46 protein-coding genes and 3 tRNA genes (1 of these 49 running past the window's edge) are annotated in these 57,671 nt (G+C 36.7%); 16 read left to right on the top strand and 33 right to left on the bottom strand.

Annotated elements, in window-relative coordinates; genetic code table 11:
* The 22 genes from cysK to GXM16_RS17335 form a co-directional block, all read right to left on the bottom strand.
* A protein-coding gene (gene cysK / locus GXM16_RS17430; protein WP_163395775.1) for a cysteine synthase A crosses the window boundary here: on the bottom strand, window positions 1–334 show its start. 575 nt of this gene lie to the left of the window's left edge; the window shows 334 of its 909 coding nt (coding positions 1–334); it begins with the start codon at window positions 332–334; its stop codon lies off the left edge, out of view.
* Between the two features lie 242 nt (window positions 335–576).
* Window positions 577–1,401: a serine O-acetyltransferase EpsC gene (epsC, locus tag GXM16_RS17425; RefSeq protein ID WP_163395774.1), complete on the bottom strand. Its 825-nt coding sequence runs from the start codon at window positions 1,399–1,401 to the stop codon at window positions 577–579.
* A gap of 531 nt (window positions 1,402–1,932) precedes the next feature.
* On the bottom strand, window positions 1,933–3,588 hold the full coding sequence (locus GXM16_RS17420) for an arylsulfatase (protein ID WP_163395773.1): 1,656 nt from the start codon (window positions 3,586–3,588) through the stop codon (window positions 1,933–1,935).
* Window positions 3,589–3,605: 17 nt separating this feature from the next.
* Complete coding sequence (locus tag GXM16_RS22740) at window positions 3,606–3,839, bottom strand: hypothetical protein (protein ID WP_208797397.1); 234 nt, start codon at window positions 3,837–3,839, stop codon at window positions 3,606–3,608.
* A gap of 89 nt (window positions 3,840–3,928) precedes the next feature.
* Entirely contained in the window at window positions 3,929–5,017 is a 1,089-nt protein-coding gene (locus GXM16_RS17415; protein WP_208797396.1) for an aryl-sulfate sulfotransferase, read from the bottom strand.
* 1 nt (window position 5,018) lies between these two features.
* Window positions 5,019–6,476: a RagB/SusD family nutrient uptake outer membrane protein gene (locus tag GXM16_RS17410; protein ID WP_163395772.1), complete on the bottom strand. Its 1,458-nt coding sequence runs from the start codon at window positions 6,474–6,476 to the stop codon at window positions 5,019–5,021.
* 11 nt (window positions 6,477–6,487) lie between these two features.
* Window positions 6,488–9,535, bottom strand: coding sequence for a SusC/RagA family TonB-linked outer membrane protein (locus GXM16_RS17405; protein WP_163395771.1), 3,048 nt, complete (start codon window positions 9,533–9,535; stop codon window positions 6,488–6,490).
* A 731-nt stretch (window positions 9,536–10,266) separates the two neighbouring features.
* Window positions 10,267–11,526: a YeiH family protein gene (locus GXM16_RS17400; protein ID WP_163395770.1), complete on the bottom strand. Its 1,260-nt coding sequence runs from the start codon at window positions 11,524–11,526 to the stop codon at window positions 10,267–10,269.
* A 141-nt stretch (window positions 11,527–11,667) separates the two neighbouring features.
* On the bottom strand, window positions 11,668–13,980 hold the full coding sequence (locus GXM16_RS17395; RefSeq protein WP_163395769.1) for an arylsulfatase: 2,313 nt from the start codon (window positions 13,978–13,980) through the stop codon (window positions 11,668–11,670).
* 40 nt (window positions 13,981–14,020) lie between these two features.
* Window positions 14,021–15,292, bottom strand: coding sequence for a mandelate racemase/muconate lactonizing enzyme family protein (locus tag GXM16_RS17390; protein ID WP_163395768.1), 1,272 nt, complete (start codon window positions 15,290–15,292; stop codon window positions 14,021–14,023).
* 6 nt (window positions 15,293–15,298) lie between these two features.
* Window positions 15,299–16,558: a hypothetical protein gene (locus tag GXM16_RS17385; RefSeq protein WP_163395767.1), complete on the bottom strand. Its 1,260-nt coding sequence runs from the start codon at window positions 16,556–16,558 to the stop codon at window positions 15,299–15,301.
* A gap of 209 nt (window positions 16,559–16,767) precedes the next feature.
* A complete protein-coding gene (locus tag GXM16_RS17380) occupies window positions 16,768–19,044 on the bottom strand; it encodes a sulfatase-like hydrolase/transferase (RefSeq protein ID WP_163395766.1) in 2,277 nt (758 codons plus the stop codon).
* Window positions 19,045–19,067: 23 nt separating this feature from the next.
* Window positions 19,068–20,600, bottom strand: a complete 1,533-nt coding sequence (locus tag GXM16_RS17375; protein ID WP_163395765.1) for a RagB/SusD family nutrient uptake outer membrane protein — start codon at window positions 20,598–20,600, stop codon at window positions 19,068–19,070.
* Window positions 20,601–20,625: 25 nt separating this feature from the next.
* Window positions 20,626–23,682, bottom strand: a complete 3,057-nt coding sequence (locus tag GXM16_RS17370) for a SusC/RagA family TonB-linked outer membrane protein (RefSeq protein WP_163395764.1) — start codon at window positions 23,680–23,682, stop codon at window positions 20,626–20,628.
* 184 nt (window positions 23,683–23,866) lie between these two features.
* Entirely contained in the window at window positions 23,867–25,486 is a 1,620-nt protein-coding gene (locus GXM16_RS17365; protein ID WP_163395763.1) for a sulfatase-like hydrolase/transferase, read from the bottom strand.
* A 166-nt stretch (window positions 25,487–25,652) separates the two neighbouring features.
* Complete coding sequence (locus GXM16_RS22890; RefSeq protein WP_229684377.1) at window positions 25,653–25,958, bottom strand: thioredoxin family protein; 306 nt, start codon at window positions 25,956–25,958, stop codon at window positions 25,653–25,655.
* A 79-nt stretch (window positions 25,959–26,037) separates the two neighbouring features.
* On the bottom strand, window positions 26,038–26,370 hold the full coding sequence (locus tag GXM16_RS22885) for a rhodanese-like domain-containing protein (protein WP_229684376.1): 333 nt from the start codon (window positions 26,368–26,370) through the stop codon (window positions 26,038–26,040).
* Window positions 26,371–26,376: 6 nt separating this feature from the next.
* A complete protein-coding gene (locus GXM16_RS17355) occupies window positions 26,377–27,438 on the bottom strand; it encodes a sterol desaturase family protein (protein ID WP_163395762.1) in 1,062 nt (353 codons plus the stop codon).
* A gap of 139 nt (window positions 27,439–27,577) precedes the next feature.
* Window positions 27,578–27,751: a hypothetical protein gene (locus GXM16_RS17350; RefSeq protein WP_163395761.1), complete on the bottom strand. Its 174-nt coding sequence runs from the start codon at window positions 27,749–27,751 to the stop codon at window positions 27,578–27,580.
* 446 nt (window positions 27,752–28,197) lie between these two features.
* Window positions 28,198–30,117, bottom strand: a complete 1,920-nt coding sequence (locus tag GXM16_RS17345) for an arylsulfatase (RefSeq protein ID WP_163395760.1) — start codon at window positions 30,115–30,117, stop codon at window positions 28,198–28,200.
* A 25-nt stretch (window positions 30,118–30,142) separates the two neighbouring features.
* Window positions 30,143–31,615 carry a RagB/SusD family nutrient uptake outer membrane protein gene (locus GXM16_RS17340; protein WP_163395759.1) on the bottom strand — a complete coding sequence of 491 codons (1,473 nt, stop codon included), beginning with the start codon at window positions 31,613–31,615 and terminating at the stop codon, window positions 30,143–30,145.
* 17 nt (window positions 31,616–31,632) lie between these two features.
* A complete protein-coding gene (locus GXM16_RS17335) occupies window positions 31,633–34,785 on the bottom strand; it encodes a SusC/RagA family TonB-linked outer membrane protein (protein ID WP_163395758.1) in 3,153 nt (1,050 codons plus the stop codon).
* 917 nt (window positions 34,786–35,702) lie between these two features.
* On the opposite strand from GXM16_RS17335, the gene GXM16_RS17330 reads away from it, so the two are divergent.
* The 10 genes from GXM16_RS17330 to moaA all read left to right on the top strand — a co-directional run bounded on the left by GXM16_RS17330 (window position 35,703) and on the right by moaA (window position 43,287).
* Window positions 35,703–36,875 carry a molybdopterin molybdotransferase MoeA gene (locus GXM16_RS17330; protein ID WP_163395757.1) on the top strand — a complete coding sequence of 391 codons (1,173 nt, stop codon included), beginning with the start codon at window positions 35,703–35,705 and terminating at the stop codon, window positions 36,873–36,875.
* Window positions 36,876–37,024: 149 nt separating this feature from the next.
* Window positions 37,025–37,771: a sulfite exporter TauE/SafE family protein gene (locus tag GXM16_RS17325; protein WP_163395756.1), complete on the top strand. Its 747-nt coding sequence runs from the start codon at window positions 37,025–37,027 to the stop codon at window positions 37,769–37,771.
* Window positions 37,772–37,848: 77 nt separating this feature from the next.
* Window positions 37,849–38,421 carry a molybdenum cofactor guanylyltransferase gene (locus tag GXM16_RS17320; RefSeq protein ID WP_163395755.1) on the top strand — a complete coding sequence of 191 codons (573 nt, stop codon included), beginning with the start codon at window positions 37,849–37,851 and terminating at the stop codon, window positions 38,419–38,421.
* A 6-nt stretch (window positions 38,422–38,427) separates the two neighbouring features.
* On the top strand, window positions 38,428–39,216 hold the full coding sequence (cobA, locus tag GXM16_RS17315) for a uroporphyrinogen-III C-methyltransferase (protein WP_163395754.1): 789 nt from the start codon (window positions 38,428–38,430) through the stop codon (window positions 39,214–39,216).
* 3 nt (window positions 39,217–39,219) lie between these two features.
* Window positions 39,220–39,456: a MoaD/ThiS family protein gene (locus GXM16_RS17310; protein ID WP_163395753.1), complete on the top strand. Its 237-nt coding sequence runs from the start codon at window positions 39,220–39,222 to the stop codon at window positions 39,454–39,456.
* A gap of 10 nt (window positions 39,457–39,466) precedes the next feature.
* Window positions 39,467–40,546 carry a HesA/MoeB/ThiF family protein gene (gene moeB / locus GXM16_RS17305; RefSeq protein WP_163395752.1) on the top strand — a complete coding sequence of 360 codons (1,080 nt, stop codon included), beginning with the start codon at window positions 39,467–39,469 and terminating at the stop codon, window positions 40,544–40,546.
* A gap of 14 nt (window positions 40,547–40,560) precedes the next feature.
* Entirely contained in the window at window positions 40,561–40,854 is a 294-nt protein-coding gene (locus GXM16_RS17300) for a DUF7677 family protein (RefSeq protein WP_163395751.1), read from the top strand.
* A gap of 81 nt (window positions 40,855–40,935) precedes the next feature.
* Window positions 40,936–41,367: a molybdenum cofactor biosynthesis protein MoaE gene (locus GXM16_RS17295; protein WP_163395750.1), complete on the top strand. Its 432-nt coding sequence runs from the start codon at window positions 40,936–40,938 to the stop codon at window positions 41,365–41,367.
* Window positions 41,368–41,378: 11 nt separating this feature from the next.
* Complete coding sequence (gene moaCB, locus GXM16_RS17290) at window positions 41,379–42,293, top strand: bifunctional molybdenum cofactor biosynthesis protein MoaC/MoaB (protein WP_163395749.1); 915 nt, start codon at window positions 41,379–41,381, stop codon at window positions 42,291–42,293.
* Window positions 42,280–43,287, top strand: coding sequence for a GTP 3',8-cyclase MoaA (gene moaA / locus GXM16_RS17285; protein ID WP_163395748.1), 1,008 nt, complete (start codon window positions 42,280–42,282; stop codon window positions 43,285–43,287). Before moaCB ends, moaA begins: the two co-directional genes overlap by 14 nt.
* Before the next feature lie 174 nt (window positions 43,288–43,461).
* Here the strand turns inward: moaA and GXM16_RS17280 are convergent, their stop codons facing one another.
* From GXM16_RS17280 to GXM16_RS17270, 3 genes are all read right to left on the bottom strand, one after another.
* Window positions 43,462–44,043 carry a hypothetical protein gene (locus GXM16_RS17280; protein ID WP_163395747.1) on the bottom strand — a complete coding sequence of 194 codons (582 nt, stop codon included), beginning with the start codon at window positions 44,041–44,043 and terminating at the stop codon, window positions 43,462–43,464.
* 369 nt (window positions 44,044–44,412) lie between these two features.
* Complete coding sequence (locus GXM16_RS17275) at window positions 44,413–45,690, bottom strand: DUF2130 domain-containing protein (protein WP_163395746.1); 1,278 nt, start codon at window positions 45,688–45,690, stop codon at window positions 44,413–44,415.
* 256 nt (window positions 45,691–45,946) lie between these two features.
* Complete coding sequence (locus GXM16_RS17270; RefSeq protein ID WP_163395745.1) at window positions 45,947–46,825, bottom strand: LysR family transcriptional regulator; 879 nt, start codon at window positions 46,823–46,825, stop codon at window positions 45,947–45,949.
* A 216-nt stretch (window positions 46,826–47,041) separates the two neighbouring features.
* On the opposite strand from GXM16_RS17270, the gene GXM16_RS17265 reads away from it, so the two are divergent.
* Window positions 47,042–47,749, top strand: a complete 708-nt coding sequence (locus tag GXM16_RS17265; RefSeq protein WP_163395744.1) for a class I SAM-dependent methyltransferase — start codon at window positions 47,042–47,044, stop codon at window positions 47,747–47,749.
* 44 nt (window positions 47,750–47,793) lie between these two features.
* Here GXM16_RS17265 and GXM16_RS17260 read toward each other — a convergent pair whose 3' ends face one another.
* From GXM16_RS17260 to GXM16_RS17245, 4 genes are all read right to left on the bottom strand, one after another.
* Entirely contained in the window at window positions 47,794–48,258 is a 465-nt protein-coding gene (locus tag GXM16_RS17260; protein ID WP_163395743.1) for a DUF3291 domain-containing protein, read from the bottom strand.
* Window positions 48,259–48,413: 155 nt separating this feature from the next.
* Window positions 48,414–48,692: a putative quinol monooxygenase gene (locus tag GXM16_RS17255; RefSeq protein WP_163395742.1), complete on the bottom strand. Its 279-nt coding sequence runs from the start codon at window positions 48,690–48,692 to the stop codon at window positions 48,414–48,416.
* Window positions 48,689–49,300: an NAD(P)H-dependent oxidoreductase gene (locus tag GXM16_RS17250; RefSeq protein WP_163395741.1), complete on the bottom strand. Its 612-nt coding sequence runs from the start codon at window positions 49,298–49,300 to the stop codon at window positions 48,689–48,691. Before GXM16_RS17250 ends, GXM16_RS17255 begins: the two co-directional genes overlap by 4 nt.
* A 146-nt stretch (window positions 49,301–49,446) precedes the next feature.
* On the bottom strand, window positions 49,447–50,433 hold the full coding sequence (locus GXM16_RS17245; RefSeq protein ID WP_163395740.1) for an aldo/keto reductase: 987 nt from the start codon (window positions 50,431–50,433) through the stop codon (window positions 49,447–49,449).
* Window positions 50,434–50,546: 113 nt separating this feature from the next.
* On the opposite strand from GXM16_RS17245, the gene GXM16_RS17240 reads away from it, so the two are divergent.
* Complete coding sequence (locus GXM16_RS17240; protein WP_163395739.1) at window positions 50,547–51,392, top strand: AraC family transcriptional regulator; 846 nt, start codon at window positions 50,547–50,549, stop codon at window positions 51,390–51,392.
* Between the two features lie 129 nt (window positions 51,393–51,521).
* Here the strand turns inward: GXM16_RS17240 and GXM16_RS17235 are convergent, their stop codons facing one another.
* From GXM16_RS17235 to GXM16_RS17225, 3 genes are all read right to left on the bottom strand, one after another.
* On the bottom strand, window positions 51,522–52,583 hold the full coding sequence (locus tag GXM16_RS17235; protein ID WP_163395738.1) for an SMI1/KNR4 family protein: 1,062 nt from the start codon (window positions 52,581–52,583) through the stop codon (window positions 51,522–51,524).
* A gap of 36 nt (window positions 52,584–52,619) precedes the next feature.
* The gene (locus tag GXM16_RS17230; protein ID WP_163395737.1) at window positions 52,620–53,381 is read right to left on the bottom strand and encodes a C40 family peptidase; all 762 of its coding nucleotides are present in this window, start codon (window positions 53,379–53,381) and stop codon (window positions 52,620–52,622) included.
* Window positions 53,382–53,451: 70 nt separating this feature from the next.
* Window positions 53,452–54,630, bottom strand: coding sequence for an acetyl-CoA C-acyltransferase (locus GXM16_RS17225; protein ID WP_163395736.1), 1,179 nt, complete (start codon window positions 54,628–54,630; stop codon window positions 53,452–53,454).
* A gap of 239 nt (window positions 54,631–54,869) precedes the next feature.
* Here GXM16_RS17225 and GXM16_RS17220 point away from each other — a divergent pair.
* The 4 genes from GXM16_RS17220 (at window position 54,870) to GXM16_RS17205 (ending at window position 56,735) form a co-directional block, all read left to right on the top strand.
* Window positions 54,870–54,953 (top strand) — tRNA-Ser (locus GXM16_RS17220).
* Window positions 54,954–54,966: 13 nt separating this feature from the next.
* Window positions 54,967–55,041, top strand: a tRNA-Pro gene (locus GXM16_RS17215).
* A 30-nt stretch (window positions 55,042–55,071) separates the two neighbouring features.
* Window positions 55,072–55,145, top strand: a tRNA-Arg gene (locus tag GXM16_RS17210).
* Window positions 55,146–55,418: 273 nt separating this feature from the next.
* Window positions 55,419–56,735, top strand: a complete 1,317-nt coding sequence (locus GXM16_RS17205; protein ID WP_163395735.1) for a site-specific integrase — start codon at window positions 55,419–55,421, stop codon at window positions 56,733–56,735.
* A 598-nt stretch (window positions 56,736–57,333) separates the two neighbouring features.
* On the opposite strand, the gene GXM16_RS17200 is transcribed toward GXM16_RS17205, so the two are convergent.
* Window positions 57,334–57,671: hypothetical protein (locus GXM16_RS17200; RefSeq protein ID WP_208797395.1), on the bottom strand; the 338-nt coding region annotated here is incomplete at its 5' end.

Below are 57,671 nucleotides of genomic sequence, written 5' to 3'. Positions count from 1 at the left end.
AAACGAATTCGGCACCGTAGGCATTCATGATTTTTCTTCGTTCGAGACTCATAGATTCCGGCATTACCAAAATGACTTTGTATCCTTTTACAGCTCCAACCAATGCCAGTCCAATTCCGGTATTCCCCGAAGTTGGCTCAATAATTACAGAATCAGGATTTAAAAGTCCTTTTTTCTCTGCATCTTCAATCATAGCCAGCGCGATTCGGTCTTTGATGCTCGAACCCGGATTTGTTTTTTCAAGCTTAATCCAAACCTGATGATTTTTGAAAAGCTTGTTGAGCCTTACGTGTGGTGTATTCCCTATAGTTTCTAATATATTTTGGTATTTCATAATGCTGTTTTTGGTTTTGTTCACCATATAAGTGGTAAGTTCATTTTAGTTTTATTCTGCCGATCTGTTAATTTTTTTCACGCAGATTCTGCAGATTTTGGCAGATTTAATTTTAAATAATCCATTAATGAAAGTAATCTGTGTATATCTGCTTAAATCTTTTAAAATCTGTGTGAAACAAACTTTTTAAATTCACACATTACTTTAAATGAACTTACATCGCTTATATGGTTTAAAAATTTCTATATTGAATAAAAAATGGGTTCCGGGAAGGGGTTGTTATCTTTTACTTTCATCTCATTTTTATGATATACCACCGAGTTTGACGGAACCGTATACGTAAGCCAGACATTTCCTCCAATGATGGAATCCCTTCCTACGGTTGTCTGTCCTCCAAGAATAGTACTGTTGGCATAAATAACTACATTGTCTTCAATTGTGGGATGTCTTTTGATGAAAGCTTCTTCTTTTTTTACGCTCAAAGCGCCCAGCGTAACGCCCTGATAGATTTGAACATTATTTCCGATTACAGCTGTTTCGCCAATCACAATTCCAGTGCCGTGGTCTATGGCAAAGTCGTCTCCAATCTGAGCTCCGGGATGAATTTCGATACTGGTCTTGATATGTGCATATTCTGAGATGGTTCGTGCCAGAAGCTTTAAATCCTGCTCCCAAAGCTGATGTGAAAAGCGATAAATTGCAATGGCAAAAAAAACAGGGTAAGAATATAAAACCTCCTCCAGAGTTTTGGCAGCAGGATCTTTAGCAAAAATAGTTCTGGCATCGTCTATTACTTTTTTATGCAAACCCGGCAATGCTTCAAAAAACGTTTTGGTTTGCCACTGACTTTCTTCGCTTTCAGGAGCAAAATCCAATACCAATTCATTGAACTGAATTTCAAGTTCAGTAAATTTTCCTTCAATGATAGTTATATTTCCCAACGATTTTGAGGTCGTTGAAAACAAGACACAAAACAACTCATCAATAAAATGATGTATTAATTTTTTTGGAGGCAGAATCAGTAAGTTCTGATGCTGATTGGCTATTTCCTGATAAAATGAGTTCATATTTGGTTGTTTTTTGGTTTTATTGCAATAGTGTAACCCTTTGGATGTAAAAAACATCTAAAAGATTATATAGTATTCAATGAGAAATCTTTGGTTTATGAAAATTCGTTTCAATTTGGATTTTCTAATTACAAATCTTTTGCAAAACGAAAATGGTGGAGAGTTTAACAACACATACACATATAACAAAAGGTGCTATAGGTGTGTTTTTTAGGAAGAATGTAAGATATGCTTTCTGTTGTTTTCAAAATATAGTTGTTTTTATTTTAAACTCTACTAATTCTATAGACAAAGTTAAATTTAATATAATGAAAACCAAATTTTTTTTAAATTTTATTTTGAAAGGATAGGAAGTATGGGTGGATTGTAAAATATATTTTTGTTTTAATTGTTTGATTTTTAGAATTTTGTGTTTTGTTTTTTAAAATAAAAAAAGACAGAAAAATGAGTATAAGATGTTCTTTTATACTTACTTTTCTGTCTTTAAAAAATTTTAAGCTCTGTGAAAAAGCAAATGATAAGGTTAAAAAATTACTTTTTAGCAGCTGCACCCGGAATCAATTCATTCTTTTGTTTGAATTTGCTGTATTCAACAACTCCGGTTTTATCAGCCCAGTCAAAATATTTTGCAGAAAGCTCGTTTACAACACCAGGGTTTTGTTGTGCTACATCTTTAGTTTCGCCTCGGTCTGTTTCTAAGTTGTAAAGTTCCCATTGGTAAGAAGGATAAATAGAAACAAGTTTCCATTTTCCATCCCTAACTGCTCTGTTTCCGGCTCTTTCCCAGAATATCGGAGCGCCTCTGTTAACTTCTGAAGCACCATCAATTAAGACCGGTAATAAACTTTTTCCAGGTAATGGATTTGACGTTACACCATTCAATTCTTTTGGATATTGAATTCCTGCTAAATCATAAAAAGTAGGGGCAAGGTCAATTAAATGACCTGTTCCTTTATCAATTCTTCCTGCTTTGATTTTGGAAGGATACCATGCAATGAAAGGCGAACTGAAACCACCTTCGTGCATATTATTTTTATAATCCTGCAATGGAGTGTTGGATAAATACGCCCAGTTTTGCTCCTGATAATCGAAAGAACCAGAAGTTCCAATTGGTCCGTCATTTTTCACCAATCCTCTTCTTAAGGGATTGTAAGTATTGAATCCGCCCTGCGCACCATTGTCAGAAATGAAAACAATCAGTGTGTTCTTGTCTTTTTTCAGGGCTTTTAATTTGTCTAAAACTTTTCCAACATTCTGATCCATGTTGTCTACCATTGCAGCGTAAACTTCCATTTTGGCTTTCCAGAATTGTTTTTCGTCGTAGGTTAATTTGTTCCATTCCGGTACTTCAGGATCTCTTGGAGCGATCGTCTGATCGGCTAATAAAATGCCGTTTTCTTTCAGTTTTTTGATTCTTTTTTCTCTTAAAACATCCCAGCCTTCATCAAATTTCCCTCTGTATTTGGCTATGTCAACCGGTTTTGCCTGCAATGGCCAGTGAGGAGCAGTAAAAGCAATGTATAAAAAGAACGGTTTGTTTTCTTTGTTTTGCTCATCCAAAAATTGTACGGCATTGTTCCCGATTTCATCTGTAAAATAATACGAATCCGCTTTAGGATGCAGTTCTTCATTATTACGGATTAGTGCAACCGGATACGGGCTTTTACCGAAAGGCAACCCGTCTGTATTAAAATAATTCGCAGCACCTTTTAAAATTCCGTAAAATTTGTCGAAACCTCTCTGATTTGGCCATTGTGCTTTGTCTTCAGAACCTACGTGCCATTTTCCGGACATTAAAGTGCTGTAACCGCCTGAACGGAAAACTTCTCCCAAAGTCAAAGATTCTTTGTTCAGATACCCCTGGTAAGCCGGTAATCCTAAGTTTACATCAAAATAACCAACGCCAGCTTTGTGCTGATACTGACCTGTCAAAAGCGAAGCTCTGGTTGGTGCACAAATGGAGTTATTGTAAAATTCGCGAAGGCGCGTACCTTCAGTTGCCAGTCTATCAAGATTTGGAGTTTTTATTTCTGACCCATAATTTCCTAAGTCAGAATAACCCATATCATCGACCATGATCAGGATTACGTTTGGTTTTGAAGAACTGCTTTGCGCATTCCCATGATAAGATCCCAATGCTCCGATCAACAGGGCTGAGAATAAGGTTGTAATTCTTTTTTGATTCATCTTACTGTAATTTTATATTAGTTGTTTTTTGTTTGTGGAACTCTGAATTTTGAAATGTCGATTGGCTGTAATCCTTTTTCAGAGTGTGGCGTACCTTCCGGAACCCAGTCATAAGGTACGGGTTGTGCCCTGAAAACCCAATTCGTATTAATAGTTTGTGTGCCGGATAAGGTACTTTCTTTAAAAAACGGATTCACATATTCCCATACAATTTCTCCAGACGGAGTTACCTGAAAAATCCTTCCGTTCATGCCTTCATCAATTAAGGTATTTCCGTTTGGTAAACGTCTGGCGCTTGAAATAAAAGAACTGTAGAAATTCCAAACCGGCTGATTTGAACTTAAAGCTGTGTATTGCCAGACAATTTCTTTTTTAATTGGATCATTTCCAAAATTCTTGAACCCAATTGAGATGCCAGATAAGTTGGAGGATAACCCGAAGGTCCCTGATTGTCAAATACTAATAAATTTCCCGCACCCGGCAAACCTTCCGGAATAATATGTGCATCATGCTGTCCGCTAAAACGATCCACGGGACGCGGAACATTCGTTGCCAGACTTGGTCGAAGATTTACTGAATTTACAAAGTTGGATGCTTTTGGATCGTTTTCTTTCAAATCAAAATCAGGACCTAAACGCCAGACGATTTTTCCGGTCTTTTTTTCGATAATCGCAATAAAGCTCACTTCTCTGGAATCAATTACAATATTATCGGGATGAAATCTCGTATCGCCAGCATTGAACCATTTATTCGGCCCAATAGGCTGCATATCGTTAATAGTCAGGAATCCGTGTCCCTTTCTTCCGTTTATGTAAACTTTTCGAAGCAGTTCACGACCTTCCGGAGAAATTCCGAATTCGTCAATGTGTTCACCGGCGTTCCAGTTCCAGACAATATCGCCGTTTGGATTTACTTCATAAATAGTCTGGTCGTCAATTGGTTTATCACTGACTCCGGCTACAATATGGTCAACTGTTCCAACTAACAAAGTGTTTCCGTTAGCCAGTCGGTGTACGTCATGGTTTTGGCGTGCTGCACCTCCCGGCGCTTTTTTGCCCCATTGCCATACGGTATTACCATTCCAGTCTTGTTCTCCGAGTATTTTATTATTAAAAATACCGCCGTAAACTCCCGGTCCGTTTTCGAGTTGAATCAGGATATTTCCTTTCTTTCCATTATTGTTTTTCGGATCAATGAGTTCTGATGGAAAACCAATATGTGGCCAGCTTTTTACTTCATTACCATTCATATCAATCAGATGGGATTTTTCATCCGGAGAAGAATGTAAAACATAACTGTTATAAGCTTTTGCAGGATTATAAATCGTTACTCCGGTTGGAAATACCGACTGAGCTTTTGCTTCATTTGCCACTGCCATCAACGTAATTGCCAATGACAGTGTAACTATTTTTGATGTTGTCTTTTTCATATCAATTCGCATTATCTCTCCATGCAGGAACCTGTTTCAAATTTTTATTCAGATCCAGTTCTCTTTGCGGAATCGGGAAATGAACATGTTTTGGCTGTGCATTGGTTTTACCGGCCGCTTTTAGTTTGGCCACAAAATAATCAGGGCCTCTTCTGGCAAGGTCAAACCAGCGCTGGTATTCATAAACCAGTTCTTTTCTTCTTTCTTCAAAAACAGCTTCCCTAAAATCGTCTTTGCTGATTGAAGGGGAAGTTACCAACAGCAAATCAATTCCGGCTCTTTCCCTAATACGGTCAATGGCTTCAAAAGCGGATGTTGTTGGGCCGTTCAGCTCGTTTTCTGCTTCAGCATAAATCAATAATATTTCTGCAAACCTGATAATCGGTGTGTTTTTTGAAGACTGTCCAGGAGATGCAGGAGTTGCCGGATCAAAATATTTATTGAAATGCGGAATCGTTTTATAGGTTTTGCCATCTGTCGGACTCACAAATTCTACAGCAAATGTGATGTATTTACGTTTGTCCGTTTCGGCGAAAGCGTTAAAAAGTCCACCTGCAGTGTGCAATGCATCGGCATGATCTCCTGCAATTCCCGGAACCGTATTTGGGGCAGAAGTAGAGGCAAGCATATTTCCATTCCAGTTGGTAAGCCCTTTAAACTGTGCTGAAAAAATATGTTCTTTGCCGTTTTTGGTAGCGACATTAAACACATCAGCGAAATTTTCGAATAAATCATACACTTTGCTGTCGATTACTTCCTTGCTTTTTTGAGCTGCTTTTTCCCATTTTTTCTGGGTCAGATATACTTTAGACAATAAACTTTTTGCCGCACCCGAAGTGATTCTTCCTTTAATAGGATGTACCACAGGCAAGGCTTCAGCATCAAGTAAATCGGCTTCAATCTGAGCGTAAACTTCTGCTTCAGGGGTATTGGTAACATTAAGAGCTTCCGGTGTCAGGCTTTTTGTTTCGTGTAAAATCAACGGGACATCTCCAAACCATCTCACAATATTGAAATATAAAACTGCTCTTAAAAATTTTGCTTCATTAATCAGATCTTTATCTTTTTGCGAATTTAAATTCGGGTTTTTAGAAATGTTATCAATGGCCACATTCGCTCTGTTTATTCCGTCATAACTTTGACGCCAGATTTCCAGCATTCGGTCATTTGAGGCATCGTGAGTCAAATTTGATAAAGCTCTAACATGTGCATTTCTGGCTCTTGGTCCTGCTTCATAATCATCAGTTGCCATTTCTGTTGAAATTTGGATCAGACGATTGTAAAGTGTATGTGTACTGCTGTTGATAGCATTATAAATGGATAATACAGCGGCATCAGCATCTTCTGTTGTATTGTAGAAGTTACCTGTACCGATAAAAGCTTTTGGATTTTCATCCAAAGGATTGCAGGCACTTATGATAAAAAGAAGGGATAAACTATATAGGATTGTCTTTTTCATGATTGTCTTTTTTAAAATGTTACAGTTAAACCACCTGAAATTGTTTTAGATGCCGGATAAATTCCGGTATCTGTTCCAGGAGAAATAGTGGTTCCGTTGGTTACCTCAGGATCGAATCCTGTGTATTTGGTAAAAGTGAAAAGGTTTTCTCCAACCACTCTGAATTTCACTGAAGTCAGGAGCAGTTTCTCCGAAATCTTCTTTGGTAAATTATAACTGAACGTGATATTCTTGATTCTCACGAAAGAGCCGTCTTCAACAAATCGGTTTGAAAAAACGGGAGCCGGATCCAGCTTTGCACGAGGTGTTGTCGTACTTGGATTTGTTGGTGTCCAGGCATCCAAAGCGCTTGTAGAAGCATTTTGCTGACCGTTGTATAATTCTAAGGCCTGTGCATTTCCGTTCAGGATTTTATTTCCAACAGATCCATTGATAAGCGCTGATAATTCAAAACCTCTGTAAGTAAAATTGTTTGTGAAGCCAAATATAAAATCAGGCTGAGCATCGCCAATGCTGGTTCTGTCTGCAGCGGTTGTAAAAGCACCGTCTCCATTAATATCTTTGTATAAACGGTCTCCTGCTTTAGGAGTTGCATTTCCTGTAAATACCCCTTTTGTAGCAATATCAGCTGTCTGCAATATTCCGTCGGTTACAGCACCGTAAAAAGTACCTAATGATTCTCCTTTTCTCAGGATATAATTTCCGAAAGTGTAGAATTCAGCATCATTTCCTAAAGCTATAATTTTATTGCTGTTGAATGAAATATTAAAATTTGAAGTCCATGAAAAGGCTGTATTTCCAAGCGCTGTATTGATTCCTAACTCAATTCCCTGATTTTGTACGGTACCAAAGTTTTGAAGGGAAGATGTAAATCCGGTCGTGTACGGAATCTGAACTGCCAATAATAAATCTTTGGTAGTTTTGCGGTAAACATCAACAGTCAGGTTTAATTTATCGTTGAAGAAACCTACGTCAACACCTGCATCAAACTGGTTGGTCAGTTCCCATCCTAAATCGTCATTTGAGATTCTGGTTGGTGTAAAACCAGTATAAATCTGGTCTCCAAAAAGGTATTTTACGCTGCTTAATGTTGCAAGCGACTGGTATTCTCCAATTTCCTGATTTCCTGTAGCACCGTAACTGGTTCTGATCTTTAAGCTGTTGATGACATCTTTTACAGGAGCAAAAAAGTCTTCATTGCTAATTTGCCATGCTGCAGCAAAAGAAGGAAAGTAACCCCATTTGTTGTTTTTTCCGAATCTGGAAGAACCATCGGCTCTTAAACTTGCTGTTAAGAAATATTTTGAATCGTAATTGTAATTTACCCTTGATAGGTATGAATTCAAAGCCCAGGTACTTTCTCCCGAAGTAGGCATTAACGCTACATTCCCGCTTTGAAGGCTGTAATAATAGGTTACATCGTTTACAAACTGCTGCGATCCTGCCGTAACAAATTCCCTTGTAGAATTTTGCTGTGTATAACCGGCCAGAACATTCAGACTGTGTTTTTCTGCAAAAACTTTAGAGTAGGTAAGGGTATTTTCATTCAGCCATGTTCTGGAATCCGCTGTACCAATTCTACCTTCTCCGTTCGTAATCAAACCTTCATAAATAGAAGATGGGAGGTAACTTTTCTCTTTGTTGAAAATTAAATCTGTTCCAAAAGATACTTTAAAAACTAAATTTTTCAAAATATCATATTCCCCATAAATCGTTCCGAGGATACGATCTGTAATTGCCTCGTTTTTACGTTCGTTTAAGGTTGCAATCGGGTTTGCAAATATGTTTTCAAAAGGATTACGCAAAGTGTAGCTCCCGTCCGACTCATAAATAGTCGCAGTAGGAGGCATGCTCAGTAGAGAAGTGATCAAACCTGCCGGAGCAACTTTTGATTTTGTTTCTGCAATGGTAAGATTCAAACCAAATCTTGCTTTACTGCTTATTTTGGAAGTCAAATTGACTCTTCCGCTTAGTCTTTCAAAACCGGTGTTTTTAATAATTCCTTCCTGATTGTAATAATTTCCGGAAACGGCATATTTCGTTTGATTGTTACCCCCCGAAACACTTAACTGATGATTTTGTACAAGTCCTTTTTGAAAAGCTTCTTCCTGCCAGTCAACACCTTTACCTAATGCGGCAATTTGTGCATCGGTTAAATATTGGTTTGGTCCTAAAGCCGGATTTGTATCGTAAAGTGCTGCATTTCTAAGCCGGGCAAAACCTTTTGCATCCAGAACATCCACTTTATTGCGGACTTCCTGCTGTCCAATCGTGAAATCATAATTTACGGTCATGGCACTTGCAGATCCTTTTTTAGTGGTAATAATCACAACTCCATTTGCACCTCTTGATCCGTAGATTGCTGTAGATGAAGCATCTTTTAAAACGGTAATCGATTCAATATCTGCAGGATTTATAGAAGATAAAGGATTGGTTGGCGTACCGCTCAGCACTCCCGCTGTGAAATCGGAATTGTAAAGCGGAAAACCGTCCACTACATAAAGCGGCTCATTTCCTCCCTGAATCGAACTTCCTCCGCGGATTCGGATACTTAATCCTGCACCAGGCTGACCTGAAGTCTGGGTTACATTTACCCCAGCTACAGATCCCTGAAGTGAACTTTCGAGTGTTCGCTGGGTTGCTTTTAATGCTGTAGAAGAAACGGTTTCAGCGGCACCTGTATAATCCTTTTTGGTAGTGCTTCCGTATCCGATGATTACAAGTTCGTCCAGTTCTTTTCGGTCTTCTTTTAAAGAAATCTGAACAAAATCAGTATTGGCTGTTATTTCAGCTGTAACATATCCAATGTAACTTACAATTAATATGTATGGAAACTTTTGACCTGTCTGGAAGTAGAACTTTCCATCTAAATCTGTTACAGCAGAGTGGGTGGTACCTTTAATCTGAATGTTAACTCCCGGAATTGGCTGATTGGTAACCTGATCAATAACAGTTCCGTTGAGTGTAGAGTTAATTGTAGCTTGTGTATTTTGGGCATTAATTCCCGTTGAAATCAATAAAATACTAATCCATAAAAGGATGTTTATATTATTTTTCATTACGTAATATAGTTTTGGTAATTATAAAAGAAGCCCTGAAAGTTTGTTTAAACTCTCTGTTGTTCCTTTGATTTAGCGATAAATTTTCTTTAAACTTTATTATTTCCGTTGCCGCAGAAATATTTTGTTTTTTAGCAGTTACTGTACATTTTCTTCATTTTTTCTTTTAGTTTTAAATTTGTTTTTCTTTTAATTTTTGGATATAATTGAACATGCTTTCTTTTGCAGAATAGGCTATAATGAGTGTGGTATTAACAATAAGAAGCATGTGATGATTTTACAGGTTCGTTTTAAGATTGATTTAATAGTGAATCGCCTGAACGAAAAATAGTGAAGATTTAACAACAGCTGCACATATAACCAAACGTGTTATAGATGTAGTTTTTAGGAAGAATGTAATTTGTGTTGTTGACTGTTGTTTTCAAAATAAGATGTTTTTATTTTTAATATGATTTTAAATCCTACTAATCCTATAGACAAAGTTAAATTTAATATAATAATATCCAAAAGTTTTTTTATTTTTTTTGAAAGCAATAGGGAAGGAATTCTCTGTGATTTGTTAATTTGTGTTTGTAATCTATTGATTTTTAAATTTTTATGATTTAGTGTTTCTGTTTTGATATGAAATAAAAAAAGAGTGTAAAATACCGTTTTTAAGTATTTCACACTCTTTTTCTTAAGTTTTCAACTTCTAATAATTATAAAATGAAGCTCAGTTTCATTCTAAAATATTATCCAAACAACAAAAAAGCAATAATCAGCGTGATAATGATATTAAAAAATTGCGCGATCAAAAAAGCATATAAAGGCTTTTTGCTGTTGTTACTGAATAAATCCTTAAAGTTGGTTTCAAGACCAATACTGGTAAAAGCGAGGGCAAACCAGATTCCCTGAATATTTTTCAGACCGTCTTTTACAGTATCTCTTGTTTCAGAAGAAATTAGAAATGAAAAGACTATTGAAGCTCCAATAAATCCAAGTACAAACTTTGGAAAACGTTCCCAAATCACGCCTAATGTAGGTTTTGAGGCAACAGCTTCTGCAGATTTATTATGAGTATACGTCCAGTAAACTGAGATGGCGAAAGCAGCCAGTCCCAATAAAACATTTTGAGAGAATTTGACAATCGTACTGATTTTTAAAGCTGTTTCTCCAACCAGTGTTCCCGATGCTACAACAGCTCCGGATGTATCGATGCTTCCTCCAAGCCAGGCTCCGGTTACTTCTTCAGGAAAATTAAAATATTTTGCAATTATGGGCATGAAAATCATCATCGGAATGGCGGTTACTAATACCATCGAAATTACATAAGACAGTTTTTTTGAATCGCCTTTAATTGCTCCCGAAGTTGCAATAGCTGCCGAAACTCCGCAAATGGAAACCGCACTCGAAATCATCATGGTGAGTTCATCATCAACTTTTAATTTTTTACAAAGCCAGAAAGCAAAATACCAAACTGATAAAACCACAATTAATGCCTGAATCAGACCTAAAGAACCTGCTTTTAAAATATCTGAAAAAATTACACCCGTTCCCAATAAAACCAAACCTATTTTCACAAAAACTTCCGTTGAAAGGGCTGAACGGAACCATTCCGGAAGTTTGAAAAAATTACCGATAGTCAGACCAATGATCAGACTAAAAATTACCGCTTCTAAATTAAGCCCTTTTATGAATGTATTTCCGGCAATAATTAATGCTAAAACTGTCAGCAGATATACGATTGGATAACCCAATAAAAAGTTTTTTACTGATTTACCGATTAAATATGCAGCGATACCGCCAATAATAATCAGATAAATAAATTGGATTATCAGGATTTTCAGATTTCCTACAGCGAGTACATCATTCAGTAAATCGATTCCATTGGACCATTTGAATACCGGAACTTCGGGAAGAAATATAAATAACGAAATTCCGATTATTACAAATCCTAATAGTACGACTGTCCAGTCTTCATGAAGGTTAAATTGTTTAGTTTTTTTAGACATTTTAATGAATAGTTGTTTAATTTATTAGCTGTTTTAAAGTGTTAATTTAATATCATAACTTGATTTTAAAACAGTTTCAACTTCTTTTTTAAACACAAATCGACTAATTCGTCTTAAATTAATCGCTGTTGTGTTGATTTATTATTTGTATTCTATCGTAATGTTATTCAGTTTTCCTGTGAAATTAAACGGAACTTTGTACTTATCTGAAACAGGGGAGTTGCGGTCTGCACCTACATCAATACCGTCTTTATAAATCCCAATTCTGCCTTCGGATGCCACAATTGGTCTTTCGGCCACTTTTGTACCATTGATGTAAATGGACTCAGTTCCGGCAGGAAGATTTCGGTCTTTATTGCCTTTAATAGGTGTAATATAATTGAATTCAAATCTTAGTTTTGATTTTCCGACAGGAACCGGAATATTCGATTCTAAATGTTTGATTATGCTTCCCGAGTTGTGGGCAACAATGAATTTTCCATCTTTGATGAATAAACTTAAACCGTCAAATTCAGAACCGGTAGCAAAAAGAACACCTTGTTCGGTTTTTGATTTTAGTTCTATATCGGCAGTGATGGAGAATGGATCGTTCTGAAATTGCGGTCCGCTGTAAGTAAGGAACTGATCAATTCCGGGATATAAAACCACTTTATTTTTCAATCCAAACGGACTGCGTTCTCTACCGCCGGCACTGTGCCCTAATGCGTGATCAGCCAATGGATATACGTTATATTTAATAGCTTCAGCATCAAATAAAGCCTGTAATTCTTTTACCTTTTCCGGAAATTTTTTAGCCAAATCGATACGTTCGTTAAAATCTTCATTCAGATTATACAGTTCCCATACATCTTTAGAAAAATCGGTTCCTGATTTGTGAAAAACCGAAGCTTTCCAGCCGTCTTTAACAATAGCACGTTTTCCAAAAAGTTCATAATACTGAACAGTGTGACGGCTGGGTGCTTCTGCATTTTTAAATGAATAAACCAGACTGATACCTTCAATTGGCTGTTGTTTGTAGCCTTTTATTACTTCGGGTACTTTTGCGCCTGTTAGTTCATAAATAGTAGGGGCAATATCAATTACGTGGCCATATTGATTGTGAATAGCTCCTTTTTTAAACCCGCCATTTGGGTAATTTACAATAAGAGGCTGGTGCGTTCCGCCTTCACTGTTAGGATCGGCTTTCCATAACCGGAAAGGTGTGTTGGTAGCCTGTGTCCATCCCGAAGGAGCATCCTGAAAAGAATGTTCTGTTCCGATTTTATCTATATTTTTATAAAGTTCAGCTATTTGTTTGTCTTCATCCAGACTGCTGATATACCCATTAAAAGATCCATTTGCAGGGCTGTGACTGGATCCGTTATCTCCAATACTTACCAGAATAACGGTATTATCTGATTGTCCAATTTCTTTCAGATAGTTAACAATTCGACCAAATTCATAATCAGCATGGGTTAAAAATCCGGCGTATACTTCCATAAAACGGGCGTATACTTTTTTCTGCTCAGGCGTTAAGCTGTCCCATGCTTTTACAGTAGGATCACGATCTGGCAATACTGCATTAGCAGGAATCACGCCTAGTTTTTTTTGGCGGGCAAATACTTCTTCACGATACCAGTCCCAGCCTTTGTCAAATTTGCCTTTGTATAAGTCGCTCCATTTTTTGTCTACCTGATGCGGAGAGTGAATCGCTCCGGTAGCAAAATAAAGGAAAAACGGTTTTTCCGGTGCTATCGATTTCTGATTCGAAATATAACTGATGGCTTTGTCGGCCAATAATGTAGTTAAATGTTTGTTGTTGGGTTCAATATCAATCACTTTACGATCTTCATATAAGTTAGGATGATACTGATCTGTATGCCCTAGCTGAAAACCATAAAAATGATCAAAACCACGACCCACAGCCCATCTGTCAAAAGGACCGTTTGCCGTAATTTCATCAAGAGGAGCCACGTGATATTTACCTACAGCAAAGGAGTTGTAATTATTTTCATGTAATACTTCCGCAATTGTTGCCTTGTCGCCAGGCATGATGGCATCATAACCCGGAAATCCGCTGGAACTGTAGTTCAATGTTCCCATGTGTACCGAATGGTGATTTCGACCCGTTAGCAATGCCGCTCGGGTAGGGGAACATACACCCGTTGAATGAAAATTGGTATAACGGATTCCGTTATTCGCTAAACTGTCTAATACCGGAGTTTCCATCAGACCTCCAAAAGCACTTGAAGTTCCGTATCCGGCATCATCAATCAGGAACACAATTACGTTTGGTGCTCCTGCGGGTGCTTTTTTCTTTTCGGGATGGTACTCTTGTGATTCAGCAACAGTTCTGCCTATTTTTCCTTTAAATTCTTTATCAGAAGTTAATTGTCCGGGCTGTTGTCCATAAGCAGTCATCAATACAGAAGATGCTAAAAGCAACATTCCGGTTTTGAAAATTGTTTTATTCATTGTAATTTTTTTAAATGTTATTTTATTACTCTTTGATGTTTTAAATCAAAGTGGCAATCAATTTTTTATTCAGTGTAAAGCCAAAACCAGGATCGTCATTTATGACAATATTACCGTTTACAAACTGTTCCGGAGGGTTAAGCAGTTCTGCACGCCATGGCACTTCGCCATAAGCCAGTTCGAGAATGGCAAAATTTAGAATATTCGCGCACAAATGTGCTGAAACTGCTGTTGCAACCGGTCCGCTTGGGTTATGTGGTGCAACACGTACGCTGCCCAAAGCATTAGCTATAACTGCAATGTTTTTCAACTCCTGTAAGCCGCCGCAATGTTTTACATCCGGCATAATGATGCTCAATGCATTTGATTTTAGCAAAGGGGCAAAACCTTCGACCCCAAAAATTGCCTCACCTCCAGCCAGATTTTGCTTGATATTGTCTTTGATTTCTTTTGTTTCCTGAACAAATTTTTCCGGATTTACAGGCTCTTCAAACCAGTAAAGGTTATATTGTTCAAGCCGCTTGGCTGTTTCGATGGCTAAATCACGGTTTAAATGACTATGAACATCAATAAGCAATTCAATATCACTACCAATTGTCTGGCGAATGGTTTGGATACAATTCACAGCATAATCAATATCAGCTTTCAACTTTGAAGGGGAAGAAGTTAACGGAGCCATTTCATCGAAAGGAGCTAGTTTAACTGCCTTGAATCCATTTTTGATGGCTTCTTCGGCGTTTCGCTGAAAGTTAGCTACTGATCGGTGTCCGCTATTTTCTTTATCGTTGTTGGCACGGTTTATATTGGCATAAACTTTAACTGTGTCTCTCAGTTTACCTCCAAGCAATTCATATACCGGAACTCCAAGGGCTTTGCCTTTTAAATCCCATAGCGCCTGTTCAATGCCACTAAATGCTGTGCCGGAAATTTTGGACTGAATTGCTCTATTCCAACTACGTTGCCTGAATTGTTCAATGTTGAACGGCGATTGGTTTTTGACAAGTTCAAAAAAATAGGATAGTGCTGCATGCAGGTCTTTTTCTCCTTCACTGGAATTTCCAAAAGCATGCGACGCTTCACCAAATCCGGATAAACCTTTATCTGTAATCAATTCAATGAAATACCAGCTTCCTCTTTGATTCACTTTTACTTTATAGACTTTAATCTCAGCGACCAACAGCTTATTTCCGAAAGTTGACTCCGGATGGGAATCAGGCAAAATGGGCATAGCTGAAGAAACCATGGGTAAAGTAGCTGCTAATCCGGCCATTTTTAGAAACGATCGTCGTGAAGAATTGGATGATGTATTCATATTTTACTATTTAATATCCTCTTTGATAAAATCTCTAAAAGCCTTTGCAGTTTCTTCCAGAATTTCCGGAGAAGTGGTATTGGCATCATCTGTATTTACATGAAAAAAGGGATGAGCATAGGATACACCTGCAAATCGTTTGTAGCCTTTTTTTGCAACATAAATAAGTTCTCCACCCGGATTTTCATTTGCTAAAACGTATACCGCGTTAATTCCTGAAAATGAAGTATCGAATGATTTTTTTACAGGATCATTATAGAAAAATCTCCGTTTTGGGTCAGCATTGTTTTGTTTGACTAATCCTGTCGCAGTATTTTTATATTCTAAGGTGGCTGCACCCGCACCAAAGTGAATCCAAAGATGCGTTTTATCTACTGGCGGTGCATTTAGTTCCAAAAATTCATGCGCACCCTTAAAAGCATGTTCATGACCTGAATTGCCCGTAAATACAAAGGTATATTTCGATTTTTGGGAAGCTGCCCATTTGGCCAGTGACAGCCAGATAGCGATACCCGAGCCACGTTCTCCGCCACAGGTAAACCAGCCGCTGATTGGTGTTGAAATAACGATATACTCACTACCATTACCAATTGTACCATAAACATTACGGCCTTTAACATCTTTAAAAGTGCCATTAATTGCCAGTGTAACCGGTTTGCCATTTTTTACAAACGCCTGTACTTTAGCACTGTCTTTAGGCGCAATTAAGATAATCGGCACTTTCCATGGCTGTTGATCTTTGTAGGTGTTATAGGCTTCAATTTCGCCCGACTGATTGTCGGTAATCGCAACTATGCCCTTAACTCCCAGATTAATAATCGAATCAATATAAATTTTAGAATTGACTTTTTGTTTGATTGGAAGGTGAATTAATGCGATATTACTTTTGTCAAGCGCTTTAGCTTTATTTACATTCACCAAAGTACCGGTTACATTATGGTTAGCGTGTTCATTTACCCACCATAACGGAAAGGCTTTTATGGTTTCCTTTCCGTTTGACAGGGATACTTTTTCCGGAAAGAATTGCCTGATTGGAAAATACAGATGCTTTACATCGTATCCATAAGAAGCGAGTTCTTTACCCAACCAATCTGAAGTAGCCAGATCGGTTGGTGTTCCTGTACGGTGTTCGCCAAGAGAAACAAATTTTTGTACTGTTGAAAACAATTGACTGCCATTAAAAAAATCAGCTTCCGGTTTGTTCTGACCAATTGTTGTAATCACATATAACAGCAAAACTGTAATGAATGAATATTTTGATTTCATACTTTCTTAGATTTAACTTGTTGACTGTAATTAGTTTTTTATGATCATTTTTCGTCAGTTCGAGTGATTTTCGATAGAAAATTGTATCGAGAACAGAAAAATTATCATTAAAAACGGTTCTCGATACATTTTTTATTCCGCTTCTCTGCACAAAAAACACTCGAACTGACGTTTTTAACAATTACATCCAACGGGTTATTTACAATTCACTATTGTACACTTTGCTCAATCACAATTTTCGTTACTTTTCCTTTAAATGCAAATGGCCACGGATAGGATTTGGTTACCGGAGAATTTAAATCTTTACCCACGCTAATTCCTTCGCTAGAGATACTGTTGAGGTATTTTCCACGATTTATATTTGTTTCTTCAGCTACTTTTTCACCATTTAGAAATAATATGATGCTTTTAGAATCGGTATATTCCAGTTTGATGGTGTTTTTTCCAATATTAATTGGTTTTGATGCTGTTAGGATTTTTTCTTCCAGTCCATTGTTAAGGATGTATTGTAATTTTCCGTCTTTGATGTATAAGCTTGAACCACCCAACAGACCTCCGTTTGCAAATATTACGCCTTCATCCGTTTTGTTTGAAGTTTCTATACTGGCAGTAATGGTTACAGCTCCTTTTCCAATATTCACCTGAATTTTTTGTGATACTCCTTCTAGAATTACGGTTTTTGGCTTGATTACAGGTTTTGCCAATCCTTCCTGATAACTGTGTAAAGGATAGACGTTATTGTTTTTGGCTTCGCTGTCAAACAAATCCTGAAGTTCTTTCAGCTTTTCCGGATTTTTTGAAGCAAGATCATTGATTTCATTCCAGTCTTCGTTCAGGTTGTAAAGTTCCCATTTGTCCTGACTGAAAGGGCGTGGGTTGAAATTCGGATCTGTGCTTGCTGTGTCACCGGAATAATTTCGCGGATGATATACGCTTGCTTTCCAGCCGTCTTTGTAAATCGAACGGCCTCCGTGAAGTTCATAATATTGTACATGATGACGTGTTGGCGCCTTTCCGTCGTTGAAAGAAAATGCAAAACTGGTTCCCTGAATTGGCCATTGCGGATATCCATTAATGATTTCAGGAACGCTCACTTTTGCAAGTTCAACCGTTGTAGGCAAAATATCCGAAACATGACTGTATTGGGTACGGATACCACCTTTTTCTTTTATTCCGTTTGGCCAGTGCACGATCAACGGATTGTGTGTCGCTCCCTCGCTGTTGGCATCACTTTTCCAGTAACGGAAAGGCGTATTACAAGCCTGAGACCATCCCAGCGGATAATTCGGATTTGATTTCTCTGTTCCGATTTTGTCTAAATTTTCCAGTAAAAATGGCACATTGCTGCCGGCAGTATTGCGTTCTCCTATGCCCAGAGAGCCGCTGTAAGTTCCTTCTTTACTGCCTCCGTTATCACCAATTATTAAAAAAATCAGCGTATTATCCAATAAGTCTGAACGTTTTAAAAAGTCAACTACGCGTCCAATTTCGTGATCGGTGTAAGCAAGAAAACCCGCATAATTTTCCATGAAACGGGCATATACTTTCTTTTCATCAGCAGACAGGCTATTCCAGTCCTGTACGCCTGCCTGACGAGGAGGTAAAACAGTTCCTTTCTGCAGTAATCCCAAAACTGTTTGGCGTTTAAATACTTCCTGACGGTACCAGTCCCAGCCTTTATCGAATTTACCTTTATACTTATCGCTCCACTCTTTGGCAACATGGTGAGGAGAATGTGTTGCCCCAGTTGCGTAATACACAAAAAACGGTTTTTCAGGATCTGTTGACTTTTGGTTGGCTATGTATGAAATGGCTTTATCAGCCAATAATTCATTCAAATGTTTGGTATTCGGTTCAATATTAATCTCATTGATCCCATCGCTAAGCTGTGGATGCCATTGGTCTGTTGCTCCGCCGTAGAATCCGTAAAATTGTTCAAATCCGCGTCCGGTTGGGTATCGGTTAAACGGACCATTAAGGCTTTGCTGTGCCGGCTGGATACCGTGCCATTTGCCAAGTGCAAAGGTATTGTAGCCATTTTCACGAAAAATTTCGGCTACAGTTCCGGCTTCCAACGGAATTTCACCTAAGTAACCCGGTTCTCCGATTCCTAATTCGGCATGATGTCCCATAGCTACTTTGTGATGGTTTCGTCCGGTTAATAAAGCGGCTCGTGTTGGGCTGCAGATACCGGTTGTATGAAAGTTGGTATAACGCAGACCATTATTAGCAAGAGCTTCAAAATTTGGAGTCTCTACCAAACCGCCAAATGCTGATGAGGAACCAAAACCGGCATCGTCAAGCAGAATCCATAATACATTTGGAGCATCTTTTTTTGCCTTAACTTTTTCCGGCCACCACTGAGTTGATTCATCAAGTGTTTTCCCAACCTTTCCCTGAAAGGGCTGAATAGGCTGATGCTGTGCTATAAGGGTATTTGTCCCGAATAAAGTTGCTGCTGCAATTAAAATTTTATTGATATTCATCTGTATCTTTTTTAGAGTTATTATTACCAACCAGGATTTTGGGCGCCTTTTAGTTTTTTATTCCGTTCAATTTCAAATTCAGGAATTGGAAATAGATAATGCCTTGCTGCTACGTTTGTTTTTCCAACAGCCTGAAGATTTTTAAGCAATGTGCCACGTCCTTCAGGTCCAACGCCTGTAACTTCAGCTCCCGTTTGACGGATGAGGTCAAAATATCTTTGATATTCCCCAACAAGTTCCAGCCTTCTGTCGAGGTAAACTGCTTCCCGAAACTCATCTTTTGTCAGACCAGTCACAAGATCGTCCAAACCAGCTCTTTTTCGTACTTTATTAAGCGAAGTATAGGCTTTTTCGGTTGGGCCGTTTAATTCATTTTCAGCTTCTGAATGGATTAACAATACTTCGGCGAAACGTAATATATTGGCATTAGCTTCAGATTTTCCGGTGCTTGCATAATTGGGATCCCAATATTTGTTGATGTAAGGGATTGAATCACCCGGAACTTTACTATCGTGCAGGTTTCCGTACCACTTTCCATTGGTTGGACTTTTGTATTTGGTTACAAAACTTACATTACGTCTTTTATCTTTAGGCGTGTATAATTTGTAAATGCTGAAATATTTATCTGTTCCTTTGGTATAAAAAGTCAATTGATCTCCGTAAGAACCTTTTAAGCCGGGTATTCCGGTTGCGATATCACGAGCAGTTACCGCATTGGTTATATTGGCAGCTGCATTAAACTGAACCGAAAAGATATGTTCTTTGCTGTTTTTGTACGCCGGCAAAAATACCTGTGCATAATCATCCAGCAATCCATAGCCATAAGTTCCATTAATTACTTCTTCTGCTGTAGTTATGGCATTTGCCCAATCACGTTTGGTAAGGTATACTTTTGATAATAATGATTTGGCAGCACCTTCAGTTGCGCGTCCAGGTTCTCCGGTTCCTCCAGCCTTAAACGAGTTTACCGATTCTTTTAAGTCTGTAATTATCTGTGTATAAATTTCATCTGCAGTATTTCTTGGTACCTGAAGCTGTTCAATTGAAAGCTGGGTCTGATCGGTCAATAATAGAGGCACACCTCCAAATTGCCTCACTAAATCAAAATAATACAAGGCGCGCAGGAATTTGGCTTCACCTAATAACCTGCTTTTCAATTTTTCATCCATTGTAATTCCCGGAATTCTTTCAATAGCAACATTGGCTTTGTTTATAGCAGAATAGTGCTGCTGCCAGCTTTCTTTTCCACGAAGTAAAGTAGAAGAATGTGTTAAGGCAGAAAGGGATCTCACATCCGGGTTTGGAGAGCCTGGTCCGGCACTAAGATCATCCGTCATAAAATCCATTCCGGTGTTGTACAGTGAGTTATATATTGGCTGTCCCACAATATCGTTTTGATTTAAGTGGAAATAAATTGAATTGACCGCTGCAACAGCATCACCGGAGGTTTTGTAAAACTGACCGGGTGAAATAAAGGATTGAGGATCTTCTTCTAACGAAGTACATGCTGCTAAACCAAGAGAAACAGCAATAAGTAAAAAATGTATCTTTTTCATATTAAATATTTTATAGTATTAAATTTTAGAAAGTCACACTAACTCCTCCTAAAATTGTTTTAGTTCCCGGATAAACGCCCACGTCAACTCCAGAATTAAGTGCAGATTGTCCGTTTCGATTTACTTCGGGATCATAACCTGAATAATTCGTAAACGTGATCAGGTTTTGACCGGAAATATAAAACCGGGCACTGCTTAGACTGAGAAAGCTCGCAATCTTTTTAGGCAGAGTGTAGCCTAAAGAAATGTTCTTAAAACGGATGTAAGAGCCGTCTTCGACATAGCGATCGGATAATACGGCTGAGGGATCTTCAACTGCCCGATGAATGTTGGTATTTGTATTGGTAGGAGTCCAACGGTTCAGTAAGGTAGCATAGGCTCCTGTATAACCTGTTCCCAGTTCATAATCAGCTGCTGATCTGTTGAAAATTTTATTTCCATAAGAAGAGTTAATAAAAACAACCAAATCGAAATTTTTGTAGCGGAAGGTGTTGGTAAAACTGGCTAAAAAGAGCGGCTCTGAATTGCCTACGACTGTTCTGTCATCTGCCTGAGTAATTTTTCCGTCATTATTTAAATCCTTAAATTTCTGGCTTCCGGCTTTTGTATTTGCCAACGGAGAAGCAGAAAAGTCATCTCCTTCCTGAAACAGGCCGTCAAATTTGTACATATAAAACGATCCCAATGGCTGTCCTACCTTTACAATTCCTGAAGGTGTTGTCGCAGTTGCAGGATTAACAGGAATAAAAAAATCATTACCATTGCCAAGACTCAATACTTTATTTCGGTTAGCTGAAAAAATGAAGTTGCTGGTCCATTCAAATTCACCTGTAAAATTCAGTGTTTTCAAAGCCAGTTCAATTCCTTTATTTTCAACTGCTCCTAAATTTTGAAAAGCACTTTCGAGTCCCGAAGTATAAGGAATTGGAACTTCCAGTAATAAATCTTCGGTTTTTTTGTAATAAACATCTCCGGTAAGGCTTATCCGATTGTTGAATAGGGAAATATCAACACCTAAGTTATATTGGGTTGTTGTTTCCCATCCTAAATCAGGATTCTCAAAACTGTTTGGGGCAAAACCAGGTACCAGTGTATTAGCAAATACATACGGATAATAAGAAAGTCTGGCTATCGACTGATACGGATTTATCTCCTGATTTCCTGTTAAACCGGCGCTCAAACGAAGCTTTAATGAACTGATTTGCTCAACTCCCTTCAGGAATTTTTCATTGGAAACATTCCAGGCAAAAGCGGCAGAAGGAAATGTCCCCCATTTGTTGTCTGAACCAAATCGCGAAGAACCATCAGCCCTTACAGTGAAAGTAAAAAGATAACGGTCATCAAAGCCATAATTAACTCTGGCAAGATAAGACTGAAGCGACCATTCAGTAGCCCCGGATGCCGGAGTGGTTATTACAGTACCGGATCCAAGATTGTTGTAGGTAAATTCATCACTGGCAAAATTTGAGGCGCCTGCGCGAAATACTTCTGAAGACGTTTTTTGCTGTGTGTATCCGGCAAGAACATCAAAAGCGTGTTTTTCGCCAAATTTTCTTTTATAGCTGATGGTGTTTTCATTCAGCCAGTTGAGAGAGGATAACGATCCTTTTGATGCACTTCCACCGGCAGGGCTTTCATAGAGTGTAGAAGGAATGTATCTGTTTTGTTTGTTTTCAATGATATCTGTACCCAGCGATACTTTTGCTGTTAGCCCTTCAATTATTTTGTATTCTCCAAAACCGTTAAATAAAAACCTTGTTGTAGTAGTTTCATTTATTTGTTGGGTCATTGTGGCTATTGGATTTGCTACTGCAGCACCATAACTGCTGTTTACAGTAAATTGTCCATTCGCATCGCGTACAGGAACAACGGGCACCATAGCAAGAATGTTTTGAACCACTCCGTCAGGAGCAACATCAGCGTGGGTTTTGCTTCCGCTTAGATTTAAGCCAAGTTTGAATTTCGAATTTAAATCATGATCAATATTCAGCCTTCCGGAGTAGCGGTCAAAACCGGAATTGATAAGGATACCGTCTTGTTTGAAATAATTTCCTGAAAATAAAAGCCTTGTCTGTTCAGTACCCGAAGTAATGGAAAGGGTATGACTTTGTATAGGAGCATCCGTATAAGCTTCGTCCTGCCAGTTTGTGCCTTCGCCTAATTGATCGAGTTGTTCCTGTGTATATAATGGAGCTTTTCCGGAGTCTTTCAAAGCATCGTTTTTCAAATATCCCCATTGCTCTGCATTTAACATCGGAATGGTACTGATCACTTTTTGAACCCCATAATAACCATCATAGGTAACTGCCAGCTGACTTTTTTTACCTCTTTTGGTAGTAATCAAAATTACTCCGTTTGCACCACGCGATCCATAAATAGCAGTAGCTGATGCATCTTTTAAGACATCAATCGATTCAATTTCTGTAGGATTAAGACTTGATAAAGGGTTTATGCTTGCTCCGCTGGTCACACCGGAGTCAGTCGCCCCATCACCATTATAAACCGGGAAGCCATCAATTACATAAAGAGGTTCATTACCAGCAATTATTGAAGTTCCCCCACGGATTCGTACTGAAGTTCCTGCACCGGGCTGACCACTGGATTGTGTAACCTGCGCACCCGGAATTCCTCCCTGAAGAATCCGGTCTACGGATAAAACAGGCAATGTCTTTATTTCGGCAGAAATAGACGAAAGAGAACCGGTGTAATCCTTTTTCTTTTGCGTACCGTAACCCACAATCAGAACGTCTGTGAGTTCCTGTACATCGGCAGATAATGGAATACGAACCGGACTCCCGTCAACAACTAATTCTTTCGTCTTATAACCCAGAAAACTTATGATTAAGGTGTACGGATATTTTTGTCCTGTCTGGAAATAAAATTTTCCGTCTAAATCCGTTTGTACACCGTGTGTTGTTCCTTTTATATTTATGGAAGCCCCAATTATGGGTTCATTTGTGATTTGGTCGACTACAGTACCTTCCAGTTTAGACTGAATTAGCGGAGTAGTTTCCTGCGCATTAATTCCCAGCGAAAGCATAAATAGGCTGAGAAATGAAAATAGATATAACTTTTTTTTCATTACTTTGTTTTGGTTTAATAAAGAAAGGATGCATTGATTTTCCAGATTTTTGCATTCCTTTTAGATTGAATATTCTTTTTTGAGCCTCGCCATTTCTGTTCCACCAGAAATGGCTTTTTTATTAGCAGCAGCTTCTTTTCATTGTATTTGTTTTAAAGGTTATTATTGAATCAAAAATGATCGGTTACAAATCGACAAAGTATTTTTGTGTTCCAAAGTCAAACTCATAATGCATTAAATTAGGCCATAAAGGTTTTACGAGTCCTTTTTCCCAGTTTTGTAATGCAGTTTGAAGTTCTTTTACTTTTGACGGATTTTTTTGGGCTAAATCTGTTTTTTCAGATTTATCAGAAGCCAGATTATAAAGCCATTTTTCATATGTTTTTCCGCTGATGATCAGTTTCCAGTCACCACTTCTGATGGCTTTTGCATCTCCGGAACGCCAGTATAAGTTTTTATGGGCTTCTTTATTATTGTTTACAGTGCTAATTAGATCTACACCATCATAAACACGGTCTTTTGGCAGATCAGAATGAATTGCAGTCGCTATAGTACTGAAAATATCCAGCGAACTTACCGGTGTTTTGTAAACTGTATTGGGTTTGATTTTCCCTTTCCACGAAAGTGCAAACGGCACATTGATTCCGCCTTCAAAATGGGAGAATTTACCTCCTTTGAGGGGTGCGTTTGTAGTAGCAAAAGTATAATTGGCACCACCATTATCACTGGCAAAAATAATTAGGGTATTTTCTTCAAGACCTTCTTTTTTGACTTTTGCCCTGATTCTTCCAATAACATCATCCAAAGCACTGATCATGGCAAAATAGACGCGTTTGTTTTCATCTTTTACATTAGGAAAACGGTCATAATATTTTTTGCGAACCTGAAAAGGAGTGTGTGGCGCATTAAACGGAATATACAGTAAAAACGGTTTTGTTTTATTTTTATCAATGAAAGCTTCTGCTTCTTCGGCAAATTTTTCAGTTAAATACGCTTTCTCTTTGATGATGGTAGTATCACGGCGAATTTGTCCAATTCCAACACGGCCATTGCCCCAGATTACTTTATCGGTAAAATCTTTATGATGGTGATTGATGATATCCGGATTATCATCTTCGGGAGCAAAAAGCGAAAAGGCCTGATAAAATCCGTAATGATAATCGAAACCTCTGTCCAATGGGAAAAATCCTTTGTTATGTCCCAAATGCCATTTTCCGATAATGGCGGTGCTGTATCCTTTTCTTTTCGCCAGGTCGGCAAACGTAATTTCAGACTGAGGCAGACCCTGAGTAGCGATCGAAGCATCACTTGGATATTCAATTTTTGGGTTTAATCTCCAGCTATCGGTATTAATCAGATATTTAAAGGCATAATATTCCAGATTGTTTTTTGGATATCGGTCTCCGGGCTGAAATTCGTGACCAAATCGCTCCTGATAACGGCCAGTAAGCAAACCCGCTCTCGAAGGAGAACAAATTGAAGACGAAACATAACCTTCAGTAAAAGTTACTCCCGAAGCCGCCAGAGCATCTATTTGTGGTGTAGGAGTCGATTTTCCTCCGTATAATGAAATGTCGTATTTGCCTAAATCATCAGCCAGAAGAATGATAATATTCGGTTTTTTTTCTGAAGTATTAGAAGTGTCTTTTTTGGATAAAAATGCTGCTTTTCCTTCAGCTAATTTTGCATCTGCTTTTATTAATGTTCTGTCAGTATTGATAGGCCAGAATAAAAATATTGCAGCAATCAGAAGGACAATTAAAATGGGTAAACCAATCTTTTTGATTTTTTTAAATCTTGCCATATATGTTGTGGTATTTAAAAGGGAGGAAATGTTTTTGCCTGCAATCCGGCTGATTTGATTGATTTCAAATTGATAAACCTACAAGGTTGTTGGACCTTGTAGGATAGCAAAAAAAACAAAAAACAACTTAACTAAACTGCATTATTAGATTGGGGCATGGCTGTTATTAATTTTGTGCCAAAGCCAAATCAACCTGTTTTTTCAAATCGGCTGTACCTTCTTTCTTGAAAATGATTTTGCCGTTTTTGTATAAAATCAGGGTTGGAAAAACTTTAATTATCTTGAGGTCGGCTATAAATTGTGGATTGTCTTCCAGATCAATTTCTATGACTTTTAAATTGGTTCCATATTGCGTTTTAATAGTTTCCAGAACCGGTTTTACTTTTTTGCAGGCACCACAATAAATGGATCCGATATCTACTAAAACATCTTTGTTTTCAGCGATGATTTTATTGTATTCTGCTAACGTCAATTTACTTTTTGAATTGGCATAAAACGGTTTTCCGTTACCAATCCAGTTGGCAATTCCGCCTTCTAAACTGTAAGCTTCTTTAAAACCTTTTTTTTAATAAATCATCAGCGAGCCAGACACTTCTTCCGGCACCGATAGAATAGGTAAAAACGGGTTTTGTTTTATCCAGTTTTGCCAGCTGCTGCTCATAATCCTTTGATTCCAGATTAAAATTTACCGCTCCGTTAATATGGTTTAAAGCAAACTCTTCCGGACCTCTCGCATCAATAATCTGCGGATTTTTTTCTGCCTGAATTTTACTGTAATACACATCTAGTGATACTGTATTAGAACTTTTATTTTGTGCCAGACCAATAACTGTAAAAAGCAGGGTTAGGGCTGAAATGCTGTTTTTAAATATTTTATTTTTCATGATAGTTTAAGATTGAGCGGTTTCGAATACGGGCTGGTTTTCAACAACCGGATTTTGCTTTAAGGGTACTGAAAGAACACCTTCGGCAAGAGCGCTTCCTTCTTTTTTAGATTTGAATATTGGCCAAAGAAACTGTGCATACCATTCTTCCTGTTTGTAGGATTTGATTCCGTATGATTTTGGAAACTGACGTGTAATCAAACCTGTTCCGAATATCACATCCCAGATAAAAAACATATTGCCAAAGTTGCCTTTGAAGTGTCCAACACCGTCTCCGCTGGTATCTGCGTGATGTGCATGGTGCGTGGCCGGAGTCGAAATCAAACGTTCCAATACCCATTCAATTGGATGTAAAACTTTGTACTTGTAGAAAGGTTTATCCCAGGCAATGCTCGAATGTGCACCCAAAGTGATCAAACTTTTAATGACCAGAACAAACAAAGCAGGCAATCCTAAGCCTAAAAAGGTCAATGTAGCTGTTAAGTATATTTGAGAGAAAAAGATGGTATATATAAAATTTTGTCTAGAAAGCATTGCCATTCCCATGTACGGAGCCGAGTGATGCGTTCTGTGAAAACGCCACAAAAACGGAATCTGATGATGCAGACGATGGTACCAGTACTGGGTTAAATCATCAGCAACAGCAATCAGGAAAAAGCCGCCCCAAAACGGAACCCATGAAAGTGAATTTTCAAGATTCGGAATCAAAACCGGTAAAACTTTTAAACTGAAAAAAGCAATAACCGCAGGTAAAATTAACTTTGGAGCCAGGAAACTCACAATATCTATTTTACGTTCTTCGCCTGTCCATTCGTCATCATATAAGCCAGCTGTAAATTCGATGATTCCCAACACAATCATAAAAACAGTTAATCCCCAGGTACGGATATTTTCGAAAGCCGGTTTTGCAAATTCCAAAAAAGCCGGTAATGCAATATGTGATTCGCTTACAAGACCGTTACTTAATTTAAAATACAGGTAAATTGCCAAAACAGGCAGTGTGTAGATAAAAAGACTGATGCTTAAATCTCTTGTCAGATTTTTATTTGAATTGTGAACTGTTGCCATGATTTCTTATTTTAAAAATTGATTGATTAGTGCTAAACCTCCGGCCAGAATTGCCAGCGGAACTAAAAAAAGAATTGTTCCTACGACAATCTTTTTGCCTATAATTTGATAATCGATTAGTTTCATATTATGTGTTTTTTTAGTTTAATATTTTAGTCAGGAACAGGATAAACTGTATATTTTTTTTTTCTTCCTTTCCTGTAACTAGTAGTGCCTCTATCACTTCCAGTTGATTTATATAAAAATTAGTTTCTTCGGTAATTTTATTGTCCGTGCTGGATATTTCTACAACTTCCTGTTTTACTTCAGCCATGATTTATTATTTAAAAATTAGATACAATAATGCCAAAACCCCAGCTAAAAGAGTCAAAGGCAATCCGAAAAGGATACTTCCGGCAATAATCTTTTTTATGATATATTTAAAGCTGATAGGTTTCATTATTATTGATTTTGAAGTTATCGTTATGCTTAGGCTGTGGTCTGTTTTGTTTTAAAAATATTTGTTGATTCTTATAGGTTTAATGCTTGCTTTTGGATATTTTTTATTTCTTTAATTATATGTATTTAGTAGAATTTTTATATCCAAAATTTCTAATTTGAGAAACTGTAACCCTGAGCGGGAGTCTAAGGTTTTGTATATAAAAGAGCTTCAAATCAGATCAGCCTGACTCCAATCTTCGAATTTTAAAGTTGCTTTTTAAATAAGAGCTATTAAAACACTCTTTTGAGAATGCTCAATAGCTCTGAAATTTTATTTAATTATTCTTGCACACTTCCCGGTTTCGTTGCTTCTTTAATCAGTTCCTGAAGGTTTTTGCCTTTGTCAGCACCGGTATTGTGGATTTTTCTGCCCAATACATCCTGCCAGTCAATTAATGGGTAAACATTGTTTTCTTTGGCCTGTTCATCAAACAGTTTTTTAAGTTCCTCTAATTTTTCAGGATACTTTTTAGCCAGGTTATTACGTTCGTTAAAATCTTCGTTTAAGTTGTATAATTCCCAAACATCATTATCAAAATTGCTTGCCTGCGGAAATCCATTTTTACCTGCAGTTTTTAGCAAAGTAAACGGATCCGGATGCGCTGCAGCAGCTTTCCAGCCATCTTTGTAAATTGCTCTGTTTCCAAAAATGTAGTAGTATTGTATTTTGTGAAGAGATTCTGCTTTGGCATCGTTTAAAGAAGTGTATAAAGAAGATCCCTGAATGATATCCTGTTTGATTCCTTTGATATATTCCGGAGCTTTTATTCCTGCAATATCAAGGGTAGTAGGAAGAATATCGTTTACATGACTGTACTGATTTCTGATTCCGCCCTTATCCTTAATTCCTTTTGGATAATGAATAATTAACGGGTTGCGTGTTCCTCCTTCAGATTGTGCATCCTGTTTCCAGTTTTTGAAAGGGGCATTGGTCGCCTGTGCCCAGCCTAAAGGGTAATTGGTGTTAAGACCCTGAGGTGTTCCGATTTCGCCAATATTGGCTAAATTGTCCTGAAGATTTTTTTCGTCAGAAACGCCCTGAGCAAAGAGATTTTGGTTAATGGTCCCCACCAGACTTCCTTCTTTACTGGCTCCGTTATCTCCAATGGCAACAAAAATCACGGTATTATCAAACTGATTGGTTTCTTTTAAATAATTGACAACCCTTCCGATTTCTGCATCGGTATAAGTCAAAAATCCGGCATAAACCTCCATGAATCTTGCATAGACTTTCTTTTGGTCCGGAGATAATTTTTTCCATTCCCCAATCAGCGGATTACGTTCCGGCAACACCGCATTAGCAGGAATTACACCCAGTTTCTTTTGGTTAGCCAATACTTTTTCACGGTATACATCCCAGCCTTCGTCAAATTTTCCTTTGTAAGCATCACTCCATTTTGTAGCTACCTGATGTGGTGCATGAGCGGCTCCGGGAGCGTAGTATAAAAAGAACGGTTTTCCGGGTGCTGCTTTTTGTTGTTTTTGAATGTAACTGATAGCTTTATCCGTAATCAGTTCGTTTAAGTGGCGTCCGTCCGGTTTTATGTGTACCTGATCTTCTACTAGATCCGGATTGTACTGATCGGTTTGTGATCCTAAGAATCCGTAAAAATGATCAAAGCCTTTTCCGGTTGGCCATCTGTCAAACGGACCTGCATCAGTAGCTTCTTCATCAGGAGTTACACCATATTTACCAACTGCAAAAGTGTTATAGCCGTTCTCGCGTAAAATTTCAGCGATGGTTCCTTTGTCAGATGGAATTCTTCCGTCCCAGCCAGGAAAACCTGCTGACAAAATAGTATGGGAGAAACCGCTAACGTGAACTCTTCCTGAATTTCTTCCGGTTAGCAAAGCGGCACGGGTAGGGGCGCAGATGGCTGTTGTATGAAAATTGGTATAACGTAATCCGTTATTTGCCAAAGCATCAAAAGTTGGTGTTTCAATTAGACCTCCAAAAGCACTTGAAGCTCCAAAACCTACGTCATCCAGCAAAATCCAAACTACGTTGGGAGCACCTGCAGGAGCTTTTACCGGTTCTGGCCAGTATTCTTTTGATTCAGCCAATGTTTTACCGACAGTTCCTTTAAAATCTGCATTTGGCTGATTTTGTGCAATGCCAAGTTGAGCTACAAGCAACGCAGTAATCAAAAGGCCTTTTTGCGGACTTTTGATTGTAAAGTTATTTTTGAAATTTTTCATGATTATAATTTTTTATGGTTGGTTATTAATATCCTAAGTTTTGTGGTAATCCGTCCGGATTTTGATCTCTTTCGCTTTGAGGAATCGGATATAAATTGTTCCTTTCTGAAACGGCTGATTTTCCGGGTACTTTTTTTACTTCAGAAACCAGTCTTCCCCAACGAACCAGATCAAACCAGCGTTGTCCTTCCTGAGCAAACTCTTTTGTACGTTCTGTAAAAATCGCTTCCTTAAATTGTTCTTTGGTTAGTCCTGCTAAATCTACTGTTGTATCAGGCGTATCAATTGGTTTTCCAAAGGCTCTCCTTCTCACTTTATTGATGGCTTCATAAGCTTCGGCTGTTGGCGCATTTTCCTGTTCATTTATGGCTTCTGCTAATGTTACCAGAATATCAGCATAACGAATAATCGGAAAGTTAATAGACACATTCGCACCATTAGATAAAATGGTAACATCCAGGTATTTTCTAAAAATAGGTTTTGGAAAAGTGTACAATAAACCGGTTGCCGGATTAAGTAATTGTTTGGCATAAGTAGCATCCCTGCGCGTATCGCCTGCAGCGTAGATATCATAAAACAAACTTACATCTGAGATAATATCTGCAGGTTCAACAGGCGCAAATCCTGCAAAAGAAGTTCTCATGAAAGTGCTTCCGCTGCTTCCGTTTCCGGCCTGATTTGGTTCAAACTGAACAGAGAAAATATGCTCTTTTCCGTTTTTAGTAGCTTTATTAAAAATATCCGAAAAGTTGGTGAAAAGACCATAGCCATATCCTCCGTTAATAACTTCTTTTGCTTTCAAAATAGCATTTGGCCAGTCTTTTCTCGTTAGATATACTTTTGCTAAAATCGCTTTTGCGGCTCCCGATGTTGCACGGCCCACATTAGTACCTGTGTATGTTGTAGGAAGCGCTTCGGCATCTGTCAAATCTTTAATAATTTGGGTATATACTTCATCTACAGTCGCTCTGTCTGCTTTTAAATCTTCAATGGCCAACGATTTCGGTTCATGTAAAACTAACGGAACACCTCCCCATAAACGAACAGCATGAAAATAAAGCAACGCTCTTATAAACTTAGCTTCGTTAATCAATCTGGCTTTGAGTGTCTCAGTACCCTGAACTTTCGGAATATTGTCAATCGCAATATTGGCTCTGTTGACACCGCTGTAAATTTGTCTCCACGCTACCTGAACCCTGTCTGTATTGGCATCATAAGACAAAGCACTAATGGCACGTACGTTTTGGTTAATGGCCGATGCTCCCGCTGCAGCATAATCAGTTCCCATGTCTGTCAGGAAGTAAAGGTTTCTTCCAAAAAGACTTTGCTCGGTTCCGTCATAACTTAAGGAAGCATATACAGCAGTAACACTTGCAATGGCATCGTCATCGGTATTATAAAAATTTTCTTTGGTAACAAATGATGTTGGTGTCACATCTAAATCTGTGCACGATGCCAGTAGAATCGTACTTATTGAGAGTAATATAAACTTTTTCATCTTGTTTTATTTTTTAATTAAAAAGTGACATTAATACCACTAATAAATGTTTTTGAAGTTGGATAAGCTCCGTAATCGATACCAGGCAATAAATTACTTTGTCCGTATGAACTAATTTCCGGATCAAAACCACTGTACTTGGTCCAGGTAACTAAATTTTGTGCTGAAACATAAAATTTGACGCTTTTGGTTTTGATTTTTGAAGCAATGTTTTTTGGTAAAGTGTATCCCAGTGTAACAGTTTTCAAACGGATATAAGAACCATCTTCTATATAACGGTCAGAAACTACAGTTGCAGGTGAATTGGCTGCTCTTGGAATTTCCCCGCTTGGGTTTGCTGTAGTCCAGTGATCTCTTAAAGCACCTGCTGCATTGTTTCCTAAAGTTGGAATTTCTAACTGCTGGTTGATTGCGTTGTAAATTTTACTTCCAAAAGCACCCTGAAAAAACAGATTCAAATCAAAGTCTCTGTATACCAAAGTGTTGTTTAAACTTGCTACAAATTTGGGCTGTGCACTTCCTAAGTTGACTTTATCGTAAGCAGCTGTAATTTTTCCGTCCGGTACACCATTTGGACCGCTGATGTCTTTGTATCTTCTGTCACCCGGTTTTGTATTGGCAATACTGTTTAAGGTAGGCTGAGTATTGATTTCGTCCTGATTTTGGAAAACACCATCAGTTCTGTAACCCCAGAATGTTCCAAGGGGCTGACCCACTTTTACGATAACCGGCTGTTGTAAATTCAATACACCGCTTGGTGCTACAGGGAAAAACTGCTGTATGCCATTACCGATTTCAAGTACTTTATTTTTGTTAATTGAATAATTGAAATTAGAATTCCAGGAGAAACTGTCTGTTTTGATGTTTTCTGTAATAATACCAATTTCAAATCCTTTGTTTTCAACTGCACCGATGTTTTGCAGAACAGAAGTATTACCTGTGGTCAACGGAATTGGTATATATACCAGTAAATCGGTTGTCTTTTTATAATAAGCATCCAAAACAAGACTGATTCGTTTGTTCAGAAAGTCAAAGTCAAGACCCGTGTTATATTGAGTCGTTTTTTCCCATTTCAATTTCTCGTTGGATAATCGTATTGGAGCAAAACCGGTGTAAATAGTTCCTCCAAAAGAATAGTTTACAGAACCCAAAGAGGCTAAAAACAAGTAATCTCCAATTTCCTGATTTCCTGTTGTTCCGGCGCTTAGTCTCAATTTGATATTATCTACGCCTTTGATATTTTTAGCAAAATCTTCTTCGGTAACATTCCATGAAAAACCTGCTGAAGAAAAGAATCCCCATTTTGACTCAGAACCAAATCTTGAAGATCCGTCTGCACGTGCAGAAACAGATAAATTATAACGGTTTAAATAAGAATAATTGACTCTCCCTAACCAGGACTCTAAAACACTTTCGTAGGCATCACTTGTGGGTTTTATCGGGTTTCCGTCCTGCAAGGCATTGTATCCGCTCAAATCATTATTGAAGTTAGTTGCTCCGGAAGTTGCTACTTCTCCTTTAGAATACTGAATAGTATATCCGGCCAAAGCAGACAGCTGGTGTTTGTCTTCTCCAAATGAAGTATTGTAATTTAATGTGTTTTCATTTAAAACAGAACCTACGAGTTTATTTCCAACAGAAGCATATCCTTTGGTTTCAATACCATTTGTCGTGTTTGATGGTGCGTAGTAATTTTGCTTGGTGCTAATGATATCAGCATTTAAAGTGGATTTAAGAGCAAGGTTTTTGGCTAACTTATATTCTCCCCATAAAGAACTTAAGGTTCTGTTGATTTTTGTTTCATTGGTAATATTTTCCAAATCGTTAATAGGATTTGAAATGTAACCGTTTATAGAAGCTACATACGGATTGTTTTTAACATTAAACGTACCGTCCTGGTTTCGTATTGGGACAACAGGTGCTGTCAATAGTACTCCTGCTAAGGTATTAGGAGCTGTTAATGCAGCACTTGAACTATTGGCGCTCATACCATTAAAGTCTGAATTGGTTATGGTTGCTGTTACACCAAATCGAAACAAATCGGTTACATCTTTTTCATAATTGATCCTTAACGAAAGTCTTCTGAAATCAGATCCTATGATAATTCCATCTTGTTTAAAATAATTGGCAGAAACTGAATATCTTGAAGTTTCATCCCCACCTGAAAAGCTCAATTGATGATTTTGAATTGGAGCTCCTTTCCTAAAAGCGGCATCCTGCCAGTCATAATTTCCGGTTGTTTTAAAATCTTCAATTTGCTGTGATGTAAAGGAAGGCGTCTGCCCAAGACCGGTCTGAATATCATTTCGTAAGGTTGCCCATTCGCTGGCATTCAGTAAATCCAGTTTTTTAGTAATGTTCTGAAATCCAAAATATCCCTGATACGTAATATTATTTTGTCCTTTTTTGCCTTTTTTAGTAGTAATTAAAATCACACCGTTAGCACCACGTGAACCATAAATTGCAGTTGCAGAAGCATCTTTTAAAACCTCAATAGATTCAATATCCGAAGGATTTAAAGTGGACAAAACATTCACTCCTGCTCCTGCAAATGATATGCCGGCAGAACCGTTATTGTTGTCATTATAAACTAGAATTCCATCAATAACATATAAAGGTTCGTTACCTCCGGTAATGGAGTTCCCGCCACGAATCCGGATGCTTGATGAAGCTCCCGGCTGACCAGAACTTTGTGTAACCACAACTCCGGCAACTGCTCCGCGAAGCAGGTTATCTGCTGATGAGGTTACCTGATTTAAACTTGCTTTTGGTATAGAAGATACAGATCCCGTTATATTTTTTTTGCTTTGAGTACCATATCCTACAACTACTAATTCTTTAAGCTGCTGAACATCTTCTTCCAGTTCAATTGTTATGGGGCTTCCATCAGCTACAACCTGTAGTCTTTTGTAGCCAATAATGCTAACTATTAAGGTATAAGGAAATTTTTGCCCAGTTTCAAAAAAGAATTTTCCATCTATATCCGTGGTTACGCCATGGGTAGTTCCCTTAATCTGAACGTTAACACCGGGTAATGGCTGTTGTGTTATTTTGTCTAAAACAGTTCCGTTTAGAGTTGAATTTATTATAAATTGGGTATTTTGTGCCTGAAATTTCAGAGATAATAATAAAATTGTCACCCATAAAATGAGATTTATATTTTTTTTCATTTCTTTGTATTGGTTTTAAGTAATTAACAAGGAGCCCTGAAAGTTGATTTTTCAACTCTCTATTTTCCTTTATTTAGCGATAAATTTTCTTTAAGCCTCGCCATTTCTGTTGCCGCAGAAATGGCTTTTTTTATTTATTTACAGCAATGGTTATGCATCTTTTTCATTTTGGTAATTTTAGTTTTTTTTAATTGGACTTGTTGATTAATGCGTATAAGATTGAATATTCTTTTTAGAACAATTGATTGTCAAAAAGAATTTATAATGTTCAATAAGAATGTTTTTGAATTGAAAGACTCTTTGTAATTTGAATATTAAAATCAGAATCAAAACGGAGGATTGCTTTTGAGAATTAGCAACAGAAGCACATACAACAACAAGATGTGTTATAAGTTTTTTTTTTGGAAAGAATGGAATAAGATATGCTTTCGGTTGTTTTCAAAATATAGTTTTTATGGTTTTAAACATTTTTTTAAACTCTACTAATCCTATAGACAAAGTTAATTTTAATATAATAAAAACCAAAAATTTGCTTAGTTTTTTTTTAAACAAAAGCAAATAAGTAAACTTTTGTAGAAATGATTAGTTGTTAAATCATTGATATTTAGATTATTATGTAGAATAGTTTATTTGATATAATGTTGTAAATATTTTCTAAACAATTGTAAAATGTAGTATTTTATACTTAATTATATGATTTTTGAATTTAGGTCAAGATCAAAAATAATAGAAACAGATCAGTTTCAATAATAGTTGAAAAAATTTTATAACAAAACCGGATGTGATTTAAGGCGTGATTTTAAATAAATTAGAGTAATTTTATAGTTTGAAAAATAAATTAATTTTTTTTAACCACGCTAGTAATAAATACTTATATTTGCATTAAGTATTTATACTTAGTTTTATATTTTTGTGAAATGATACAAGTTAGTGAAGCTTTAACAATCGTAGCCGAAAACAGCTCAAAAATGCCATCACAAATAATAGCAGTTGGCAAAGCACTCGGATATGTATTGGCAGAAACGGTTTATTCGCCAATCGCAATGCCGCCGTTTCGTCAGTCAGCAATGGATGGTTATGCTTTCAGACACAGTATAAAACATCAATATGATGTTGTAAGTATTTCACAAGCGGGAGATCATTCTAATGTAAAACTAAAAGAAAACGAAGCAATCCGAATTTTTACAGGAGCTTTTGTTCCTGATGATGCGGATACTGTTGTAATGCAGGAGCACGTAATGGCAAATGAAAATTCAATTTTGATTGCTAAAATGCCGGAACAGTTTGCAAATGTTCGTGCGAAAGGGGAGCAGATCAATAAAAATGGAATTGTTTTTGAGGCCAATACTTTAATTACACCGGCTGCTATTGGTTTTCTGGCTTGTTTGGGAATCACAGAAATTACAGTGTACAAAAAGCCTAAAGTAGCGATATTGGTAACTGGAAACGAACTGGTAAAACCGGGAAAAAAATTACCAAAAGGAAAAATTTACGAAAGTAATTCCGTGATGCTTCAGGCAGCGCTTCAAACAATTGGAGTTAATAAAGCAAAGGTTTTTAAAGTAAAAGATAACCTTAAAGCAACTAAAAAGGCTTTAAAAAATATACTGGAAAAATATGATGTAGTCTTAATTTCGGGTGGAATTTCAGTTGGCGATTATGATTTTGTAAAAGAAGCATTACTGAAAAACGGAGTAGAAGAACTATTTTATAAAATCAATCAAAAACCGGGAAAACCAATGTTTTTTGGTTCTAAAAAGGAGACTTTAGTTTTTGCTTTACCCGGAAATCCGGCTTCCTCGCTGACTAATTTTTATGTGTATGTATATCCGGCAATCCGAAACCGAATGGGATTTTCAGATATTCATTTGCCAAAATTAGCCCGAAAATTAAATGCCGGAATTTCGAATTCATCCGGAAAAACATTGTTCTTAAAAGCTTTGTACAATGAAACCCATGTTACGGTTTTAGATAGCCAAAGTTCAGCAATGCTCAACACTTTTGCAACAGCGAATTGTTTGCTAATTGTACCTAATGATGTTGAAAACCTTAAAAAAGAACAATTGGTTACATTATTGCCGATTGATTGAAGATTTTAGAATATAGAAAAAAAGAGTAAAGAATATAGTTTTTGATGTAAAATATTGAAATGCAGTGTGTAAATAAAAACATACAGTAAGCAGCCTGAAACAAAGAAAACATGAAACCTGAAGCAAAATAAACCTGAAACAAAAAAACAATGCAGCTACTAACTTCCGAAAATATTATCCTCTTCAGTTTTGCATTAATTGTGATTGCATTTCTGTATTCCAGTGTTGGACATGGGGGAGCGTCAGGCTATTTGGCCTTAATGACTATTTTTGCTTTTCCGGTAGCGATTATGAAACCTTCGGCGTTGTTGCTGAATTTATTTGTTTCGAGTATTTCGTTTTTGTTTTATTACAGAATGAATTATTTTAAACCCAAACTCTTTTATCCGTTTGCGATAGCTTCTGTGCCGGCAGCTTTTATTGGCGGATTTATTACGCTTGATAATACAATTTATAAAGTTATTTTAGGAATCGTTCTGGTGTTTGCAGCTCTTAGATTGTTCGGAATATTCAATTTTAAGGAAAAAGAAGCGGTTCAGATCAAATTGCCTTTTGCTTTGGCAATAGGATTTGTAATTGGTTTGCTGTCAGGAATGCTGGGTATTGGAGGCGGTATTATTTTAAGTCCGATTTTATTATTCCTGGGATGGGCTTCAGTAAAAGAATCAGCAGCTATTTCAAGTCTGTTCATATTTGTCAATTCATTTGCAGGAATGTTAGGATTTCTTATGGGAGGGAAAATTATTCCGATAGAAAGTTTATATCTGGTTCCGATTGCAGCGATAGGCGGAATGTTAGGCGGATTTTACGGGAGCGGTTATTTTTCGAACAAAACCTTAAAAATAGTTTTAGGAACCGTGATTTTAATGGCAAGTGTAAAATTAATTTTTCCGTAGAAAACCTGAAACTTTAAACCTGACTCGAGGCTGAAAGCCGAACAGACGAAGTAAACAAAAAAACAAACAGTTCAACCATGAAAACACTAACAGCATTTATTCTTTGCGGAGGAAAAAGTTCCCGAATGAAGTCTGAGAAGGGATTGGTTCTGTTTCAGGGAAAACCATTTATTGAACATATAATTCAGGCTATTTTGCCGATTACTGAAAATATTCAGTTTATAACAAATACGAAAGAATACGATTATCTGCCGTATCAAAAAACAGCAGATATTATCAAAGATAAAGGACCTTTGGGTGGAATATATACCGCATTAGAAAATTCTGAAACCGAATTTAACCTGATTCTAAGTTGTGATATTCCATTGATTTCTTCAGAATTATTAGCTGAATTAATTGCAAAACACAATCAGGAAGCTCAGATTACCATTTTTGCCACAGAAAGCAGGATACATCCGTTAATCGGAATTTATTCGAAAAAAATTATTCCGGTTATAAAAGAAGCGATTGACAACAATGAACTGAAAATGATGGATTTTCTATCGAAAGTGCCTCATCAGATTATCAAAATAGAAGAAAGCGAAAACTTTCCTTTAACTAATATTAATTCGGTTGACGAATTAAACGACCTGAATATCAATTTAAGTTAATAGATTATGCAAAACTCAAGAACACCAAAGTTAACAGTAGTAGGCGCAGGCCCGGGAGATGTAGAATTGATCACGCTGAAAGCAATAAAAGCGTTAGAAAATGCCGACGTAGTTTTGTATGATGCGCTTGTCAACGAAGAATTGCTGCAATACGCTACAAATGCAGAAATTGTTTTCGTTGGTAAACGTTTAGGATGTCATGCCTACACACAGGACCAGATTAATGAGTTGATCGTTTCAATGGCAAACCGCTACGGACACGTGGTACGTTTAAAAGGAGGAGATCCTTTTATCTTCGGGCGTGGAAGTGAAGAAATCGAATATTCAGAAAAATTTGGTCTGGAAACTGCTGTGGTTCCGGGAATTTCATCTGCATTAGGGGTTCCGGCTTCAGTAGGAATCAGTCTGACACAACGAAAAGTTGCTGAGAGTTTCTGGGTGATTACAGGTACAACTTCCAGTCATGAATTGTCTAAAGATGTACATTTAGCTTCAAAATCGGCAGCAACAGTGGTTATTTTGATGGGAATGCACAAATTAAATGAAATCGTTGATATCTATAAAGCCAATCGTACCGATGATTTGCCAATTGCGATTATTCAAAACGGAACAAAAAATTCAGAACAAAAAGTGGTTGGAAACATTAGCTCAATTACTAAATTAGTTGCCGAAAAAAATATTTCATCACCAGCCATTATTGTAATTGGTGAAGTGGTAAAAAATACTTCAAAACTGACCTCTTATTTTCAGGAACATTTTGAAGATGAATTTATATTTCAGAATTTAAATCTATAATCAATGATTGAAGTTAAATATTTTGGAGCTGTTGCCGAAAAAACACAATGTTCATTCGAAAATGTGGTTTCTTCGAATATCTCCCTGCAGGATTTATTGCAGGATTTAGAAGAAAAATACCGTTTTGAATCGCTTTCTTTCAGCGTTGCCGTCAATCAGAAAATAGTTTCAAAAGCAACAAATTATACTTTAAAAACTAGCGATATTGTTGCTTTATTGCCTCCTTTTGCCGGAGGATAATTTATAATTTATGAATACATCTTCACGCTATAACCGACAAGTAATCCTTTCCGAAATTGGAGAAAATGGACAGTACAAATTATTAAAATCCAAAGTTTTAATTATTGGTGCAGGAGGTTTAGGCACTGCAATATTGCCTTATCTGGCAGCTGCCGGAGTAGGCGAAATCGGAATCGTGGATGATGATGTAGTCGAGCTTTCCAATTTGCAGCGTCAGGTAATTTATAAAAGTTCATCGGTTGCAAAATATAAGGTTGATGAAGCCAAAGCCATGATTGCAGAATTGAACCCCGATGTAAAAGTAAACGCTGTTGCTGAAAAACTTTCGGGAAAAAATGCCATTGCTTTATTCGAAAAGTATGATATTATTGTTGATGCAACTGATAATCTGCAGATAAAATACCTTATCAATGATGCCTGTCAGGTTACGAATAAGCCAATGGTTTACGGATCAATTTTCAGGTTTCAGGGGCAGGTTTCGGTTTTCAATTATCAAAACGGACCAACGTACAGATGTTTGTATCCGGATGAAAACAGTTCGTCTGTAAATTGTACGGATGCGGGAGTTATTGGGATTTCAGTTGGAATTATTGGTCTGCTGCAGGCAAATGAAGTTATAAAAATGATTCTGGAAACAGGAGAAATTTTAAGCGGAAAGATATTGGTTTATAATATACTGAATAATGAACAGCAGAAATATGATTTTGAAAAAAACAGTTCCTTTTTGATTGACAAAATTGTTTTCGAAAAAAAATATAAAATAGTTGAAAATATTGTAAATGAAATAGATGCTGAAGCTGTTTTAAATGAAATGGATTCTGAAGAAATTCTTTTTTTAGATGTTCGAAATGAAAATGAACGACCAAAAATTAATTTCAAAAATAAAATCCAGATTCCGTTAATGAATTTAGAAAATGAATTAGAAAAGTTAAATTCAACCCAGACTATTTACGTTTATTGTCAGTCTGGAATCAGGAGTAAAATGGCGGTTGAATTACTTCAGAAACATCAGTTTAAAAATATAAAAAGTATTGTTGGTGGTGCTTTGGCGTTGAAAGAATTATTAAAAGGAGAAAGAATTAAAATTTAGAGAATAAGTAATTAATGAAGTTAAGTAATTCGTTTAGTGGAGCATTGAGAACATTTTCTTATTTTATGGCAAGTGGAACTCATTACAATTTAGTAGGCATTGATTATTTACCTCTTTATGGGGATGAACCGAGTGCTATAGAACAAGTATTTGCTATATATGCTAATGTGATTGAAATGGATGAAAACGGAAAAGTACTTAATTCCAAATATGCAGAAATAAGAGCAACTGATTATTTAAAACAATATTGTAATGAAAACTTTAAAGTTGAACCGCCATATAAAGATTGGGAACTAGAATTATATTAAAATTTTAGATATTGCCAGGTTGTTCTGATATAAAAATGATTAGCGCGAATTTGTGTAATTCATGTTTTAAAAAGAAATGTAATGAGTAAAAATGTATTTGTAGAAGGACCAATTTCACCGGCATTTATTGCTGATTCAATAGCCAAACATCAATCCAAACATACGATTGGGGCACATAATATTTTTCTGGGGCAGGTTCGTGCCGATGTAATTCACGACAATACAGTTGTTGCGATTGATTATTCTGCCTATACCGATATGGCAAACGAAGCTTTACATACGATTCGTGAAAAAGCATTTGCCAAATTCGACTTGACCTGTATGCACATTTATCACAGTTTAGGCGTTGTAAAAGCGGGCGAAATCTGTCTGTTTGTATTTGTATCGGCAACACGCAGAAAACAGGTTTATGAAGCAACAGAAGCCATTGTAAACTGGATTAAAACCGATGTGCCTATTTTTGGCAAGGAAATGTTTGAAAACGATACCTTCACCTGGAAACAAAATACCTAATAAAATTTTAAATGGTAGATATTACGCATAAAATAAGTACATTAAGAGTGGCAACAGCGACAGCAATTGTCAAAGTAAGCAAACAGGAGACAATTGATGCAGTTGTCAATAATCTGGTACCGAAAGGTAATGTGCTGGAAATGGCTAAAACGGCTGGTTTATTTGCTGTAAAAAATACGCATTTGTCGATTCCGGATTGCCATCCGCTGCCAATTGAATTTACTTCGGTTGAATATAAAATTGAGGATTTGACGATTCAGATTATCTTCAACGTAAAAACCGTTTACAAAACAGGAGTAGAGGTAGAGGCCATGCACGGAGCGTCAATTGTGGCGCTTACAATGTACGATATGCTGAAACCAATCGATAAGGAAATCGAAATTTCAACCATTAAATTAATTAATAAAGAAGGCGGAAAATCGTCTTTCAAAAATAAATTTCCGTACGCTATAAAAGCAGCAGTTTTTGTTTGTTCAGACTCTATTTTTGCCGGTGATAAAGAAGACCGATCCGGAAAAATCATTGTAGAAAAGTTAGATTCTTACGGCGTTGAAACGACTCATTACGAGATTATTCCGGATGAATTAGAAATTATTCAGGAAAAGACAAAGGCTTTCACCAAAGATAATCAGCTGGTTATTTTTACAGGAGGGACAGGATTATCACCAAGGGATGTAACACCGGAAGCGCTTTCACCGATATTAGAAAGCAGAATTCCGGGAATTGAAGAAGCGATTCGTGATTACGGACAGCAGCGCATGCCGTATGCGATGTTATCCAGAACCGTTGCAGGAACATTAGGAAAAAGCCTGGTTTTGGCCTTGCCGGGATCAACAAACGGTGCAAGAGAATCCATGGATGCCGTTTTTCCGCATGTGATGCACGTTTTTCATATTTTAAAAGGAAAAAATCATGACACCCTCTAAAACCATTTTAACGGATGATTTTGGGCGAAAACACAACTATTTGCGTATTTCGCTGTTAGAGAAATGCAATCTGCGTTGTACGTACTGCATGCCTGCTGAGGGAATCGCATTGTCTCCGAAAGCCAGTTTAATGACGGCAGATGAGATTTTTGCTATTGCCCAAACTTTCGTAAAAAATGGTGTTGATAAAATCAGGCTGACCGGAGGAGAACCTTTGTTGCGAAAAGATTTTCCTGAAATTGTTTCGAAATTATCGGCTTTAGAAGTTTCGCTTTCGATTACGACCAACGGTATTTTAATTGACCGTCATATTGAAGTTTTAAAGAATGCAAACATCAAAAAAATAAATCTGAGTTTAGATACGTTGGTTTCATCAAAATTCCATTCCGTAACGCTTCGAAATCAGTTTGAAAAAGTGATTGACAATCTGCATTTGCTTTTAAATCATAATTTTCAGGTAAAAGTAAATGTGGTTTTGATGAAAGGTTTTAATGATAACGAAATTACAGACTTTGTCAATTTAACAGAGTCATTGCCAATTTCTGTCCGTTTTATTGAGTTTATGCCTTTTGCCGGAAACGAATGGGACAGAAGTAAAATGGTTTCACAAAAGGAAATTTTATCACAAGTTGAAGATAATTTTTCTTCAGATGAAATCCAGAAACTGGAAGATGAGAAAAACTTCACTGCCAGAACGTATAAAATCAAAGGTTTTCAGGGTGATTTCGGAATCATAAGTTCCATTACAAATCCGTTTTGTGATAGCTGCAACCGAATCCGCCTTACCGCAAACGGGAAAATTAAAAATTGCCTTTTCTCGAACTCCGAAACCGATTTGCTTACTGCTTTCAGAAAAGGTGAATCAATTACCGAATTGATTTCGGCTTCTGTAAAAAGCAAAAAGAAAGTCAGATCAGGTATGGTTACGATTTCTGAAATGGATGATCCAAACCTGCATTTTGACAATCGCAGCATGATTGCGATTGGGGGGTAATTTTTTGTGCTTTTTTTGTCATTTCGACCTTTTGGGAGAATCACACAAGAGATTCCGTGAAGTGATGAGCCAATCTTTTGTTGATCTGCTAATGTGATTTCTCGTTCCTCGAAATGACAAAAATAACAATAAAAAAAAGGTTCAACTTTACTCAAGTCAAACCTTTTTCCATATTTATTTTTTCTTTTTTGCTTTTGCCTTCTTTTTAGACTTCGCTTTCTTTTTGGCTATTTTTTTAGCTTTCGCTTTATCCTTAGCTTTTTTCGCTTTTTCTTTTTTCTTGGCAGCGGCTTTTAGTTTTGCTTTTTTAGCTTTTTCTTTCTTTTTGTCTTTTTTAGCTTTCTCTTTTTTCTTCGCTAATTTCTTTTTGGCTTTTTCCTTTTCTTTGTCTTTCACTTTTTTCTTCTTTTTATCGGATTTGTCTTTTGAAGGTTCTGCAACGACAGCTTTATTTACAGCTTCGATTGATTCAGTAACAGCAGTTTCTGTAGCAATTTCTTCTGGTTGTACTGTTGTTGGTACTATATTTTTAGCAGGAGCTTTTTTTATTGCTGTAGGTTTAGTAGCTGCTGTAGGTTTTGCTGTAGGTTTTGCTGTGCTCGCTGTAGCCGATTTAGCAGGAGTTGCTTTAGCCGGAGCTCTGCGGACAGGCTTTTTTATTTCCGGTGTATTTTCGTTTTCTGTAGCCGGCTGAATATTTTCAGTTTTTGGAGAATCAATTTTCTCAGGATTTGTTTCTTCGGTCTTGTTTTCCATAATTATAAGTGCATTTAATGAGAATTATCTTTACAATGTAACTAAAATGTTACCTGGTTGTTAAGTAAAGATAATTATAAAACAAGCTTCCCAATGTTAAGTTTTTAGTAAATAAAAAGCATTAAGGTGTTGAAAGCGAATAGTTTGAATTTTTGCCTAAAAATAAAAAGCTAAATTTCTTAACAATTCTACATGGAAAATGAGGTAAATTACGGTATAAATAGTAGTTCTGAGATTTTCTAAATACCTTATGAAAAAAATTTCCCTAGCCCAGATGGGAACGGCATCCTTTTATGGTCCCGATGGCTATCGGGACCATAAAAGATAGAGTGTACAGCTGGAATAAGCTACTGATATTGGTACCTAAAACTATTCTAATTCTTTAGGATCTTCATGGTTGTCTTCAATAAAATCAAGTTCTAAAGCTCTGACGCTCTGAACAGCATTTCCTGCAATACCGCGAATAGAACCGTACATTCCTAAGGTGTTATGAACCACTTTTTCGATTTGTTTTTCACGCTGTTTCCAGATTCGCTGCATCGCTCTTTTTTCGGCATCCAGATCGCCCTGCATTTGGGTAAATCCTTCTACAATTCCTTCAATCTGCAAACGGAATTCGTTGCTTGTCAGGAAATCGTATAGCATTGACATTTTATCGCCTTTGTTTTCCTGTGCCTGAACCGCCTGGCTCACCTGAATGATTGACTGACGCAAAACGGCACTTAGCCCTTTAAATTCGTCATACGTACAAATCCAGATGCCGTCACGCATTCCCATACGTTCCATTCCGGCTGGCATGACTTCGGTTACCAAAACTCCAATATTGGCTCTTTTGGTTCTGATATCGTTTTTGAATTTCTCAATCCAGGATGGCTGGAATGCTTTCGTGCGTTTACTTTCGTAATAAATCGAACCACAGTTTTGATGTTCACGAGTATTTACAATCTGAAGACAGTCGGCACCGTTTGCCCCTTTTTTAACTTCGTCAATACTGTCAAGAGGAAAGTTGTTGGCCAGCCATTCTTCGATTGCTAATTCCATTACCTCACCCTGTAATTGCATGGAACCTTGTTCCTGCTTGCGTTTCATTTCTTCAGTCAGCTTTTTTTGTTCTTCCAGCTGTTTCTGAAGTTCTTTGAATTTTAATTCGTTTTTGTCGTCTTCCTGTTTTCTTATTTTTTCACGTTCCAAAGCCAATTGTGCATTCAATTGTTTTTCAGCTTCGGCCTGGATGGCTTCTTTCATTTCCAGTTTTTCACGCTGTAATTTGGCAATTTCACCTTCCATTTTATTTAATTCCCGGATTTTTTCAGACTTTTCAGAAAGTTCTTTTTCCATCAATAACAAACGGTCTTTGTTTTCTTCTTCCAGTTTGGTTTTCAGCTTTTCGCCAATCTCTTTTTCGGCTGCCTTTTTTTCGCGTTCCAGACGCTCGGCAAAAAGTTCGTTTTCCTGCTTTTTCTTGGCTTCAAATTCGGCTTTTGCTTTTTCGAATTGCTCGTTTTTAAGCTCTAATTCACGGTTTTGGATGTTGGCTTTTTGCTGAAATTCTTTACGGATACTGTCTTCTAACTGGTGTTTTAAAACATCATTTACATCGATAGGTGTTCCGCAGTTGGGGCACTGAATTGAAGATTGCTCAGCCATTTTTATTGATTTTTTTGAGTAGAATTATAATTTGCTAAGGTATTTAAAAGTTCTCTTTTTATGATATGGATTTCGGTACTAAATTGTAACTAATTTTTTGTATATCCCGCAAAGTCGCGAAGTTTAATAGCTCTGTTTGTCATTTCGAACGAAGAGAGAAATCACACTAGAAGCTCCGCACAGTAATTCGCCAATCTTTGTTGAATCCCGCGTGTGATTTCTCGTTATTCGAAATGACAAAAAAAAAGATTAGAAACTATCTTTTCTTCAATAAAAATGCTACAGCAGATTGCGTAATTTCAGAATGATCGTCTTTAGAAGTAATCAAGGAAACATCCGTAAATAAATTGACTTTTTTGAGTTCAATAAAACTCAGGTCAGGATCTTGATTATTTCTGGCTATGTTAGACGGGACAATCGAAATCCCTAATCCGTTTTTTACCAATTGCACAATTGAATTTATGTTATTCGATTCATGAACAACCTTTGGTGTGAAGCCATAAAAAGCGCACAATTCCAATAAAACTTCGTGATAATGCGGTGCATAATCTTTGTTGAAGAAAACAAAAGTTTCATTTTCAAGATTTGGAATCTCTTTTTCTGAATCAATATTGATGAGATTTTTATTGAAAACAACCGAAAAGCCGTCCTTAAACCATAGTTGTGATTTGATTTTTGGTGATTTTATCGGAGAACGAATGATCCCCAAGTCGATTTTTCCTTTTTCTAAAGCTTCAATTTGCTTGGTGGTGGAGATTTCGAATAACTTGAAATTCACATAAGGAAACTGTTTTTTTAGAAATTGAATCAATTCTGAAATTACCGAAGAATAGATAGAACTGATGTAGGCAATTCTAAATTCACCCGAGACATTTTCTGCAATCTTTCTTGTTTTCACCGAAATGAGTTCCAAATGCTGAAACAGATCTTTTATTTCTTTTTCAAAATATTTGCCGGCTTCCGTAAGTTCTACTTTTTTATTATTTCTAATAAAAAGCTTTGCCTGAAGTTCATTTTCCAATTCGGCTATTTGTCGGCTTAATGGTGGCTGAGAGATAAACAGTTTTTCTGAAGCCTTAGTAAAGTTGAGTTCTTCGGCGACCGCCAGAAAATATTTTAGGTGACGTAATTCCATGATACTTTTAAAGTATTATTAATTGATAAAAATAGTATTTTTAAAGTATTTATGAAAAGAATAGTTTTGAAAAAGAAAAAAAAGCCTCTCGAAGATTGGGCAGATATAGCAGATTATTAATTTAGATAAAATCATCTTAATCACAATATTCCGATCCATAATAGCAAAAAGATTCGCTTAATCTGCCTAAAATCGAGAGATTAAAAAACAAAAACCATGAAGAAATCAACTATTGAAGAAATCAGGGAAAGGTTTGACCATGATGTCGAACGATTTGCAAATTTAGAAACAGGACAAATCGCAACAATTGATGCAACAATTTCCTTAGAGTTAATTACAGAAGCTGCAAAGAGAATTATCCCGAATGCTAAAAAAGTTTTAGATATTGGCTGTGGGGCAGGGAATTATACTTTGAAAATGCTTTCTAAAGTGCCGAATTTGAATTGTACTTTGGTAGATTTGAGTTTGCCGATGCTGGATAAGGCTTTTGAAAGGGTTTCGGTTGAAACTTCAGGCAGTGTAGAAGTGAAGCAGGGTGATATTCGAGAAGTTGAATTACCCGAAAATCATTTTGATATTATTTTGGCAGGAGCGGTCTTACATCATTTGAGAGACGATGAAGACTGGGAAACGACTTTTGCAAAATTGTTTACATTATTGAAACCCGGCGGCTGTTTGATGATTTCAGATTTGATTACACAGGATACAGAAATATTAAACGAATACACGTGGAAAATCTACGGCGATTATTTAGAAGGAATTGGCGGAGCTGAATACCGACAAAAAGTCTTGGATTATATTGAAATTGAAGATTCGCCAAGATCGATGAACTACCAATTGGATTTGATGAAAAAAGTGGGTTTCTCAAAAGTAGAAATATTACATAAGAATATGTGTTTTGGGGCTTTTGGAGGAATTAAGTAGTTTTATTCGCCACGAATTGGCGAATCAATTCGTGGCGAATAAAATTATGCTTCAACGGGCATCGGGAATTTGTTTCTAAGATCAAAAACTAATTCTGAAGGTCCGTTTTTCTGCAGGTAATCTAATTTTTCTACCGCTTCTTCCATGGTTGGAATTTGCCCTTTTGGAATCCACCACATGGCGGTATGTGCTTTTCCGAATTTCTGAAACCATTCTTTTCGGCGTCTTAAAAATTCACTGTGAAAAGTTTTGTACATATAGTGTTCCAATGTTTCGATATTTTCCCAGACCGACACATTTATAATTATTTGTTCGTCATTGTACGGATTCAGACTTGTAGCATTGTAACTGTCATTGTCGTCTTTTAATCTCCAGACAAAACCTTCGCTTTCTTCGGCTAAGGTGTTTACAGCTTCTAAATTGTCTACAAATTCTTTCATTATTGGGTCGTTGATATCGACACCTTTCATTTTTGCAATATTAATTTCGGCAAGATGATAATGACTCATGATTTTTATGTTTCTGAATGTGAGGTAATTTAGCTTTTTGCCACGAATTGCATTAATTCACACAAATTATTTTTTAGATTGAGAGAAAAGAAATTTGTGAAAATTTGTGTGATTGCTTCGCCTGTTCGCTATCGCTCGGGTCATGGTGAAAAAAATTATAAAATTTGTGCTGTTTTGTAAACCTGAACGGGAGCTGATAACAAAGTTTCGCTTTTTGTAATAAAATCGACTAAATAAGGCTGATTGTTGTGTATGTCAAGTCCGGTTTGGTCTTTCCATTCTTCCCAAATGATAAAAATATTGTCGGTTGTGTGAAGATCGTAACGGATGCAGGCAGTTTCTTTTCTGGTTTCAGTCACCAGATGAGTGATCATATTCTGAACTTCAATTAAGTTTTCGTGTTTGCTTTTTATAATTGCTGTAATCGAGATCATGATTGTAAATTTTTAAAAGTTTGCTCCAAATGTTTGGTGTAATCGTTTTTAAAGATAACGATATTTTCGGCAGTAGCGCCTTTTTCGACATCATGAAAGTGGAATCCGTTTACTTTTTCCATTCCGGTAAATTTGTTCATTTTGTGAAAGCCAAACATTACGCCATCGTCAACAGAAGTTTCGTCGAAGAATTCGCCCGGAAGTGTAAAAGCCGTCGCAGGCGCATTCCAGCTGGTTGTCAGCATGTATTTGCGTCCGTGTAAAAGTCCGCCGGTTCCATAGTTGATGTCGGGGTTAACACGGCTTCTTCCGTCGCTTTTGTAGATTCCGTTGTTGTGTCCCTGGGTAAAAACGTCATCAATGTATTTTTTGAAAAGGTTCGGAATTTGAAACCACCAAACCGGTGTATGATAAATAACTAAATCTGCCCAGACGAATTTTTCTACTTCTTTCTGAAGGTCGATTTCGTCTTCGATATGGGTTGTTTTGATTTCGTATGTACTGTTTTTAGAAAGAAATTCAATTGTCCAGTCCTGAACAGTTTGGTTGAATTGTCCACCTGAATGAGCAAATTTTTGCCCGCCGTTTATTATAAATATATTCTTCATTTTATTGTTTGCATCTTATGAAAACGTCTGTGTGAGGGGCAGGAGCGGCATCCTTTTGCTTTTTTCTTTAAAAAGTAAAAGATACAGCGGATGACGCGACCCGCTTTTTCTGCGGGTCACACCCCAATTATTTTGATGTTTAAATATTATTTTACTTTAGAAATTGCCTGATTGATGAACTCTAATTCTGAAGCTGAAAGATCAAAATCCATGGCACCTGCGTTTGAGATTGCCTGCTCTGCATTTCTGGCGCCTGCCAAAACGATGGAGATTCCTTTTTGTAAAGTGGTCCAGCGAAGAACTAATTGTGAAATTGAAATGTGTTTTGAATGCGCTAAAGAACTCAATTCTTCGATTAAGGTTTTTACCTGCTGTAAATCGAATTTGCCGAAATAACCGTTTCTATGATCGTTTTCTTTTAATTTGCTGTCAGTGAAATATTTTGCAGTTAGTAAACCTCTTTCCATTGGACTGTAAGCAATGATTCCGATGTTTTCTGAAACTGTGAACGGAATTAATTCTTCTTCAATTTTACGGTTTAGCATGCTATAGGCAACCTGATCAGAAACTACCTGAACTGTTTTTTGCGCTTCCTGAATCTGTGCAATGTTGTAATTGCTTACTCCGAAAGCTCTGATTTTTCCTTGCTGGATTAAAGTTTCAACGGCTTCCATGGTTTCAGAAATCGGCGTTGTAATGTCAGGCCAGTGAATTTGCAATAAATCGATATAATCAGTCTGAAGGCGTTTTAGGCTTTCTTCGATTTCTTTAATTACGTTTTGTTTGGATGAATATTTGTAAATCGGCACTTTTTTACCGTTATCGTCAGCATCAAAAAAGTAATCGCCTTTTCCGTTGTTGCTTCCGTCCCAGACCAAACCGAATTTAGTCAGCAACTGAACTTTTGAACGATCGTGACTTTTGATAGCTTCACCAATCATTTCTTCGCTTAAACCAAATCCGTAAAAAGGCGCAGTGTCGATTGTGGTTACCCCGTGATCGATTGAGGCGTGAATGGAGTCGATTGCATCTTTTTTAACTGTTCCTGCCCACATGGTTCCGCCAATCGCAAAAGCACCGTAAGTAATGGTTGATAATTCAAGTTCTGAGCTGCCTAATTTTCTATATTCCATGATTGTGATTTTTTGTTTTAAATTGATAAAGCAAAATTATACTGTTTTTGTGATTGTTAATTGGTATATTTTTGTGTTTTTTAGGTATATTTGCAACTTCAAATAAGTTAGAGATGAAAAAAGAAAATTTATATGAGCCTTTTACGGTTTCGTTTGAAACGCTGGATGAATATCCGGATGTAGGCGATCGTCATAATTTTTTCGAACTGGTTTATATTTTAGATGGAATTGGTTCACAATGCATCAACAAAAATATATTCAGGTATGATGTTGGTCATTTATTTTTATTGACGCCAGATGACTGCCATAATTTTACTATTGAAACCAAAACAAAGTTTTTCTTTTTAAGGTTTAATGATATTTATTTGAAAAACTCCAGTCTGCAAAATGAAAATGTACAACGATTGGAATATATTCTGCAAAATGCGAATCACCAGCCAGGATGTATCCTGAAAAATGATGCAGATAAATGTCTGGTAAAAGTGATGATTGAAGCTATTTGCCGTGAACATCAGGATAAAGATGTGTACAATCAGGAATTGATTCAGCAGTTGGTGAATACGCTGATTATTATCGTGGCAAGAAATATTGCGAAATACTTGCCGGAACAGGTTAACGTGGGGTCTGAAGCAAAGGCGATGGATATTTTGCAGTATATTCAGAACAATATTTATTATCCTGAGAAAATAAAAGCCGAATCAATCAGTGATTATTTTGGGATTTCGAATACGTATTTAGGGCGTTATTTTAAGAAACATGCCAGCGAAACGATGCAGCAGTATATCAGTAATTATAAAACTAAACTGATTGAACATCGTTTGCAATTTAGTGATAAACGCATTAATGAAATTGCGTATGAGTTTGGTTTTACGGATGAAAGCCATTTTAATAAATTCTTCAGAAAACAAAAGGGGTATAGTCCTTCTGAGTTTAGAAAGACGATTCGGTTGAGTGCGTAATTTTTTTGTTAGCCACGAATTCACGAATTTTTTGTTTCTCGCAGATTTTAATTGATTAAAGCTGATTTAAAAATGATTTTTATCTAAATAAAATCTGCTTGATCTGCCGAATCTGCGTGAGAATAAAATTTAATTTTCTTTCCCAATAATAAAATCAAAATGCTCGGTTTTACCGTTTTTTAAATTATTGATTTCGTTTTGAATCAACTCTTCTAATGAATTAGCAACGATGTTTCTTTCCCAGGATTCGTTTTGAAGTTCGATGATTTGGCCAAATGTTCCTTTGGATGCCGGATCGGTATCATAAAGTAAATAATCGCCGTTTCTTCCGGTTGCAAACGGAATCCATTTTGGATTGGCGTAGTTGTCAGTCTGGATTTTATCGAAATCTATTTCTTCCTGTTCCGGGAGATCGCCTTCGTCAAATTGTAAGTCTTGTATAGATTCCCATTCTTGTTTAATATCCTGAAATGGAATAAGATCGTAACTGAAATTATTTACGCCAAACTGAAAAGCAGAAGTTACAGGGTCATAATCTACGTTTTGAACTTTATAGAAATTTAACAGAGCAGGAGGAATGGTTATATCGTCTTCAAGATCAGTATGTTTTTTTATGTCTTCGGCAGTGATTCCGTCAGTAAGATTGTAGTAATCATTATCTGTTGAAACGATTTTATTGATTTCTGAAATCCACTCCTGCCATAAAGGTTCGAATATTTTGAATTCGGGATCAAGAGGTTCTTTAGTTTTTACGGGTTTTTCTTTTTCTTCGTATGAGGAAATATCAAGAGCTGTTATTTTGCCATCTTCTTTGTCAAACCAAACACTGATTCCGTTAAGAATGAAAGCACCGCTTCTGTCTCCTTTAAAAAGCTTTACAAGTTTATTTTTACCGGATTTGTATAATTCAAATAACTCCTGACCGTCAAAAATAAATTCTCCGGAAAAATTGCTTTTTGCACAATAATCATATTCTTTACGTTCGAGTTCAACAGCAAGGCTTTCTGCTTTATTACCTTCTTTAGAAAAAGCAATAATTCCAAGATCGTCCCAAGTATAAGTATGATTGTATTTTTTTTTGCTGTGTCTGTAATCTCCTAAAGCTTGTTGTAAAATTGTAATATCAATTGGAAATTCAATAGTTACACCATTAATTTGAAAGCCTGTTTTGGATAATTCAAGTTTAGTCATTTTACTTTTAGGAATTGTTGTGCGAAAAATAGAAATCTAGATAATCTTTTTTATTACTCTAAGATTATGTGTATGTTTTTTTAATTCGGGATTGTAGATTCCTAAATGATCAAGACGGTCAATGCGTACTTTTCCACTTGCGTGAATGATGTAGTTGTTGTCCATTATGATTCCAACGTGAATAATTTTTCCTTCTTCATTATCAAAAAAAGCCAGATCGCCGGGTTCGCTTTCTTCAATAAAACTTAAAGGCTCGCCATCCAGGGCCTGCTGAGAGGCATCACGGTGAATTTTATAACCGTTTAGTTTGTAAACCATTTGGGTAAAGCCTGAGCAATCAATTCCAAAAGGAGTTTTTCCACCCCAAAGATACGGAGCATTCAAATACATAAAAGCAGTATTTATTATAGCATTTTTAGGTTTTATACCACTTGTTTTTGTTCCTTCAAAGTCAAAATTTGAAGTGTTGATTTCGCTATTGTTTAAAAACGATAATGAGGCTCCAAGCGGGATAGGAAGCAATAAATTATCCGGTGCTGTGATATAATCAATCAAATCAGCATTTAAGATAATGGCCTCTTTGCTTAACTGATTAAATTGCTCTTTGGTAATTTCCTGATATTGTTTAGAATCTACCCAGCCTTCATAGTCATCAAACTGAATTCTGATTCGCGCCCATTGATTTTTGCGTTCTAAAATTTCGATATGTTCACCAAATAAAAGTTGCGTAACGATTTCACTTCTGTCACTGGCTTCAGCTCGAACGGGTACTATGGCTAAATTGCAGATTCCGAACATTTAGGGTAATTTATAAGTTTGAAATTTAGGAGTTATTTGAATTTAATAACTCCTAAAATGTAATATTTATTTAAGCTCTTTCGATAACAATTGCTGAAGCACCGCCACCGCCATTGCAGATTGCTGCGGCTCCTGTTTTTGCATTATTTTGTTCTAAAACATTTAGTAAAGTAACAATAATACGTGCTCCTGAAGCACCAAGAGGATGTCCCAAAGAAACCGCTCCGCCGTTTACATTTACTTTGTCATTATCTAAATTTAATATTTTTGCATTGGCTAATCCAACCACAGAAAATGCTTCGTTAAATTCGAAATAATCAACATCTGAAATGGAAATTCCTGCTTTGTCCAAAGCTTTTGGTAATGCTTTTGCCGGACTTGTCGTAAACCATTTTGGTTCCTGAGCAGCATCAGCATAACTTTTTATGTAGGCAAGAGGTTTTAAACCTAATGCAGCTGCTTTTTCTTCAGACATTAAAATTAAAGCAGCAGCTCCATCGTTTATTGTAGAAGCATTTGCAGCAGTTACAGTTCCATCTTTGGTGAAAACGGCACTTAATGATGGTATTTTATCTAATTTAACGTTAGTATATTCTTCGTCTTTTGAAAAGATAATCGGTTCACCGCGTCTTTGTGGAACTTCAACAGGAACGACTTCATTGTCAAATTTTCCGGCATCCCAGGCTTTTGCACTTCTTTCATAAGACTGAATTGCGAAAGCATCCTGTTCTTCACGGCTGATGTTGTATTCAGTCGCGCATAAATCAGCGCAAACTCCCATTGCGTTGTTATCGTAAGCATCTGTCAAACCATCTTTCTGCATTCCGTCAAGCAGGGTAGCAGGGCCAAATTTGTTTCCGGCACGCATTTGTACATAATGCGGAATCAGACTCATGCTTTCCATTCCGCCCGCTACTACAATTTCAGCGTCTCCGCAGGCGATTGCCTGAGCAGCGAACATGACAGCTTTCATTCCTGAGGCACAAACTTTGTTTACTGTTGTAGCCGCAACTTCTTCAGACAAACCGGCGAATAATGCTGCCTGACGTGCGGGAGCCTGTCCAACTCCGGCCTGAATAACATTTCCCATGAAAACTTCATCAACCAGTTTTGGGTCAAGATTAATTTTTTGGAGAGCCCCTTTTATAGCGGCAGCTCCTAATTTTGGTGCGGGTACGGTAGATAATCCTCCCATGAAACTTCCGATAGGTGTTCTAACGGCAGAAACGATAACGACTCTTTTGCTCATTGCCCTGTATTATTAGTTATTATAGCAAATTTAATCTTTATTTGTACAAATTCAAATTTTGAATCAATTCGTTGGATTTTAAATTTAAGATCAATTTTTTGTTAATTCTATTTGTTTGATTGTGAAGTGTTTTAAAAAAAAGATTAAAAAAAGATTGAAAAAAAGCGCAAAAATAGTTGTGAGATATCGAATGTTGTTATACATTTGCCACCGCAAAACAGAACACGTTTCTTGAGCTTGGAGAGGTGCCAGAGCGGTAATGGAGCAGATTGCTAATCTGTCGACGGGTAACCGTCGCCAGGGTTCGAGTCCCTGTCTCTCCGCTTAATTTTGCCTCGGGGTGTAGCGTAGCCCGGTTATCGCGCCTGCTTTGGGAGCAGGAGGCCGCAGGTTCGAATCCTGCCACCCCGACAAAACTTTGCCATAAGTTTAAAAAGAAATGGTTCCATAGCTCAGCTGGATAGAGCAACGCACTTCTAATGCGTAGGTCGAAGGTTCGAATCCTTCTGGGATCACTGAAATTGAGTTTTAAATCAATTGAAATTCAGTTAAACAGCTGAAAACCCGCACTTTGTAAAGATGCGGGTTTTTTTATTCTTCGTTTTTATTTTCAAAAAGCCACAAAAATGCACAAAATTTTATGGCTTATTTGTGGCATTTTTCAACCCTGCAAAAAACTGCCACAAAAATCTGCATAACTTGTTTGTTTTCAACATGTAAAGCTGGTTTACGTCTTGATTTTAGAATGTTTTAGTTCGACCTTTATTAACTTTTAAAATTGTTGAATTATGTTAGAAAACAGTTTAGGCATTACTTTCTTTTTGAAAAGTTCTGCAAATGGTGCCAATGAAAGATTTATCTATCTTAGAATTACTGTTAATGGCGTGCCTAAAGAGACATCCACTAAACGAAAATGGAGTATAAACAGGTGGGAACAGAAAACTGGCCGTGCCACGGGAAATAAAGAAGATGCAAAAACTCTGAATTTCTTTTTGTACTCGCTGGAGATGAAAATAAGAAAATTTGCTGAACAGCTTATAGAAAAACAGGAATCCTTAAATAGTGTAAAGCTGATTAATTTCATTTTAGGGAAAACCAAACTGAGAACCACCGTTCTTCAGGAATTTCAAAATCATAACGATCAGATGCTTGCTTTAGTAAAAAAGGGCGAATACGCAATTGGTACTCATGGGCGTTTTGAAATATCAAAAAAGCATGTAAAAGATTTTATGCTTTTCAAATATAATGTTGAAGATATGGATTTTAATGATCTTAATTTTGAGTTTGTAAAAGATTATGAGTTTTATCTTAAGACAGTAAAAAACAACAGTAATAATACAGCGCTTAAATACATTACTAATTTTAAGAAAATTGTACTTATAGCTTTAGATAAAGAATTGCTTTCTGCAGATCCTTTTAAACGTTTTAAAAGCAGAAAAACTAAGGTTCCCAAAAAGCCTTTGACAGGTTTTGAACTGTCACTTCTGGAGAAGCATAAGTTTTCGACAGCCCGTCTTGGAGTGGTAAGGGATGTTTTCGTGTTTCAATGCTACACAGGGCTTGCTTATATTGATGTGTTTAAATTAAAAAAATCAGATATAAAAGAGGGAGTTGATGGAGAACAATGGATTTTGGCTGAAAGACAAAAAACAGGAAGTCCGATCAATATTCCGCTGCTTCCAAAAGCATCTGAAATTGTAGAGCGGTATAAAAATCATCCTCTCTGTATTGAAAGAGATTCGGTACTGCCTGTGAGTTCAAATCAGAAAATGAATGAGTATCTAAAAGAGATAGCTGATTTATGCGGTATAACAAGTGCTTTAAATACGCATAAAGCCAGAAGGACTTTTGGCAGCACCATAACTTTAAATAATAATGTTCCAATCCATGTGGTTAAAGAAATGCTGGGGCACCAGTCGGTCAGCCAGACAGAAGAATATGCTTTAACTGAACAGATTTCTATTGGCCGCGAAATGCAGGGATTAAAACAGAGATTAGCAGATAAAGAAAATACTTCTAGTGAATTAGCTTTAAAAACAATTGAAAAAATGGAAAAGGAGCTGTTGGAAATGAAAAAGAAATTTGCTATAATGAATCATAAGTAATTAATAGAAAAGGTTAATAAGGATATTTCTCTAACTTATTTTTTGGATGTACTAACGAAAATTGAATACAAAATTTAAGGGTGCATTTTTGCATCCTTTTTTTTATAAAATCTTTCTTTAAATGTGGTGGGTAATCTTTAAAATCATCTTAATTTCTTGTAGTCTAAAATATGTCGAGTCCAAAAGCAATGAATCGTAATTTTAATATAAAAGTTTATAATTATTTGTCAACTTACAAATAATTATTTGGATATAAGGTGCGGAGGAAGAGGTTCTACTTCGAATTATTAAAAACGCTAGTATATACTAGGCTTAATATGTTATTTAAGAGCAGGTGCAGAAAAAAAGTGTACCTTGAATTTGAAGTTATTTTTTTGAGATAAAATTGGTTCAAAAAACACATTAAAATACAAATGTGCGAATTTCTGAAAATTTCGAAACTTAAATTTATTTTTTTTCACAATTGGTGTATTTTAGATATTCACCTCAAACTATTGTTTTGACTGCTTTTTAGCAATTATAATTGTTTTCATGTTATTTTGTTTTAAAGTTTTCTTTTTATGACTATCAGAAAATCTCCTAAGAATGAGATAAATTTTTAAATCCAACTATATTCTTTTGAAAAATAACAACATACAACAACTTCACATTCGTTATTTTTTTCATCAAATTTTATTTTTATTCTTTTGCAGTTTTCCTCTATTTTTAGGGGCAGATCACATTCATTTTTTATTTTTTCAAAATAGTGAGTCCATTTATTGCAGTCTTTTGGAATAGGGAATAAGACAAATGCAATAATTCCGTATCGCGAATTTAATTTTTTTGTATCGGAGATAATTGAATTGATGTATTTAGTGATAGTGCAAATTCCGGTTATATTGATCACCCCATTCCGTTTTAAAGTGAGCACCTGATTCCAGTTCAAAATGACCACCT

The sequence above is a fragment of the Flavobacterium limi genome (assembly GCF_010645075.1).
GTDB lineage: Bacteria > Bacteroidota > Bacteroidia > Flavobacteriales > Flavobacteriaceae > Flavobacterium > Flavobacterium limi.
The sequence above is the reverse complement of the archived record's forward strand: the minus strand, read 5'-3'. Positions and strand labels throughout refer to the sequence as shown.

What these genes read in the sequence shown, in the direction of transcription:
- epsC (WP_163395774.1), bottom strand. Translation starts at nt 1,401, where the DNA reads ATGAACTCATTTTATCAGGAAATAGCCAATCAGCATCAGAACTTACTG.
- GXM16_RS17420 (WP_163395773.1), bottom strand. Translation starts at nt 3,588, where the DNA reads ATGAATCAAAAAAGAATTACAACCTTATTCTCAGCCCTGTTGATCGGA.
- GXM16_RS22740 (WP_208797397.1), bottom strand. Translation starts at nt 3,839, where the DNA reads ATGAACGGAAGGATTTTTCAGGTAACTCCGTCTGGAGAAATTGTATGG.
- GXM16_RS17415 (WP_208797396.1), bottom strand. Translation starts at nt 5,017, where the DNA reads ATGAAAAAGACAACATCAAAAATAGTTACACTGTCATTGGCAATTACG.
- GXM16_RS17410 (WP_163395772.1), bottom strand. Translation starts at nt 6,476, where the DNA reads ATGAAAAAGACAATCCTATATAGTTTATCCCTTCTTTTTATCATAAGT.
- GXM16_RS17405 (WP_163395771.1), bottom strand. Translation starts at nt 9,535, where the DNA reads ATGAAAAATAATATAAACATCCTTTTATGGATTAGTATTTTATTGATT.
- GXM16_RS17400 (WP_163395770.1), bottom strand. Translation starts at nt 11,526, where the DNA reads ATGTCTAAAAAAACTAAACAATTTAACCTTCATGAAGACTGGACAGTC.
- GXM16_RS17395 (WP_163395769.1), bottom strand. Translation starts at nt 13,980, where the DNA reads ATGAATAAAACAATTTTCAAAACCGGAATGTTGCTTTTAGCATCTTCT.
- GXM16_RS17390 (WP_163395768.1), bottom strand. Translation starts at nt 15,292, where the DNA reads ATGAATACATCATCCAATTCTTCACGACGATCGTTTCTAAAAATGGCC.
- GXM16_RS17385 (WP_163395767.1), bottom strand. Translation starts at nt 16,558, where the DNA reads ATGAAATCAAAATATTCATTCATTACAGTTTTGCTGTTATATGTGATT.
- GXM16_RS17380 (WP_163395766.1), bottom strand. Translation starts at nt 19,044, where the DNA reads ATGAATATCAATAAAATTTTAATTGCAGCAGCAACTTTATTCGGGACA.
- GXM16_RS17375 (WP_163395765.1), bottom strand. Translation starts at nt 20,600, where the DNA reads ATGAAAAAGATACATTTTTTACTTATTGCTGTTTCTCTTGGTTTAGCA.
- GXM16_RS17370 (WP_163395764.1), bottom strand. Translation starts at nt 23,682, where the DNA reads ATGAAAAAAAAGTTATATCTATTTTCATTTCTCAGCCTATTTATGCTT.
- GXM16_RS17365 (WP_163395763.1), bottom strand. Translation starts at nt 25,486, where the DNA reads ATGGCAAGATTTAAAAAAATCAAAAAGATTGGTTTACCCATTTTAATT.
- GXM16_RS22885 (WP_229684376.1), bottom strand. Translation starts at nt 26,370, where the DNA reads ATGAAAAATAAAATATTTAAAAACAGCATTTCAGCCCTAACCCTGCTT.
- GXM16_RS17355 (WP_163395762.1), bottom strand. Translation starts at nt 27,438, where the DNA reads ATGGCAACAGTTCACAATTCAAATAAAAATCTGACAAGAGATTTAAGC.
- GXM16_RS17350 (WP_163395761.1), bottom strand. Translation starts at nt 27,751, where the DNA reads ATGGCTGAAGTAAAACAGGAAGTTGTAGAAATATCCAGCACGGACAAT.
- GXM16_RS17345 (WP_163395760.1), bottom strand. Translation starts at nt 30,117, where the DNA reads ATGAAAAATTTCAAAAATAACTTTACAATCAAAAGTCCGCAAAAAGGC.
- GXM16_RS17340 (WP_163395759.1), bottom strand. Translation starts at nt 31,615, where the DNA reads ATGAAAAAGTTTATATTACTCTCAATAAGTACGATTCTACTGGCATCG.
- GXM16_RS17335 (WP_163395758.1), bottom strand. Translation starts at nt 34,785, where the DNA reads ATGAAAAAAAATATAAATCTCATTTTATGGGTGACAATTTTATTATTA.
- GXM16_RS17330 (WP_163395757.1), top strand. Translation starts at nt 35,703, where the DNA reads ATGATACAAGTTAGTGAAGCTTTAACAATCGTAGCCGAAAACAGCTCA.
- GXM16_RS17325 (WP_163395756.1), top strand. Translation starts at nt 37,025, where the DNA reads ATGCAGCTACTAACTTCCGAAAATATTATCCTCTTCAGTTTTGCATTA.
- GXM16_RS17320 (WP_163395755.1), top strand. Translation starts at nt 37,849, where the DNA reads ATGAAAACACTAACAGCATTTATTCTTTGCGGAGGAAAAAGTTCCCGA.
- cobA (WP_163395754.1), top strand. Translation starts at nt 38,428, where the DNA reads ATGCAAAACTCAAGAACACCAAAGTTAACAGTAGTAGGCGCAGGCCCG.
- GXM16_RS17310 (WP_163395753.1), top strand. Translation starts at nt 39,220, where the DNA reads ATGATTGAAGTTAAATATTTTGGAGCTGTTGCCGAAAAAACACAATGT.
- moeB (WP_163395752.1), top strand. Translation starts at nt 39,467, where the DNA reads ATGAATACATCTTCACGCTATAACCGACAAGTAATCCTTTCCGAAATT.
- GXM16_RS17300 (WP_163395751.1), top strand. Translation starts at nt 40,561, where the DNA reads ATGAAGTTAAGTAATTCGTTTAGTGGAGCATTGAGAACATTTTCTTAT.
- GXM16_RS17295 (WP_163395750.1), top strand. Translation starts at nt 40,936, where the DNA reads ATGAGTAAAAATGTATTTGTAGAAGGACCAATTTCACCGGCATTTATT.
- moaCB (WP_163395749.1), top strand. Translation starts at nt 41,379, where the DNA reads ATGGTAGATATTACGCATAAAATAAGTACATTAAGAGTGGCAACAGCG.
- moaA (WP_163395748.1), top strand. Translation starts at nt 42,280, where the DNA reads ATGACACCCTCTAAAACCATTTTAACGGATGATTTTGGGCGAAAACAC.
- GXM16_RS17280 (WP_163395747.1), bottom strand. Translation starts at nt 44,043, where the DNA reads ATGGAAAACAAGACCGAAGAAACAAATCCTGAGAAAATTGATTCTCCA.
- GXM16_RS17275 (WP_163395746.1), bottom strand. Translation starts at nt 45,690, where the DNA reads ATGGCTGAGCAATCTTCAATTCAGTGCCCCAACTGCGGAACACCTATC.
- GXM16_RS17270 (WP_163395745.1), bottom strand. Translation starts at nt 46,825, where the DNA reads ATGGAATTACGTCACCTAAAATATTTTCTGGCGGTCGCCGAAGAACTC.
- GXM16_RS17265 (WP_163395744.1), top strand. Translation starts at nt 47,042, where the DNA reads ATGAAGAAATCAACTATTGAAGAAATCAGGGAAAGGTTTGACCATGAT.
- GXM16_RS17260 (WP_163395743.1), bottom strand. Translation starts at nt 48,258, where the DNA reads ATGAGTCATTATCATCTTGCCGAAATTAATATTGCAAAAATGAAAGGT.
- GXM16_RS17255 (WP_163395742.1), bottom strand. Translation starts at nt 48,692, where the DNA reads ATGATCTCGATTACAGCAATTATAAAAAGCAAACACGAAAACTTAATT.
- GXM16_RS17250 (WP_163395741.1), bottom strand. Translation starts at nt 49,300, where the DNA reads ATGAAGAATATATTTATAATAAACGGCGGGCAAAAATTTGCTCATTCA.
- GXM16_RS17245 (WP_163395740.1), bottom strand. Translation starts at nt 50,433, where the DNA reads ATGGAATATAGAAAATTAGGCAGCTCAGAACTTGAATTATCAACCATT.
- GXM16_RS17240 (WP_163395739.1), top strand. Translation starts at nt 50,547, where the DNA reads ATGAAAAAAGAAAATTTATATGAGCCTTTTACGGTTTCGTTTGAAACG.
- GXM16_RS17235 (WP_163395738.1), bottom strand. Translation starts at nt 52,583, where the DNA reads ATGACTAAACTTGAATTATCCAAAACAGGCTTTCAAATTAATGGTGTA.
- GXM16_RS17230 (WP_163395737.1), bottom strand. Translation starts at nt 53,381, where the DNA reads ATGTTCGGAATCTGCAATTTAGCCATAGTACCCGTTCGAGCTGAAGCC.
- GXM16_RS17225 (WP_163395736.1), bottom strand. Translation starts at nt 54,630, where the DNA reads ATGAGCAAAAGAGTCGTTATCGTTTCTGCCGTTAGAACACCTATCGGA.
- GXM16_RS17205 (WP_163395735.1), top strand. Translation starts at nt 55,419, where the DNA reads ATGTTAGAAAACAGTTTAGGCATTACTTTCTTTTTGAAAAGTTCTGCA.